The sequence below is a fragment of the Geomicrobium sp. JCM 19038 genome (assembly GCF_000698125.1).
Lineage (GTDB): Bacteria > Bacillota > Bacilli > Bacillales > Marinococcaceae > Geomicrobium_A.
In genome coordinates, this window is sequence record NZ_BAXA01000007.1 from 115,344 (window position 1) to 173,014 (window position 57,671).

Genomic DNA, 57,671 nt, shown 5'->3' on the forward strand with positions numbered 1-57,671 from the left:
AAACAAAGATCATACCGTCGATCTATAGATAAAATACTGCGCTTAGAAGGAGCAATCCGCTAGGACAGATTCGATGAAGGTTGTGAATCAGAAGTCGCTCATTTTAGATTGATCAGAAAGATTTGAAGTCGTTGACGAGCAAAATCGCTTAGTAAGCTACTTTTTGGACCAGCTTGTCGCAAAGAACTTAGTTGTGACAAACTGGTTTTTTTATGAAGGATGCTCAATTCAGCTTGTAATAGTTTTAGAGATTGGCGTTATTACAAGCGCAGGTTTATTGTAGTCATCCATTTACCAACTAATCAAAAGTAGTGTATTCTTGTTCATAAGCGTTCCTCTTTATTGGATTAAATAGGGAAACGCTAATTATTTTTTTAACATTTTGTTTTTTTTTAAATGAAGTTGGATCATAACAGGAGGATGGGAACGATGAAGTCTTATTTACAAGCTGAGCTTACGAACATGTTAAAGACGCTTGAAACGTTTGTGAATCAAGATAGTGGGTCTTATGACAAAGAAGACATTGATGAGTACGGCAAAATGATTAAGAGTGCATTTGAAAGCATCGGGATGATTGAAGAAGAACATGAATCTCTTAACCGTGGAAACCATCGCTATTTTTCATTTCCAGAAACTACACCATCGGTCCTTTTACTATTACATATGGATACCGTCTTTAAATCTGGAACTGTAAAAGAACGGCCGTTTCGAATTGAGGGCGACGTTGCATACGGACCTGGTGTTGTTGATATGAAAGGTAGCCACGTGTCCTCTTTGTACGCGATAAAAGCATTAATTGAAGAAGGTTCTACGGACGTTTTACAGCACGTTGGTATTCTTTTCACAAGTGACGAAGAAATTGGTGCAACTTCGTCTAAAGAACTGATTCAGTCCTACGCTAAGGATAAGCGTGCGGTACTCGTGATGGAGCCTGCACGAAAAGACGGTTCTCTCGTCACTGCAAGAAGAGGGGGCGGGCGTTTTACGATGGACGTTCAAGGAAAAGCGGCACATGCAGGGATTAATCCAGAAGAAGGTCGAAGTGCCATTGAAGAATTGGCTCACAAAACGATTGCTCTTCATCAATTATCAAACCTTGAAGCGGGAATTTCAGTAAACGTCGGGGTCATTGAAGGGGGATCAACGGTAAACACGGTCGCTGAGCATGCTCGTGCGTTCATTGATGTGCGAATTTCTACACTCGATCAAGGACCACAAATGACTGAAGCGATTGAAGCCATGTGTGAAGAGTCAGAGCTGGAAGGTACGAAGGTGACGGTCTCAGGAGATTTGACGAGGCCACCGATGGAAAGAACGGAAAAAACTGAAGAGTTGTTTCAATTAATACAACAAACTGGTGAACAAATTGGCGTACAAGTGACCGAAGTAGCAACAGGAGGCAGTTCGGATGCTTCATTTACGAGTGTGATGGACGTTGCGACGATTGATGGAATGGGTCCTGTTGGTGGAGGGGCGCATAGTTCGGACGAATATTTAGAGATCCCAAGTTTAGTTGAACGGACGCATTTACTTGCAGCGACGATCAAGCAATTAAGCAACAGCCGTGTAAAAACAGTTTAATAGAGAAGTCTCCTAACTTGACTAAAGCGGGCGCCTATTCAATTTAAGTTGAATGGGCGCCCGTTTCTTTGAATACATAGTAAAGAAGGGGGACGAACATGATCGTTATGATAAAGCTTCTTGTAGCTGTTGTATTCTTAGTCACGTATTCAAAAGCAGAAACAGTCATCGTAGATCTTAAAGAACGGTCGGTTGAAGAGATTGATTTTACAGATTACTTTCCAGAAGAAACCCTTTATGCGACGTACGAGTTTGAAGACAACCACACGAAAGAGCGCACCATAACATCAGTAAATGCAAATCAACTTGCCGTGAACCAATCAATAAATGGCGTTCATGTTAGTGAGGAATTGTATGAAATCGATCGCACGCTCGTTCAAGGAGTTCGGTATACCGAATACAAACCAGAAGGTGAATCATTTATCATACTAGATCATCAGCAATGGGATGATGCTGCGTATTCCTATCGGGTTCGACCAGCGACGTATAAGCTTACGATTCAAGAAACAACGTATGATAATTGCATCGTTGTCGATCAATATGCGTATGAACAACTTGTGGGTGAAACTTTTTATTGTGAAAATATCGGTGAAGTGTACCGTAAAGCACAATTAATTGAAGATGAACCGGTCTTTGAGTCAACACTCATTCATTTTGAAAATGAACAAGAAACGTCGGATGAGTCCTACTCACCCCGACGTTTTAGTGAGGCATCTGTCCAGATGGAAGTTCTGAACTTAACGTTGAATATTCTTGATAAGCTTGTTGTTTTGCTTGTTCAGGAGCAGGTTCAAGAGAGTACCAGCCTTTTTCGAACATCTGATTGTAAAGATCACGCTGGCAATCTTGTGATTCCTTACTGATGCTTGCAATCTCATCGTACAGCGCTTTATGGCTCGCTTCATTCATTGCTGTTCCATAGGATGCTGTCATATATTTTTCTGTTGATAGTAAGTCTGTCATAAAGTCTTTGTCATTCATTTCCTTCGTATTTGGAACTTGTGTCTTGGGGTTTTGGATTTTAGTCATTGTTTAGCTCCTTGAATTTGCAAATAAGGCATTAGGCGGTTGTAATGGTTTTCGTGCATTTGGGCGACTTGCTCAAATTTCGTCTTCACATCAGCTTCCATGGCATGTTGCGCATAAAAGTGAGCCTTTTTTGCAGCTGTTAAATTCCAATTCAACATATCAGATAAATACAGTTGGTCTTTTGTCGTAATGACTACAGGTGGTTGGTGTATCGTATTGGCTGATTGGGCGGATTGTTGGTTTTGAGGTTGATTCGAATTTGGTTGCATATTCATTAAGAACATTCTCCTTTTAAATTTCTTCAATCTTATCGTCACCGAATGTCCAACGTTCTATTCGAAGCATTATAAATAAAAATGAATGGCAATTCATTTTATAGTTGTCAGATGGTTTTAAATCTTATATAGTATAGTAAGAGAATATAAATACAATTTTATTAATTGCAACATTTAGAGGGCATCTTAACAAATGGAAGTGCTCTTCTATTTTCAGAGTGAAATGAATGAGTATTCATTCAAATGAGGAGGACAATTATGACGACGCACATTCAGCGAGCAGCGGTACTCGGCTCAGGTGTAATGGGTTCAGGGATTGCTGCCCATTTAGCAAACCTAGGAATAAACGTGCTACTGCTGGACTTGCCTGCAAAAGAACTCACAGATGAAGAAAAGGCAAAAGGGCTTACGCTAGATCATCCACAAGTTCGTAATCGTCAGGCAGTAACGAGTAAGCAGAAGTTATTTAAGCAAAAGCCTGCACCACTTGCTTCAAAGGAAAATGCACAGCGAATAGAAGTTGGAAATCTTGAAGACGATTTACACAAGCTAGGCGAAGTTGACTGGATTATTGAAGTCGTTGTAGAAAACTTAGACGTAAAAAAACAATTGTTTGAAAAGGTTGAAAAGCATACAAAGCCAGGAACAATCGTTAGTTCCAATACGTCTGGAATTTCTGTAAACGCAATGGTTGAAGGACGTTCCGACTCGTTTAAAAAGCACTTTTTAGGAACGCATTTTTTCAACCCTCCAAGATACTTACATTTACTTGAAATCATTCCGACAGAAGATACGGACCCTAACGTATTGGCATCTGTGAAAGCGTTTGCTGAAGATATGTTAGGCAAAGGTGTCGTCGAAGCAAAAGACACACCGAACTTTATCGGGAACCGCATTGGTACGTATGGATTGCTCGTTTCTGTTGAACAAATGGAACAGCATGGACTAACGATCTCAGAAGTTGATTCAATTACAGGTCCACTCATCGGTCGTCCAAAAAGTGCAACGTTTAGAACGCTTGATGTTGTTGGCTTAGATACGTTTATGCACGTTGCTAAAAATGTATACGATCAAGTTGATGGAGAAGAAAAGGAAGTCTTTGATCCTCCAGCATTTATGAAAGAAATCACCGAAAAAGGGTGGATTGGTGCAAAGGTCGGTCAAGGTTTCTATATGAAGAAAGGCAAAGGCAAGGACAAACAAATCCTTGAACTAGATCCTGAAACGTTAGAATACCGCGAAGGAAGCAAGTTAAAGTCCCCTTCAGTTGAAATGGCAAAGCAAGCAAAAGGAAAGGCTGCTAAATTGCAGACACTTACGTATGCAGATGATAAAGCGGGTCAATTTACTTGGGGTACTTTAAAGAAAAGTCTGATCTATTCTGCAGAGAAGATGTCAGAAATTGCAAATGATGTTGTGGCAATTGACAACGCCATGAAGTGGGGATTCGGTTGGGAGCTTGGACCGTTTGAAGTTTGGGATGCAATCGGTGTTAAGAAATCAGTCGAAAAAATGGAAGCAGAAGGCGAAACCGTTCCGGCTTGGGTGAAGGAAATGCTTTCGAGTGGGCATGATTCTTTCTATACAAAAGACGGAAAGTTTTATCAAAACGGTGAGTACGTAGCCTTGCCTAAGAGTGAGAAAGACATCGACGTTAGTGTACTCATTAAAAATGAGTCGAACGTAATTAAGAAGAATGCTGGAGCGGTTCTCACAGATTTAGGCGATGGCATTGCTGGACTTACATTTACATCACCGAACAACTCAATCGGACTTGATGTTATTCAAATGATGGATACAGCGATCAAAGAAGTTGAAGAGAACTATGATGGTCTCGTCATTTCCAACAAAGGCAAAAACTTCTGTGTTGGCGCTAACTTAATGATGATGCTTATGGAAGCGCAAGACTTTGCATTTGATGAGTTGGATCTTGTGATCCGTAAGTTCCAACAGATGACATCGAACATTCGCTACAGCAAAAAACCTGTCGTAACCGCACCATTCCAAATGGCACTCGGTGGAGGTGCTGAGATTTGTATGCCATCTGCGAGCATCCAAGCATCAAGTGAGACGTATATGGGTCTCGTTGAAGTCGGTGTAGGCCTCATTCCAGGGGGCGGCGGAAATAAAGAATTGTACCTAAGATCGATTGAGAATGTTCCGAAAGGTACGGATTTACAACCAATTGCAAATAAAGTGTTCGAAACGATTGCGATGGCGAAAGTCGGTACATCAGCACAAGAATCGAAAGAAAATGGATTTTTGGCTGACCGTGATGACATCGTTGCCAACTATCGTCAAGTAACATGGAGTGCAAAGCGAAAAGCAATGGAACTTGCTGAAAAAGGTTATCGCCCTCCAGTTAAGCAGCCGGTACGAGTTGTTGGAGAAACGGGCTATGCAACGATGCGACTTGGTGCAGAAGGATTAAAACTATCCGGTCAAATTAGTGATCATGATTTTAAAATTGCAGAAAAACTCGCGTTCGTCATTGCTGGTGGTCGTGTTCCAAAGAACAGTGAAGTTGATGAGCAATACTTGCTCGATCTCGAGCGCGAAGCGTTCCTTAGCTTAATTGCAGAACCAAAAACACAAATGAGAATGCAACACATGTTAAAAACGGGTAAGCCATTACGCAACTAGCACTATTAAGGAGGGAACGGTCATGAGAGAAGCGGTGATCGTATCAGGAGCAAGAACCGCAGTAGGCAAGGCGAAAAAAGGGACGCTTGCACAGATGCGTCCAGACGATTATGCAGCAGAAACCGTAAAAGAAACGCTAAAGCGCGCAGGTGACTTTGATGCAAGTCAAATTGAAGACGTCATTTTCGGTTGTGCGATGCCAGAAGCCGAGCAAGGTATGAACATGGCACGGAACATTTCCGGTCTTGCAGGATTACCCAATACTGCAGGCGCGGTAACCATTAATCGTTACTGTGCCTCAGGTCTTCAAAGCATTGCTTATGCAGGGGAGAAAATCATGCTCGGCCATGCACATACGATCCTTGCAGGCGGGGCAGAATCAATGAGTTTGATCCCGATGGGTGGGCATGTCATTGCACCAAACGCAAAACTTGTTGAAAATGCTCCAGAATATTACATGGGGATGGGGCACACAGCTGAGCAAGTGGCGAACGAATTCGGTGTAAGCCGTGAAGACCAGGACGCTTTTGCCGTAGAAAGTCATAAACGGGCAGCCGCAGCCATTGAAGCGGGTCGATTCAAAGATGAAATCGTACCACTAGAAGTGAAAAAGCGTTACGTAGATGCAAACAATAAGTTCCAAGAGAATACGGTAACGTTTGATACAGATGAAGGCGTACGCGTTGGTACAACAGTAGAAACGCTTTCAGGTCTAAGACCAGCCTTTCATGTAAAGGGAAGTGTAACAGCAGGTAACTCTTCACAAATGAGTGACGGAGCAGCTTCAGTCCTGTTAATGGACCGTGAAAAAGCAGAAGCCGATGGCTTAAAGCCAATGGCGAAGTTTTTAGGAATGGCGGTTGCCGGTGTTCGCCCAGAAGTTATGGGAATTGGACCTGTTGAAGCGATTCCTAAAGTATTGAAAAATGTTGGATTGTCGCTTGAGGACATCGGTTTATTTGAACTTAACGAAGCCTTTGCTTCCCAGTCACTTCAAGTTATTCGTTCATTAGAACTTGATCATAGCAAAGTAAACGTGAATGGTGGCGCGATTGCACTCGGGCATCCGCTCGGCTGTTCGGGAACGAGATTAACACTCTCACTTATTCACGAAATGAAGCGTCGCAATGAGCAATACGGTGTTGTAACGATGTGTATCGGTGGCGGTATGGGTGCTGCTGGAGTGTTTGAATTACTATAAACAAAACTTAACTAGGAGGAATTTACAATGGCAGAAGCGTTAAAAACGAGCATCAAAGGCGGCGGGTTTTTACTAGAAGATGTTGAAACAACAGATGTGTTCACTCCAGAAGACTTTACAGATGAGCACAAGATGATCTCAAAAACAACTTCAGATTTCGTATATAACGAGGTTTATCCGGTCATTGACCACATCGAGAATCATGAATTTGATTACTCTGTGAAATTGCTTAAAAAAGCAGGAGAGCTTGGACTTCTAGGTGCTGACGTACCAGAAAAGTATGATGGAATTGGTCTTGATAAGATTAGCTCAAGCTTAATTACAGAAAGCATGTCACTTGCTGGCGGGTTCGGTCTAAGCCACGGTGCACACGTTGGGATTGGCTCCTTACCGATCGTTTTCTTCGGTAATGAAGACCAAAAGAAAAAGTATTTGCCTAAACTATCTTCAGGAGAGCTAATCGCAGCGTATGCGTTAACAGAGCCAAGCTCGGGATCTGACGCACTTGGAGCAAAAACGACGGCGATCTTGAACGAAGAAGGTACACACTACGTTCTTAACGGTGAGAAGCAATGGATCACGAACTCTGCATTTGCTGATGTGTTTGTTGTCTATGCTCAAATCGATGGCGACAAGTTTACAGCTTTTATCGTTGAGCGCGACTACGACGGTGTATCAACTGGTGTTGAAGAGAAGAAGATGGGGATTAAAGGATCTTCTACTCGTACGTTGCTTTTAGAAGATGCTAAGGTTCCTAAAGAAAACGTACTCGGAGAAATCGGACGCGGACACGTGATCGCGTTTAACATTCTTAACGTTGGTCGTTACAAGTTAGGTGTTGGTTGTGTTGGCGGTGTGAAGCGTACAATCGAACTTGCAGCGACATATGCAAGTGAGCGTAAGCAATTCAAGACACCAATTGCAAACTTCACAGCGATTCAAGAGAAACTCGGATCAATGGCGACAAAAGCTTATGCCCTCGAAAGCTCGATTTACCGTACAGGTGGACTTTTTGAGAAGAATCTCGGTGACCTTACAGATGAAGAGCAAGCGGATGGCGAAAAAGTTGCAAAGGCGATTGCAGAGTATGCAATTGAGTGTTCATTAAACAAATTCTTCGGTTCAGAAGCACTTGATTATTGTGCAGATGAAGCGGTTCAAATTCACGGTGGTTACGGATTTATGGCTGAATACGAAGTAGAACGAATTTATCGTGACTCTCGTATTAACCGTATCTTTGAAGGAACGAATGAAATCAATCGTTTACTCGTACCAGGTACTCTCGTACGTAAGACGATGAAGGGTGAACTTCCATTCTTAGAGAAAGCCATGGGACTTCAAGAAGAACTAATGCTATGATGCCAGAAGAGCCAGGCGATGCGCCGCTTGAAAAAGAAAAGTATATGCTCCAAAATGCGAAGAAACTCGTGATTATGGGTGCAGGTTCAGCCGTTCAAAAATACGGAAAAGAACTCGACAAAGAACAAGAGCTTCTTCTAAACGTGGCAGACATGGTTAGCGAAATTTATAACATGGAAGCTGCCATTGCCCGTACAGAGAAAGCGATTGAGAAGAATGGTGCAGACAGTGAAACGCTAAAACTTCTTTATACGAAAGTACTCGTAGAAGAAGGATTACAAAACATTGAAGCGGATGCGAAAGAGTCACTGATCCACATGGAAGAAGGCGACACACTTCGCACAATGCTTTCAATGGTACGTAAATTAACGCGTCGTACACCAGACAACGTCATCAAATTGAAGCGCGAAATCGCTGAGCGAATCGTTCAAGAGAAAAAGTACGTCGTATAAGAAAGAAAACGTTCATCTCGTAAGAGGTGGGCGTTTTCGTTTTGTTCGAATAACTAATCAAATCATAAGGAGATAAACATGATAAAAGTTATCACACTTTGTGGATCAACAAAATTTAAACAACAATTCGACCATGCAAATGCGATGCTCACACTTGAAGGACATGCTGTGATTAGTGTTGGTTTCTTTGAACAATGTGAAGGAATTGAAATTAGTAATGATCAATTAAGAATGCTTGAGGAAATTCTTTTGAGAAAGATTGATCTTGCTGATGAAGTTATGGTTATTGATCCTACAGGGTATATCGGAGATTCAACGAGCAATGAAATTACGTATGCAAAGCAATCAGGCAAAAAAGTCACGTATTACTCGCAAATGAGTTGGTTAGATCCAAAGGAGGCCAACTAGATCTATGTTTGAATCTTTAACAAGTACTAAGGGGAACAACAGAAATCCCCACAAAACGAGAAAAAAGCCCACATAAAAGCTGTTATGTGAGTTTTTTTCAAGACAGTTGATGATAATTTGACGACATAGCAAGAATATATAGTGAGCAAAGCACTCCATCTGACACCTCTCAACAAACGAGTAGACGAACTGAAATGACAAATTCGATGAAGTTAGATCAAATGGTAGAAAATCTGCTATTATAGTATTGTTAAAATTACAAACCTTCCGTACAATCACAGTAGACAACTGGTGGAGGTGGCTTATGAATACTACAAGTTTTGAACAAAAGAAACAATTGCTAGCGGAATTAGTGGCAATTCCGAGTATTACAGGTACGGAAAGTGAAAAGCTTTTTCCGAAACATTTATACAATCGATTGTTGCAATTGGATTATTTTAATCAGCACCGTGACTACCTTCATTTAGGAGAGTCACCACAGTCTGCTGAATTCCTTACTGCTTTGTATAAGCACGAGTATGCTACAAAAACGGTCGTCATGATGAGTCACTTTGACGTCGTTAGTGTCGAGAATTATGGAGAACTGGATTCGATTGCTTTTGATATTGAGCAAATTACCGAATGGTTCCACAATCACGAGAATCAATTTAACGGTAGCATCTTAAAAGACATTCAAACAGGTGATTACATATTTGGACGAGGCGCCATGGACATGAAAGCTGGACTGGTCATTCAACTTTCCATTCTGGAGAAAGCGATCAAAGAATCTTGGCCAATAAATCTCGTTTTACTTACCGTGCCAGATGAGGAAGTAAATTCAGCGGGGATGCGTGCTGCAGTCGAATACTTATACGATTTGAAATCATCTCATAACCTTGACTACGAATTGTTTTTAAATAGCGAACCTGTGTTTACGCAAACGCCTGGGGACGAGCAGTTTTATGTGTATAGTGGCTCAATCGGTAAAATCATGCCTAGTGTGTTTTGTTATGGTGTTGAGACGCACGTCGGAGAGCCATTAAGTGGATTAACGTCTACGTTTATGCTTTCTCAAATAACGAGTCAAATTGAGTATAATGAAAGGTTTAGAGAGCAAGTTGATGGTGAAGAAACGCCGCTTCCAGTAGCACTTTATCAAAAAGACTTGCAAGAGTCCTATTCTGTAAAGACACCGTACCGTTCAACGTCTTTGTTTAATGTCTTCTTATTTGAACGAAGTGCATTTGATATCGAACGAATTTTTAGAGAAGAGGTTGTTGTAGCGGTTGATACGTTAAATAAACGTGCGAAACACATAGGCTTACCTAAAACGACAGTGATGAACTTTGATGAACTGTTAATTTATGCGCAAGAAAAGCACGGACAGGAACTACTTACAGAGTGGCAGCAAGAGATCTTTTCGAATGAGTCTTATGATGATCGTGCTAAAGCATCAATGATCATTGATAAGATTTTACTTCGTTGTGATGAACTTGCGCCTGTCGTCATTACGTACTTTTCACCTCCTTATTATCCAGCTGTTCGTTCAAAAAAGGCGGACATTGAGCCGGTTATTGAATTGATTCGTACCACTTCACAGAAACGTTTCGACAGAGAAGTCACGCACTTAAATTACTTTAATGGGATTAGTGACCTGAGTTATCTTGCCTATAAGCATGCAAGAAATGATGCCTCTTATGAACGAAATACACCGGGGTTCAACTGGTCATACTCGATTCCTTTCAATTTAATGTCTAAACTAAATGCACCTGTTCTTAACGTCGGTCCGCTCGGTAAGGATGCTCATAAATCGACAGAACGTTGCATGCAAAAAGTGCTTTTATTGAAGTGCCACAACTGATTGAAGAGATTTTGTACAAAATGATTGCAAAGAGTGACGATTGATCTTTGTATAAACGAGTAGCATTTTATCGTATAATGTAGAGGAATGTTATTTGTAAGGAGGCAATTGTCTTTATGCTCACGATGTATTCATATCCACCGTGTGGAACGTGTAAGAAAGCAAAAAATTGGCTTGATGCAAATGAGATCTCTTATCAAGAACGTCATATTGTTGAAGAGCCTCCAACACGTAAAGAGCTTCAAGAAATTAAAGCACTAAGTGGTTTAGAATGGAAGAAGTTGTTTAACACAAGTGGAAAGAAGTACAGAGAACTTGGACTGAAAGACATACTACCTGATGCGGATGAAGACACGATTATCGACTGGCTCGCCTCTGATGGAATGTTAGTGAAGCGTCCAATTGTAACGGATGGGCATCATGTAACGGTAGGATTTAAAGAAGATGAATTCGAAAAACATTGGAAGCAATATTTGGGGAATGTATCACCAGACATCTTAGGAAAATGGTAAGATAGCGTTACGGTTACTTATCAATGGGAGGTTGAAATCATGACAACGCCAAAAGAATTGAAGTATTCAAAAGAGCACGAGTGGGTAAAAGAAGAAAGCGGAAATTACCGTGTAGGAATTACAGCTTTTGCTCAAGATGAACTCGGGGATATCGTATTTGTTGAATTGCCAGAGGTCGGAGACGTACTTGATGTAAACGAACCTTTTGGAAGTGTTGAATCTGTAAAGACGGTCTCAGAGCTTTACGCACCGATCAGTGGTAAAGTCGTTGAAATCAATGAAGACCTAGAAGATTCACCAGAGCTTGTAAATGAATCTCCATATGAGAAAGCATGGATGGTTGTTATTGAAGCAACGAAGCCAGAAGAACTTGAACAGCTATTAACTTCAGAAGAATACGATCAATTGATTAACCAAGGATAAGAAGTTAGCGATCGCTCTCCATGCGGTCGCTTTTTCTTTGAGCATTAAAAAAGCCCGAAGCAAGGGGGAGCTTCAGGCGTGAAACGTTCGGTTAACTTCTGTGTGTTTAGTTTAGATGATCGTATTAGAAAAATCTAGCTAAATCGTGGATTTAAAAGATAATATAACTGATTTCGACAATTTTCGCTGTTAGAAAGGAGACGAACAACAGATGGAACAAGGAATTAAAAGGGTTTTTTCTAAAGGAGAGCATGGAGGTAACCCTTGCCGCGTTGTTTTAGATACCGAACGATGGACCGAGTTACAAAAACAAACATTTGCAAGTAAATGTGATGAGGATGTCGTTTATGTCGACCGAACTGAAACAGGTTCATATGCATATCGTTTTTTTACGAAAGAAGTAGAAAAAGCGTTTTGTTTACACGCAACAATTGCTGCGACGACTAGCTTAATTGAACATTTGAGAATAACTGGTGAACATACATCGATTGAAACAAAAGCAGGAACGATCGAAGTTACTTGGAATCAAAACAAAGAAGTTCAGGTTGAGCAAAACTCGTTCAGTGCTCAAGAAAACGTACCAACGATTCAAGACATCTGTGAAAGTTTGATGATTACTGAGGAAGATCTAAGGGATGACTTCCCTATTCAAATCGGATCAACGTCACGATCAAAATTAATCATTCCACTAAAAAACAATGAGGTTCTACAAGCTCTGAGCCCTGATTACAATCGGTTGTGGGATCTATGTGAAGCTTATGAAACTACGGGTTTTTACCCGTTTGTAATCGAAGCAAATGGTGAGATTTACGCAAGGCAATTCCCAAGTCGAGGAATGTTCAAAGAAGATGCAGCAACCGGTGTAGCAGCATCCGCTTTAAGTGCGTATTTAATCGACAATGGAACAGAATCGTACCAAGAAGGTTGGCATGCGTTTCAAGTTCATCAAGGAGAAGCAATGGGAAGACCAAGCGTAATGAAAGCAGAAGCATACGTGCAATTAGGAAAGGTAACAAAGACGAGAATTACTGGGAGCGCCGTAGATAGTGAACAATAAATGATCTATTTCCCGGGAAATGGCTAGAAACTGAATCTTTAAAGCATGTTGTACGTATGTATTAAGTGACAACATGTAGGGGGACAACAGAATGATGTATATTTGGATTTTAATTATGGGTTTAACGACAATTGAATTAAACCCTAAAGCTTGGAAATATGGCCTGAGACGGAATGCAAAAGCTTGGTTTGCATTTCAAGGTATACGTTACTTACTCGGTCTTGGGATAAGCATTTATATTATTTATTTTGGTTTAATTGATTTGTCTTGGAGTGGCTTGCTTAACTCCTTTGGGTGGATCGTCGCATTAAATCTCATGATATCAGGACTGTTTTTAGGGGCAGCAAAAGTTCCTCGTAATCCTGAAGAGGTCAAGCAACAAGCGAGGCTGGCCTTTACGAATGCGTCGACGACGATCGGTAGTATTTTATTTGCCGGGTTATTGTTTATGAATGTTGTTTTTCCACTAACCGTGACAGAACAATTATCCAACTTAGGGAACATTGAAACGAGCGATGAACAAATCGAATCTGTTACAGAAGAAGCAGTTCGTGCCGTGCCGTATACGTATGCGAGGTATAAATCTGAAATTGTATTCGGTAATATCGACAACTTTTCTTTTTATGATCTAGGAGAATCAAGCATTCAAAAGATCAATGATGAATTGTATTGGGTATCACCGATTGAATATGCGAACATTTGGCGTTGGTTAAGAGCCGATTCCGCTCCAGGATACATTATGGTCAGTGCAGAAGATCCGAACGCCGAAGCGAGATTGATTAGTGAACATGACATGAAGTATGTTCCAAGTGCATTCTTTGGTGAGAACTTAGAACGCCACGTTCGTCAGCAATATGAAGACGTCGTTTTAATTGGTTATTCTTTTGAGCCAGATGATGATGGACATCCGTATTATGCGTATTCATATGCGTACTATGATTACTATCGTACAGGTCCAAATGCCGACGGTGTGATTCTAGTCGATGCTGTTACCGGAGAAACGGAACGCTTTGATCTTGGAGAGCAACCGGAGTTTATTGATAATGCCATTGACTACCGCATTGCACTTCAATATGCGGATTGGTTCGGACGTTATAGCAACGGTTTATTGAACGCCTATTTCACGAAAGAAGGTGTTCATGAACCGACGAGTAATGAAGAGATGATTGGTGTCTTAGGACCAGACGATGATATGTACTGGATGATTGATCATACGAGACCGAACCAAGAGTCCAATACGATGGTTGGGTTTACGATGATCAATGCGCAAACGGGAGAGGCGACCTATTATACAGGTTCTTCAGGCCTTTTAAATGCGCGGGGAGCACAAGAAGTCGTAAATAAATCATTCATCCGTGAACAATGGCGAGGAACTCAGCCTGTCTTATATTCTGTGTATGATCAGTACACATGGGTGATTCCAGTCGTCGACCAGAACGGTCTAATGAGGGAAATGGCGATGGTACATGCAGAAACAGGTAACATTGCTCATGCCTCTTCAAGAGAAGGTGCATTCCAAGAGTATCGTCAAATGCTCGCTGCTAATCTAGGTGCAGACGACTATGTACCGACAGATGTGTACGATGAAATGGAGATTAGCGGCAATGTGTACCGTGTAAGTGATCCGTTTAACAATCAATACTTGCAAGTACTCGTTGAAGGAGAAAGTCGTGTACTCGAATTCGATATTACACAATCGGCAGATGCCGTTTTCATTCAAGATGGTGATGAAATTGAAGCGACTGTCATTGACACTGAGGAGAACATTCTACAAGTTCTGTCGTTTACGAACTTGACGGTTGAAGATGATTTCGGCGAGATTGAAGAGTTTGAGATTGAAGAGGAAGATGAAGGTACAGAAACCGCCGATGACGAAAATGTAGAAGATGTAGATGTAGACGTTGAATCGTAAACAAATTCCTATTCTGACTATTTCCAGATGACTTTTCAGCTAGGCTTGTATGTTTTACAATGATTTTCTGCTAAAAAGTCAAAGTTTCAGGAGGTCAAGATGAACGTTTACTACGCAACACCAGATGACGCAACAATCGTATGCACGCTCATGCATGATGCATTTGCTGAATATAAACACGCAACACCTTCTTCAAGCGCTTTATTAGAAACACCTGATTCGGTTCGTGAAGGATTGAACGGTGGAGAGAAAGCGTTAATCGGTATGGAGGGGGATAAACCGGTCGCCATGCTTCGTTATGTGATTAGTGATGATGATTTATATTTCTTCCGATTATCTGTACCACCAGAGAATCAAGGGAATGGTTATGCCAAAAAGCTCATTACAGCACTAGAAGCTGAAGCTAAAACGTTAGGCAAACAGTCAGTATCGTGCCGTGTCCGAACGGCAGTTGATCGTAATATGGTGTTGTACCAACGTCTTGGCTATGAAACAGAAGAGATTGTTACAAAGAATATTCAAGGGATCCACATTGATGTTGCAACCGTCAAAAAGCCGATTCATTCTCTCGTAGAAGAGGGAGTTCATGTCTAAAGTAGGGCTACACGAAACGATCTTTTTCGTTTTGTGTAGCTTTTTTTATTGCTTTTATATAAATTATCATATATAAATATTTATATATGGTAATTTATATATGAGGTGAAGCAGATGTGGACCCCGGCGTTTAAAGCAATCTATGGAAATCGATTGTTAACGATTTTTGCTGATGCTGTTTTATTCTTTGCCTTGCTTAAGGAAATGGAATCTCGGGTAAGTGATCCTTCAATGTTTACTTGGTTTTATGTCGCGTATTACGCACCTTTATTATTTCTAGCTTTACCGATCGCTCATGGATTGAAGGAAAGAATTTGAAACGGGTTATTCGCTTTTCAAACAGTATACGAGCAATCATTGTCATTGTACTAACTTTGTTTTTGTCATCAGTTTCATTACCAATTCTTTTCGTTTTGCTTATGTTACTGAGCATCTTTGATTTATTTTTCTTACCGTCAAGTCAAGCGCTCGTTCCGCAATTCGTGAATCGTGATCATCGTCCGAAAGCAAACGCGTTATTCCAAATGTCGATCACAATCCTGCGAATCGTTGCTCAAGCAGTTTCTGGATTTGTTTTAGCGCTTCAATTTCCAGTCGAAGTGTTGCTTATTGCTGCCATTGTTGCATTACTCATCGCAACGTTATGTACGATTAAAATTCCGAAAAGTCCCGCAACTAATCAAGGGAGTGAACGATTAATTGAACAAATTCGAGCGGGATTAAGAGAAGTTTGGTCTTCAAAACAGTTTCGGATGCTTTACACCTTCATAGCCATTGGAATGTTAATTGCAACGGCATTTGAGCTTATTCTTATTCACTTTCTAACTGACGAGTTGCATCTTGGCGTGGAGAATATGGCCTGGATCGGCATTTGTAATATTGTAGGTATTACGTTAGGAGCTTTTTTTGCACCGAGGTTGATGAAGCGTTTTGAACGTAAATGGCTGTTGTTTCCTCCATTTTTGTTTTTAGCGGTAACATTTATAGCGGTCGGATTTGCTAATTCTCTTCCTGTGCTCTTGCCTTTTTTCGTCATTCAAGGGTTTGCACTCGGTCTTTTTCAAGTGACAACCGTCACGTTAATTCAAGAATGGTCGAAGCCCGCGTATTACACACGAATGTTTACGATGTTTTTTTTAGTTTCAAATGGCATGATGCTTCCTAGTATCTTGATTAGTGGCTGGCTGTTAAGTACACTGACGATAACAGAGACGGTCGCCATTATGGCAACAATTCTTATCGTGACAGGCGCAATGGGTGTGATTACTTTCCCGAGAATTGGGATCGGTGGAAAAGAGGAGACAAACATACAATGAGTTTAAGGCACGGACTACTTGGGTTATTAACGACGTGGGAAGCGAGTGGTTACGACATAAAGCAGGAGTTTGATGGGTTTGTTAGTGTGTTTTGGCATTCGAACCTTTCGCAAATTTATCCTGAACTAGCAAAGTTAGAGAATGAAGGTTTAATTGAAAGTAGGCTTGTTACGCAAGTCGGGAAGCCAGATAAGAAGTTGTATCAGATTACAGAATCAGGGAAAGCGGAAATGATACGATGGCTTAGTCAGCTCCAACCCTTCCGAAACGAAAAGATCCATTTCTGATGCAAGCTTTTTTCATGGATCAATTGCCTCTTAAGGATGTATTGTTTCAATTGCAAACCTTTGAGCGTGAACAGAAAGAAAAGATTGAACAAATGGAGCAGTTTCTAGACGATACTTCGGCAAGCATTCGTGAACGACAAGCCGTAAAAAAACGAATCGTTATGGCATCAGCAGTCTATTCGCACGCCATTCATCAAGAAAAGCTCTATTTAAATTGGATTCAATCAACGCAAGCGATTCTTGAAAATGCTGAGGAACTTTGGAAGAAGAAGAAATTACGTATGATGAATTTGAGCGGTTGTTTTTACAGTTTCATAAGCATACCTATGACGGAGGGGTGATGGAATGATTGGAAATAATGTAGCACTCGTACTCGTTGACTTTCAAAAGGCGTTTGAAGAACCGAGTTGGGGGGAATTTAGTACTCCTAAAGCGGTGTTTAAGGCAAGTGAGCTTTTGCACTATTTTCGTGATCAAGGTGGTCTTGTCATACATATTCAACATACGAGAACCGATCCAGTTTCATTGTTTTACAAAGGTAGTCTGACCCATTCGTTTATGGAGCCAGTTCTTCCTGTTGAGGATGAAATGATTATTCAAAAAGACGTTAACAGTTCGTTTATCGGCACGAATTTGGAAAGTGTTCTAAAAGAACATGGCGTGTTAGAAGTGATTATCGCAGGCTTTACGACTCAGCATTGCGTATCTACGACGGTTCGAATGAGTGGCAATCTAGGTTTTAAGACGACATTGGTTTCTGATGCAACGTCTGCGTCTGCCATTGCCCCTTATGACGCGCAGACGATTCACGAAGTAACGCTTGCAACGTTGCGTGATGAATTTGCGGACATTGTAACGACAGAAGAGTTGTTACTACGTTACAGATAAGACCTTCGATCGTGTTTCTCTGTGGTTTTTTGTGTGGAATTACTTGTCACAAGCATTCTAACTTCGTTACAATTAATATGATTTTTCTGTATTGTTGAAACTTAGAGTATTTTGTAAACGTATGTAGAGTAACTATAAAGAAGAGGTGATGAAATGGATTTTGGTACGGGTACAGTACTATTTATTATTCTAGCAGCATTAGCTGCCGTTGCGGTTTTATTTGGGATTGTTGCATTCATTTATGTTAAACGCAGATACAAAACCGCGCGTTCAAATGAAGCTTTAATTATTACGGGTCCAAACTTGGGTGATCCAGAAAAGGACAATCGAATCTTCCAAGATGAAAATGGTCGAAGCATGAAGATCATTCGTGGTGGTGGGCAACGTTTGAAGTTTTTCCAAACGAGCACGCCAGTAGATTTGAACTCTTTCCAAATTAAATTAACGACGCCGAAAGTGTACACGAGTCAAGGTGTACCGGTCGTTGCAGACGCCATTGCTTCTGTTAAGATTGCCGATTCTTTAGACGGAATTGCAAATTATGCAGAGCAGTTTCTAGGAAAGAAAGATACTGAGATTGAGGAAGAAGTATCGAAAGTACTCGGTACAAATTTAAGAGCAATCTTATCGAAACTATCGGTAGAAATGATTAACAATGATCGTGAATCATTTAGCCATCAAGTCCAAGACATTGCACAAGTTGAACTTGATAACATGGGCTTTACAATTACATCATTCGGTTTAGATGATCTTCGTGATGCGGATGAAGAGAATGGATACTTAGAGAATTTAGGTCGTCCACGTATTGCTGAAATTCGCAAAAAAGCGGACATGGCAGAGTCAGATGCTGAGAAAGAAACACGGATGTACAAAGCGAAAAACGATCAAGAAGCACAACAAGAAGAGAACACGAGAAGTACGACGGTCTCTCAATCCCAAAAAGAACGTGACATTAAAGAAGCAGAATTTAAACGTGAAACTGAACGTGCTCGTGCACAATCTGAGCAAGCGTACCAATTAGAACAAGCAAGATTAAATCAAGAAGTAACAGAAGAAGAAATGCAAGTGCAATACATTGAGCGCCAACGTCAGGTTACTTTGGAACAAGAAGAGCAAAAGCGCCGTAAAGCTCAAGCAGATGCTGATGCATACGACATTAAGGCCAAAGCAGAAGCAGAAGCAGAAAAAGCGCGCATTGATGGTGAAGCAGAAGCATCTATCAACGTGCTGAAGGTCTCGCACAAGCTGAAGTTATTCGTGAAAAAGGGCGTGCCGAAGCAGAAGCGAAAGAACTTATGGCAGAAGCGATGGAAAAATACGGCGAAGCAGCCATCATGGAAATGATGATTCGCTCACTTCCTGATATTGCAAAAGAAGTCGCTGCACCACTTAGTCAAATTGAGGGATACAAAGTCATTGATATGGGTGGCTCTGATTCCAAAGGTGGAGCGAATCGTATTACGTCGAACGTGACACAAACGATGCTAGGTGTTCAAGAAAGCCTAAAAGAAGCAACAGGGATGGATTTAAAAGAAATGCTTGAGAGTTTTGTCGCAAGAGGAAGCTCTAGCGTAGGCAATGCTGTGCGTGAAGCGCATCCTGAATTCGCAGCCGCAAAAGAGAACCCTCAGTCTAACTCTGTTCATAAAGAGAAGACAGGCGATGAGCGAGTTGATAACAGTGCACAAGCTGAAGTAGACACAGATCGTGATGAAACGATTGATCCGTTTTTTGATCAAGATAATTCAAAGCCATAAAAGAAAACAAAGTCGTCCGCTACGAACTAGTCGCGGGCGACTTTGTTTGTGATGAATTGTTTACGTTTGTTAAGCATGTCTCGCCATTCCTCAGCAAGGCTTTCTATTTGTAGTAGTTGATTGACATCGCTAAGGTTTTCTCTTTCATGGTAATAAACTTCGTTGCATCGCAAAACACTCATCTTAATAGAAGGCTCTTCTAGTAATTCAATCGTGCTATCCGCATAAACAGTTCCCTCATGTAACACTTTAGCTAAATATCCTGTAAAGCCTGTTCGTATAATGTGCACAAGGAAATCAGCAATACCAGTGTGTTGGACAATTGTACGACAAGGTGTACGTGCTTGCGTGATTTGAATTTTGGCGTCTCCAACTCTGTAAATACTACCTAGTATTACTTCGGATTCTAAAAGGCCGGATACGGTAATGTTTTCACCAAACGCAGCTTTTGGAAGAGAGAGATCAAATTGTTCTTCCCAATATGAATAGTGTTCATGTGGATAAAAGCAAACGGCCCGTTCCAGACCACCATGATGCTTCTTATCTGCTACGTCATCACCTGTAAATCCGAGTTTAGTCAGATAAGCTTGCGATTGCGCTTCTTTTGCAATCGCGCTAATGACTTGCTCATTGTTTCCATAGTCTAATCTCTTCGGTAAAGAGGTAGAAAGACGTTCGATATACATTATTTCAATCCTTTTTTATTCAGTATAACATTTTCTGAAAATACAGACTTGATTGAAGGGCGCTTTCCTTATCGACGAGGATAAGGAAAGCACGACTTGTGGTTGAAAGAATTGCGATCAGTTAGCGATTCACGACAGGTTATGAGATTGAGATTCCTGCGCTGGCGTAGCCTTCGACTACGTTTGCTAGAGAAATTCCACTTGAAGTTGCAGATAGTACGAGTAGCAATCTCGTTTGTGGAGTGACTGGAATCGACAATCCTGAAACAATATTATTCAACGTTTGACCTAAACTAATGACACCCGTTAACGGAGGAAGATTGACGCTTGCTCCTGGAATTGCAGTGAATGTGTTATTTGGCGTGCTCGAACTAAAGAGCTGGGCGTTGACTGTAACTGAGCTACCTATTAACGATAATGCTGCAGTAACACTAAAATAAGCCGATATCGAAGTAATCGTCCCCGCGCGAGGCACCGAGAATGCATAGTTTAGCAAAATGCCAGGTCCTCCACCGAGGTTGATCGTCGAACCAGCAATGCTAACTCCAGCTACTGAGCTACCAAATCCGACAAGACTAGTCGTTCCTATTAATCCCCCAGCAATCGTAGTTAAAGTGACAGGTGTACCAGAAGCAAATGGAATGATCGCTGAAGATCCAGGAATACCAGTTGTACCAGTAACGCCAGTGACACCGGTAATACCAGAAGCTCCAGTGACGCCCGTAGGTCCAGTGGCCCCAGTAATACCAGAAGCTCCGGTGATGCCCGTCGCTCCCGCAGTGCCAGTGGCACCCGTCGGTCCAATTGCCCCATCAATCCCGGTAGTACCCGTAACGCCGGTAGGTCCAGAAGCTCCGGTAATCCCGTCAGCCCCAGTTAATCCCGTCGCACCTGTGACTCCGGTGTTACCAGTAATGCCAGTAGCCCCAGCACCCGCAATTAGGTGTAATCCGTTGAAGTATCAGGAGTGCCCGTAGGAGGTGCAGTGTTCACAAGGTAGGTGCTGCCTTCAAACGTAACGATTTGCCCAACAGGATAGCCCGGTGCAGCGAGTGGATCAAAAGGAACGACGCCATCAAGTCCAATGCCAGTAGCTCCCGTCGGTCCGGTTACTCCTGTGGGTCCGGTGTCCCCGGTCACGCCAGTAACACCAGTTATTCCAGTAGCTCCAGCTGCCGCAATCAATGTGTAATCTGGTGAAGTACCAGGAGTACCCGTAGGAGGAGCCGTGTTCACAAAATAGGTGCTACCTTCAAACGTAACGATCTGTCCAACAGGATAGCCTGGTGCAGCAACAGGGTCAAAAGGAACGGCGCCATCGAGTCCAATGCCAGTAGCGCCCGTCGGTCCGGTTACTCCTGTAGGCCCGGTGTCCCCGGTAACCCCAGTAACCCCCGCACTCGCAATCAACGTGTAATCTGGTGAAGTACCAGGAGTACCCGTAGGAGGAGCAGTGTTCACAAAATAAGTGCTGCCTTCAAACGTAACGATCTGCCCAACAGGGTAGCCTGGTGCAGCGAGTGGATCAAAAGGAACGACGCCATCAAGTCCAATGCCAGTAGCGCCCGTAGGCCCGGTGTCCCCGGTAACGCCAGTAACACCAGTAACACCAGTAACACCAGTAACACCAGTAACCCCAGTGACGCCCGTAGCTCCAGCACCCGCAATCAACGTGTAATCCAGAGAAGTACCAGGAGTGCCTGAAGGAGGCGCAGTGTTCACAAAATAGGTGCTACCTTCAAACGTAACGATCTGCCCAACAGGATAGCCTGGTGCAGCGAGTGGATCAAAAGGAACGGCGCCATCGAGCCCGATTCCAGTTGCACCGGTCGGTCCAGTAGGTCCAGTTACGCCAGTGGCACCATCGGATGGTCCGGTTGGCCCTGTAGGACCCGTCGGTCCAGTAGGACCTGGTAAATCAATGGTAATGCCTGTTGGTGGCCTTGTCGGTTGAGTTGGGGAAGTGGGAGTAGTTGGGGAAGTAGGGATTCCCGTTGGAAATGAGCCGGTACCACCAACAATACCGGGACCATTTATGAGATTGTTGTTAATGGAAACCCCATTTCGGTTTTGTCGATTGGCGTTCCATAAGTGATCTGGTGGATTCAATCTAATACCTCCGTCTAATCATTGAATTTCATGCACATTAATTGATTGCTGTGTATGAGCGAAAAGTCATAACAGTATATGTACGGAGTGATGAACGTGTTTATAGAAAAAGCCCTAAATTGCTTTAGCAATTCAGGGCTTGGTTATTACGCTGGGTTTTTGGTGTTTTTACTTCGAATAAAAAGTGCAATTAGAAGAGCTATGATTGCAAAGATCAGTCCGAACGAGAAGCTTTGTTGAGCGCCAATCGTGACGGCTTCAATTTGTTGTTCTGCACTAGGGTTTTGAATTCCAGATAGTGCATTCGTACGGCCTGTTTCCATAATTGAGATGAAAATGGCTGCACCAATTGCACCTGAGACTTGCATGAGTGTATTGAAAATTGCAGTCCCGTGTGGATAAAGTTCTTTTGGTAGTTGGTTCAAGCCGTTTGTTTGCGCAGGCATCATAATCATTGCGACGGATACCATCACGAACACATGTTGTAACGCTAGTACCCATTCGTCAACACCAGGTGTTGAAAATCGATACGTGAATACAGTAATTACAAGCATAATAGCTCCTGGAATTAAAATTGGGCGTGGTCCAACTTTATCAAACAAGCGGCCCATAATTGGAGACATTGCACCGTTAATAATTCCTCCAGGAAGCATGATCAATCCAGTTGCGACAGCCGTAAAGAGTAATGCGGATTGCATATACATCGGTAGTACGAGCATAAGCGCGAACATCGTCATCATCACAAGCATCACAAGGATAAGACCAAGCGCAAACATCGGAAAACGGAATACCCTGATGTCGAGTAACGGTTCTTCCATTTTCAATTGTCGAATCGCAAACGTCACGAGTGCTAAGAGCCCGATAACGAGTGATGCAATCACAAGTGGATCAGCCAGTGAACTGTCGCCTTTACCGGCTGTGCTAAATCCGAACACAATTCCACCGAAACCGATGGTCGATAAGATAAATGAAAACACATCAAGTTTTGGCTTCGATGTCTCCGTTACATTTTTCAATACGAAATAACCGAAGACGAGTGAGAATAGTGCAATCGGTATGACAAGGTAAAAGAGCCAACGCCACGTTAAGCTCTCAATAATAAGACCCGAAACGGTCGGACCAATTGCAGGAGCAAACATAATGACAAGACCCATCATCCCATAGCTGCACCTCGGCGCTCGACTGGGATTACGGCTAAAATCACGTTCATAAGCAGCGGAATCATAATTGCTGTACCGACAGCTTGAGTGATTCTTCCTATTAATAGAACTGCAAATGTCGGGCTAACACCTGCAATAACCGTCCCTAATGTAAATAGTGACATTGCGGTGATAAACAACTGACGAGTCGTAAAACGCTTTATGAAATATGCAGAAATCGGAATAAGTGTACCGATGACGAGCATGTAACTCGTTACGAGCCATTGTGCCGTACTTGATGTAACACCAAGATCTCCCATGATGGCTTGCAAAGCAACGTTAAGAATTGTTTCATTTAGGATTGCAACAAATGCACCTGAAAGAAGCACGGCCAAAATTGGTATTGGTCGTATTTCAGGAATATCAGATTTTAAGTCAGCTTCTGTAGCTGTGTGAGCCATAGCCGTACCCTCCTTCTTTTAAACAGCAAGAGAAATCTTACCACGAGCAATTACGGAACGCAACAGTTTCGTAATTAATTCTCTGTAAAGATTGCCTTAACCAATTCGAAGGTGCTACAGTAAAAGGAGAAACGGTAGGAGGTTAGGTTCGTGAGCATGGACGAACAAGTTGTGAAAAAAGGTCGCCCACGAGACGAGAGTCGAAATCAAGTGATCTTAGACTCCACGCTAGAACGGATTGCAGAACACGGATATGAAGCAGTAACGATGGATCATATTGCAAAAGCTGCAGGTGTTGGGAAGGCGACGATTTACCGGCGATGGAAATCGAAGCAAGAGTTGGTCGTTGAAGCGATCTCTTCCATAAAATCGTTTGAAGGCATTTTAGAAGAAGTTGATGAAACAAACGGACTTGAACAACAGATAAAGCAGTTATTATTATCTAGCTTTTGGTCTGAAGATCCCATTCATCAAAAGGCAATGGCCGCGATCGGGGCTGTCTTGGCAAATCATAAAGAATTAGAATATCGCCTACAACAAGACTATTACCGCAAATACAGACTCGTGTTCTTTGCGATTTTAGATCCTTATGTTTATCCTGAACGTACAGTCGGTTTGGAAACGCTCGATTTAATTGCTGATATTGGGCCTTCAATGGTTTATTACCGAGCAGTTGTTACGAAGAAGCCGATTGATGAGCCGTTTATCGAGCAAATTGTAAAAAAGATGATTATGCCCCTTCTCGTTAACGAGTAGTCGTGCTACGGAGGTTAACGGGTGGCTAGTTTACTATCTGAAATTTCAGTTTCAAGTCGGGAGTTGAAGCGTATGAACGTTCGAACGGTTGAAGGTGTTACGATTGCTAACGTTGTTCCAGAAAATAAAGGTAGGAAAATGACCCCGGTTTATTTATTTTCTGTCGACAATATGCTCGTAGACACAGGTCCATCGAATATGTATGAAACGTTACGCCCTTTTTTGATTCGCAATCGTATGATTTTATTGCATTAACCCATAATCACGAAGATCATAGTGGAAATGTAGCCGTATTAGTTAATCAACGTGAGTTGCCTGTTTATGTACATGAACTGGGGTTGGAAGAATGCTTTCTAGAAACACCGTATCCGTATTATCGCCAGCTTGCATGGGGGGAGCGTAAACCCTTCCAACCAACGAAAATGCCCGATCAACTTACTACATCTCACACAACGTGGGACGTGATTTTCACACCTGGACACGCAAAAGATCATATTAGCTTACTTGATGAGCAAACAGGGCGACTGTTTACTGGAGATCTGTTTGTGACACCGAAGCCGAAAGTCATTATGGAAGCTGAATCAATCCCAGAAACGTTACGTTCTCTAAAGAAGTTGTTGAACTACGAATTTTCATCGATATTCTGTTGTCACTCCGGGTATCATATAAACGGGAAAGAAATGGTTAATAAGAAGATTGAGCATTTAGAAGCGCTCATAACTCAAGTGCATGAGTTAAGTGAACAAGGATATTCTATTGATGACATTGATCGGTCACTTTATCCGAAAACTATCCAATCGAAACCGTCTCCGAAGGTCAATGGAGTTCTAGACATATCGTCTCGTCAATTGTAGAAGAACAATGATTTAGAACATAGGTGATAAATCATGAAAGATTTGTTGACAGGTAGAAAGCTGGGTGCTAAGATACAATCACAAACTGAATATCCTTATCTGGAGAGGTGGAGGGACTGGCCCTATGAAGCCCGGCAACCGGCAATTTTTATTGCAATGGTGCCAATTCCTGCAAGATTACGTCGTAATCTTGGGAGATGAGACGGGAATAGTGAGAATACAACCTTTCTGCTCATCATATTGAGTTGATGGGTTATTTTTTTATTTCGTTCAAAGTTCACTGAATAGATATGGATAGTAGGAAATAAGTTTAGAAAAGGAGGTGCAGCCCGTGATTCGAATTAATGATGTTTCTAAAGTTTTTAAGACGAAGGCTGCATCAATTAACGCCGTTCAAAACGTAGAACTTAATATTGAGCAAGGAGAGATCTTTGGCATTATCGGTATAGTGGTGCTGGAAAAAGTACACTTATCCGTCTGTTAAATTTACTTGAAGTGCCAAGTAGTGGTTCTATAAAAATTGCCGATTACGACATGATGACGCTTAGAGGCAAAGAGTTAAGGAAAGCAAGGCAAGAAATCAGCATGATCTTTCAACATTTCAACTTGCTTTGGTCACGAACTGTACGACAAAACATTGCTTACCCTCTAGAGATTGCAGGAGTTTCAAGTGCAAAACGAAAAGAGCGTGTTGATGAGCTCATTAAGCTTGTCGGTTTAGAAGGTCGCGGTGATGCGTATCCCTCGCAGTTAAGTGGTGGTCAAAAGCAACGAGTCGGGATTGCACGAGCTCTTGCGAATAATCCGAAGGTGCTGCTTTGTGACGAAGCAACGTCTGCACTCGATCCGAAAACGACGAGTCAAATTCTAGATCTCCTTTATGATATTAACCAAAAGCTAGGACTTACGATTGTTCTTATTACTCATGAAATGCACGTCATTCACAAGATTTGTGGTCGCGTGGCCGTGATGGAAGATGGAAAAGTCGTAGAACAAGGTGCTGTACTTGACGTATTTCGTAACCCATCAGAGGAAATCACGAGAGCATTTGTGAAACAAATTACAGAGAACGATGAGTCACTTGAAGTCATCGAAGATCAGTTGGATGATGCAAATGGGACAGTGGTGAAACTGACATTTGTCGGTGAACGAACAGAAAAACCGTTCGTCTCCGAGCTCATTCGTAATGTCGATATTGACGTCAATATTCTACAAGGTAACATTGCACGTACGAAAGATGGTAGTTATGGAACGTTATTTATTTCATTAGAAGGAAGCGAAGAAAAAGTTAAGGCAGCTCTCGCTTCTTAGAGAATCATGAAGTACAGGCGGAGGTGATTACTCATGGATGAAGGCTTCCTTAGTAATGTGAATTGGGACAATATGCTTGAAGCGACGTGGGAAACAGTGTACATGAGTTCGATCGCAATTGTTTTCACGTTTATATTAGGAATAGCATTAGGGTTATTATTGTTTTTAACGTCAAGAAATCAGCTCTGGTCTAATCCGGTGATAAACTGGTTTACAGCAGCTTTTGTGAATATCTTTCGCTCGATCCCATTTATCATCTTAATCATATTATTGATTCCATTTACCGTCGCAATCTTAAATACGATGCTTGGACCACAAGCAGCTCTTCCCGCATTGATTATTGGTGCAGCACCTTTCTATGCGAGACTCGTCGAAATTGGGCTTCGTGAAGTTGACAAGGGTGTCATTGAAGCAGCTCGGTCTATGGGAAGCAATCAATTTCAGATTATCTTTAAAGTGTTATTACCTGAATCAATGCCTGCGTTAATTTCTGGAATTACTGTTACATCAATCGCGCTTGTTGGCTACACAGCAATGGCAGGTGTTATTGGTGCAGGAGGACTCGGGGATCTAGCTTACCGTGATGGTTTCCAACGTAATAATGCAGAAGTAACGCTCGTAGCTACCGTAATTACGCTCGTCATCGTGTTTATTTTCCAAGGAATTGGCGACGTGTTGACGAGAAAATTAGATAAACGATAAGAAGGGGAGAGAAGTAGAATGAAAAAGTTTTATACGGCAATTGCAGCAGGTTCACTTGTACTCGCATTAAGCGCTTGTGGAACGTCTGATGAGGGAAATGGTTCAGGAGCTGGAGGAGACGCGGATTCTGACGTTGAGACACCAGACGAAGACACGGATGAAGAAGCGACAAACGATGGTGAAAATGAACCACTCGTCGTAGGTGCTTCTAACATTCCACATGCTGAGATTCTTGAATTTGCACAAGATCTTCTTGAAGAAGAAGGTGTTGATTTGCAAATTGAAACGTTCAATGATTACATTATCCCGAACCAAGCACTTGATTTCGGTGATTTAGATGCGAACTATTTCCAGCACATCCCTTACCTTGAAAGCCAAATTGAAGAGCATGGTTATGATTTTGCTAACGCAGGTGGCGTACACATTGAACCGATGGGTGGTTACAGTCAAGAGTATAGTTCTTTATCAGAACTTCCTGAAGGCGCACACGTTATTATGAGTGATTCTGTCGCTGACCACGGTCGCGTGATTAGTTTATTTGAAGAAGAAGGTTTAATTACAGTTGCTGATGGCGTTGATCCAATTTATGCAACGATTGATGACATCGAAGATAACCCGAACGATTTCAACTTTGACCCGTCCTATGAAGCAGCGATTTTACCACAAGCGTTTGATACGGGTGAAGGAGATGTTGTCTTCATTAACTCGAACTATGCAATTGACAACGATTTAAGCCCGGTTGATGATTCAATTGCTGTTGAAAGTGGCGATGATAACCCATACGTTAACGTGATTGCAGTAAATTCAGGTGATGAGGACGACCCACGCATCCAGACACTACTAGATGTCCTTCATTCAGATGAAGTTGTATCGTTTATTGAAGAGCAATACGATGGTGCAGTACTTCCAGCAGAATAAATGATGAGAGTGGTTCGTTCATTAGAACGAACTCCTCTTTTTATGTTGCGTCACCATTTAATATGAAGAAAGTGGAACTTTAATCATTCTCTTTCCGACTAGGATAAAACTGACATGTGCATTGAATGAAATCTATGCTATACTTTGTAACTTGTGACACCAATAAAAAAACGAACAAACATTTTCGATGTGTTCTAAAAGAAGACGTCGGGGATGTTTTTTTTGTTTTAAGGAAGGGTTTTTTCGGGATAATGAATTTAAAAAAGGTTGACTGGCCTGTTTTTGCAATAAGTGGAGGGATTCTCTTATTGTTCGTTATTGCGTCAATCATCGACGTACAAGCAGTTAGTCAATTTGTGAATGTAACTTTCGAAGCGTCTGTATACTACTTTGGTGGCTTCTGGCAGTTGCTCCTTCTCGTCATGTTAGGTGCAGCACTAGTTATTGCTTTTTCAAAGTACGGCAAAGTACGGATTGGAAATAGAGATCAAGTTGAAATGAGCACATTTCGATGGATTTCAGTGATTACAATTTCTCTGCTAGGTGCAGGTGGGGTCTTCTGGGCAGCATCTGAACCGATGTATTACTTTATGGATGTGCCACCGGTTCACAACGACATTGAAGCAGCAACGCAGGCGGCAATTGCTCCGGCAATGGCTCAAGCTTTTGTGAGTTGGGGGATGGGAGCATGGGCTGTGCTCGGTACGACGGGTGCGATTGTACTCATGTATGCGGTCTATCATAAAGGGATGCCAATGAAGCCTCGCTCCCTGTTGTACCCGTTTTTGGTAAACGAATTGCAAACCATAAGCTCGGGTCAGTCATTGATGCATTTTGTGTCATTGCGGTCGCAGCAGGTACAATCGGTCCAATTGGTATTTTAGCTCTACAAGTGAGCTACGGAATGGATTCATTATTTGCAATTCCTGATAACTTTTTAGTGCAAGTATCTGTTATTGCTTTTTTACTTTTTATTGTTATCATTTCAGCAGTTACAGGGATTCACAAAGGAATTCAATGGTTAAGTAAAATTAATATTATTATTGTGTTCATCTTAGCGGCTGTTATTATGTTATTCGGTGCTGGGGCATTTATTATTGATACGTTTATCTCATCCTTTGGATTTTACATCAATAACTTTGTAACGCTTCACACGTACCGGGGTGACAATGACTGGTTAGGTTTTTGGATGTTGTTCTTCTTTGCATGGTTCATTGGGTTTGCACCGATGATGACGATGCTCATTGCAAGAATTTCAAGAGGACGTACAATCAGAGAGATCATCATGCAGTTGCTGTGATTTCTCCACTAATTACGAATTTCTGGTTTAGTGTTGTTGGTGGGTCTGGGATCTTTTATGAGATGGAGAATCCGGGAAGCGTCTCTGGTCCCCTTGATGAAGGCGGATTGCCAGCAGCAATTATAGCAATTGCAGAGCAAATGCCATTTGCCGTCATTATGCCATTTCTCTTCTTAATTCTTGCGATCCTCTTTGTCATTACAACAGCAGATAGCATGACGTATTCCATTTCAATGAGTATGACAGGAGAAGGAAATCCTCCGAAGTTCATGCGTGTTTTCTGGGCGAGTATCATGGCGGTAGTAGCGGCAATTCTAATCTTTATTGGTGAAGGTAGTATTGATGCATTGCAATCGTTTATCGTCGTAACTGCAGTACCGGTTGCACTCTTAATTACACCGTCAATCTGGCATGCACCAAAGATTGCAAAAGAACTTTGGCGTGAACAAAATAAATAATGGTAAAATATGCATGAATTAAATCCCCCTTTTCCATACTAAGGATGAGGGGGATTGTTATGCCAAAAGATCAGAATTTCATTGAAGAAGTATTGCTCGACTATAAAGAAGGCATGGATTATGTTTCGGAACAATTGCCTCGGTTGACCCGGAAATATCACGCGTTTACAGAAGTGTGTTTTACTAAAGGGAAGCTGCAAACGAAAGAGAAACAACTGATGGCGCTTGCGATTAGTGTGGCAATGAATGATGACTATTGCATGGTTTATCATACAAAAATGTGTGTAGATGAAGGGGCGACAGAGGCTGAGATCCTTGAAGCGGTAGGTGTAGCAGCTGCTTTTCGAGCGGGACCTTCGTTAAGTCAGGCAGCCACGCTTGTTCGAGATGCAATTGAAGCTTTTGAGAAAGAGCAAGATTCATCGAGTAATGACAATTAAGCAATCCGTTGAACAAATGCAATCCATTGAAACCTGTAGAATAAACCTGCATAATGGGAAAAGAGAATCCAGAGCGGTTCTCTTTTTTACGAATACGCCCATGCTCTTGATGCGTGATTGAATTTGTTATAAAATAAGAATGAGAATAGATTGAGAATATGCTACCTATTCGTTGTAGCTTAAATAAATGGAGGTAGATTATGACTGCATCAACATTAACGATCAAAGACTTACACGTTGAGATCGAAGGTAAAGAGATCGTAAAGGGCTTTAACTTAGAAATTTCTGGCGGCGAAATCCATGCCATTATGGGACCAAACGGAACAGGTAAATCAACACTTGCTTCTGCAATTATGGGGCACCCAAGTTACGAAATCACAAAAGGTAGCGTAAGCCTTGATGGTGAAGACGTTCTTGAAATGGAAGTTGACGAGCGCGCTCGTGCAGGGATGTTCCTTGCTATGCAATACCCGAGTGAAGTAACAGGCGTTACAACTTCTGATTTCCTTCGTACTGCTATTAACGCACACCGCGAAGAAGGCGACGAGATTCCATTAATGAAGTTCATCAAGAAGATGGACAAAAACATGGAAACACTTGATATGAACGAACAGTTCTCAACTCGTTATTTGAACGAAGGTTTCTCTGGTGGAGAGAAGAAGCGTAACGAAATTCTTCAACTTCTTATGCTTGAACCAAAAATTGCGATCCTAGATGAAATTGACTCTGGTCTTGATATTGACGCACTTAAAGTCGTATCAAACGGAATTAACAACATGCGTGGAGAAAGCTTTGGTTGCCTCATCATCACTCACTACCAACGTCTACTCAACTACATCACACCAGATCACGTTCATGTGATGATGCAAGGACGTATTGTGAAGTCTGGCGACGCTAGTCTTGCTCAACGTCTTGAAGCAGAAGGTTATGACTGGATTAAAGAAGAGCTCGGAATCGAAGATGAGCGTGTAGGACAAGAAGCATAAGAGACGGAGGTGCAGAATATGGCTGTTGAAACGAAATGGGCATTTGATCGTGAAACGGTTAAATCTTGGTCGGAAAAGCGCAATGAGCCTACGTGGCTTCAAGAAAAGCGTTTAGAAGCTCTTACAAATGCTGCTTCTTTACCGATGCCTAACCCTGATAAAACAAAATTAACAAGATGGAACTTCTCAACGTTTGAGAACATCGATAGTGATCAACGTGCAATTGAGAGTTACAGTGATTTGCCAGGAGATGTTGCTCGTCTTGCTGGTGATGAAAGCAAAGTGAACAGTGCAATTATTCAACGTGACGGTAAAGTTGCGCACAACAAAGTTGCAAATGAACTTAAAGAAAAAGGCGTGATCTTCACTGATTTTGAAACAGCAGTGAATGAGCACAGTGACTTACTTGAGAAGTATTTCATGGGAGAAGCTGTTCGTTCTGATGAGAACCAACTTACAGCTCTTCACACAGCGCTTGTTAACGGTGGTATTTTCATTTACGTTCCGAAAAACGTTGAAGTGGAAGTTCCATTACAAGCAATTTTCTGGCAAGACGATGTGAAGGTCGGATTGTTTAACCACGTTATTATCGTGGCAGAAGACCACAGCCGTGTAACGTATGTTGAAAACTACGTTTCTTTCGAGAAAGAAAAAGCGGCTGCAAACATCGTTACAGAAGTCTATGTCGGTCAAGGCGCTGAAGTGAAGTACGGTGCTGTTGATAACCTTGAAAGTGGCGTAACGAGCTACATTGTTCGTCGTGCACACGTTCAAAAAGACGGCCGTATCGAGTGGGCGCTTGGACAAATGAACGAAGGTAGTACAATTTCTGAGAACACGACGCATCTATTAGGTGATGGTTCTTACGGAGATACGAAGACCGTTGCTGTAGGTCGTGGAGAGCAGATTCAGAACTTTACGAGCAACATGGTCGGTCATGGTAAGCACTCTGAAGGTTACATCTTGACTCATGGTGTAATGAAAGACGCATCGTCTGCAATCTTTAACGGAATTAATAAGATTGAAAAAGGCGGTACGAAAGCACACAGTGAGCAAACTGGACGTGTACTCATGCTCTCTTCTAAAGCTCGTGGAGACGCAAACCCGATTCTTCTTATTGATGAAGATGACGTAACTGCAGGACACGCAGCATCAGTTGGAAAGATTGATCCGATGCAAATGTTCTACATGCAAAGCCGTGGTCTTTCTACGCTTGAAGCAGAACGTTTAATCATTCATGGCTTCCTTGAGCCTGTTGTAGGAGAACTTCCAGTTGAAGCGGTTAAAGAGCGTCTTACGGAAGTGATTGAAAGGAAAGTCTACTAATGTTTGACGTTCAGAAAGTGCGTGAACAATTCCCGATTCTTCACCAAGAAGTAAACGGCCATCCGCTCGTTTATCTCGACAACTCGGCAACTTCACAGAAGCCGATTCAGGTGATTGAAGCGTTGGAGGAGTACTATAACTCGTACAACTCCAACGTGCATCGTGGGGTTCATACGCTTGGTTCGAAAGCGACGGATGGTTACGAAGGCGCAAGAGACCGGGTACAGTCATTCATTAATGCAAAGAACCGTGAAGAAATTATTTTCACGCGCGGAACGACAACAGCTCTGAACATTGTTGCTTCAAGCTACGCAAAAGCAAAGCTTAACGAAGGCGATGAAATTGTCTTAACTCCGATGGAACATCATAGCAATATCATTCCTTGGCAACAAGTTGCAAAAGCAACAGGTGCTGTACTCAAATATATTCCACTTCAACCAGACGGTACGATCTCTCTTGAGGATGTTGAAGAAACGGTAACCGATAAGACGAAAATCGTCACAATGGTCCACGTGTCAAACGTTCTCGGAACGATGAATCCTGTTAAAGAAGTTGGAGAAATTGCTCACAACCACGGAGCGATTATGATCGTTGACGGTGCACAAAGTTCACCACACAAAAAAATTGACGTTCAAGATCTAAATTGTGATTTCTTCGCGTTCTCTGCACACAAAATGTGCGGACCGACAGGGATTGGTGCTCTATACGGTAAGAAAGAACTTCTTGACGACATGGAGCCTTTTGAATTTGGAGGAGAGATGATTGACGAAGTTGGTCTTTACGAGTCAACTTGGAAAGAACTCCCATACAAATTCGAAGGGGGTACACCGATTATTGGAGGAGCGATCGGCTTTGCTAAAGCGATTGATTACCTCGAAGAGATTGGTTTAGAAAACATTGAAGCACACGAGAAAATGCTCGTTCAATACGCAATGGATCGACTTACTGAACATGAAGATGTAGAAGTGTATGGTCCTCCTGCTGACCAACGTGCAGGAATCTTAACCTTCAACATTAAAGGTGTTCATCCTCATGATGTAGCGACTGTCCTTGATTCTCAAGGTGTAGCGGTTCGTGCGGGTCACCATTGTGCTCGCCCTCTCATGAATTGGTTAGGGTGTACAGCAACAGCAAGAGCGAGCTTTTATTTATACAATACAAAAAGCGACGTCGACGCATTTGTTGATGCACTTGTGACGGCAAAGGAGTATTTCGGAGATGTCTATGCAGAGTAATCTAGACACTCTTTATCGACAAGTCATCATGGATCATTACAAAAACCCGAGAAATCGTGGAGAGCTTGACGAGAATGATGCCTTGACGATTAACATGAATAACCCTTCATGTGGCGATCGAATTCAGCTTCATTTACAAGTTGAAAATGATCAAGTTGTTGATGCAAAGTTCACGGGTGAAGGTTGTTCAATTAGCTTATCATCAGCGTCAATGATGACAGATACAGTTAAAGGCAAATCGATCGAAGAAGCGCTTGAAATTTCTGGGATCTTTTCCGAAATGGTTCAAGGTAAAGAGTACGACGATGAAAAATATGACCTTGGAGATATCGAAGCCCTTCAAGGAGTAACAAAGTTTCCTGCCCGCATTAAATGTGCGACCCTTGCTTGGAAAGCAATGGAAAAAGGTTTGGATGAGTAGTAAGACCATCACCAAGCGGTGGTGATATTTGAAGGAGGTCTTTCACATGGCTAAGAAAATGCCTGAGATTGGCGAATACCAATATGGGTTTCATGATAAAGACGTTTCCATTTATCGTTCAGAACGTGGACTAACAGAAAACGTCGTTAGAGAAATTTCCAAGATTAAAGAAGAGCCTGAGTGGATGCTTGAGTTCCGTCTGAAATCATTGGAGCAGTTTTACAAAATGCCAATGCCACAATGGGGCGGCGACTTAACTGAGCTTGATTTTGATGATATCACGTATTACGTAAAGCCTTCAGAGCGTTCTGAGAAATCTTGGGATGAAGTTCCTGAAGAGATTAAGAATACGTTTGATAAGCTTGGAATTCCTGAAGCTGAGCAAAAATACCTTGCAGGTGTTTCTGCACAGTACGAATCAGAAGTTGTTTATCACAATATGCAAGAAGACTTGGAAGAACAAGGCATTATCTTTAAGGATACAGATACTGCCTTAAAGAAAATGAAGACATTTTCCGTGAGCACTTTGCGACGGTTATTCCTCCAAGTGACAATAAGTTCTCAGCATTGAACTCTGCTGTATGGTCAGGTGGTTCATTCATCTACATGCCTAAAGGCGTGAAAGCTGATTCTCCACTTCAAGCGTATTTCAGAATTAACTCTGAGAACATGGGACAATTTGAGCGTACACTCATCATCGCGGACGAAGGAAGCTCCGTACACTACGTTGAAGGGTGTACAGCACCAGTTTATTCAACAAACTCACTTCACAGTGCGGTCGTTGAGATCATCGTTAAAAAGGACGCATACTGCCGTTACACGACGATTCAAAACTGGGCTCCAAACATTTACAACCTCGTAACGAAGCGTGCGACAGCTGGTGCTGGCGCTACGATGGAGTGGGTTGACGGGAACATCGGTTCAAAACTTACGATGAAATACCCTTCAATCATCATGACAGGCGAAGGCGCTCGTGGTAACGTTCTTTCAATTGCAATTGCAGGAAAGGGCCAACACCAAGATGCAGGTGCAAAAGCATACCACTTAGCACCAAACTGTTCTTCAACGATTGTTTCGAAATCAATTTCGAAGCAAGGCGGTAAAGTATCATACCGCGGAATCTCTCACTTCGGACGTAAGTCTCAAGGATCGAAGTCGAAGATTGAGTGTGATACGTTGATCATGGATAACGAGTCAACTTCTGACACAATTCCATACAACGAGATCTTCAACGATGACATCATGCTTGAGCACGAAGCAACGGTATCGAAAGTTTCTGAGGAGCAACTCTTCTACTTGATGAGCCGTGGTCTAAACGAAGAAGAAGCAACAGAAATGATCGTAATGGGCTTTATCGAGCCATTCACGAAAGAACTTCCAATGGAGTATGCGGTTGAAATGAACCGTTTGATCCGTTTCGAGATGGAAGGTTCGATTGGTTAATTCATTTCTCTCTAGATTTCATAGAGGTTAAACATTAAGAGAGAGTTTACGTAGGCTCGTGCCTATGTAAACTCTTTTTTTTCACATCGGTATGTAGTAGGGGGGAAACGTATGAAAAGGTGGTTTTTGTTGATAATTAGTTTTATGCTGATCCCTTCTTGTGAAGACCAAATGAGTTTTCTACCTGGTGGGGGCACAAGTGCAGACAATCAAGGGGTCACCAGTACATATGACATGAAGTTAGAGCAAAAAGACGATTACTATCGTGCAACGGTTTCAATTGATGTTCGGAATGATTCAAACGATTCATGGAATGAATTATTGTTTTATTTCGAACATTACTTGCAACCTTTCGACATTAAAGTAACGGTTAATGGGGATGAAGCAGAGACGAGACAAGTCCAATCACGCTTTGCGATTGACCTAGATGACTACATTCGTCCGAATGACCGCGCTGTTGTTGAGTTATCGTATCAATTTTATCCGGGAGAAACGGGGAGCGTTCAAGCGATTCGACCTTGGTACCCTTTGCTTGGAAATTATGTTCAAGGGGAATGGCAAGTGTTTGAATCGAACGATACTTATAATATGATGGCTCGATTAGTGAAAAGTGATTATACGCTGACGTATGATTTACCAGGCAAACAGGTGATAACATCTTCAGGAGAAAAGGTAGACGAATCAACGATTGAGATTGAAGATACAGATGTTTTTTCGACCATAGTAATGCCTGAAGAGATTAATGAAATAGAAACAACAGTTGGTGATACAAATGTTTTGTCAGTTAACGTTCAGCCATCGGATGTTGAAATTGCCTTAGAAAAAATAGAACAGTTGGAGGCGATCATCGGTCCTTATCCAGGTGATCAACTGATTTTCGTCGAAGATGAACTTCAGACTATGTTTAACTCGCCGGGAACGTTTGTTCATCGAACAAACATGCAAGGGAGCGGTGAAAGCGGATGGATGGTATATGAACTTATTCAACTTTGGTATGATTCTATCCATTTAGAAGATCCACAAACCGATTTGTGGATTAAGAATGTACTAGCAGCGATGACTCTGGAAACGTTTAATGGCGGTGTCAATGCTGAAGCTCTTCGATCGCAAATGGACGAAGAGGTGGAGTACGTTCTACCCGTAAATCTTCATCGTGAAGATTATAACAACGATGAAATTCATCTCTTTACTCAAGTTCTACCAAGAGCAGCCCTTTGGGAATTAATTGAAGAGAATTGGCAAGATGAGAACGAGCAGGATGCTCCCAAACAATTTTTATCGGAATTCAGCAACGAGTTTATGGGTAAGCAGATTTCTACAGAGGAAATGGCAGAATTTTTATGTGAGTACTTTGCGATCACTGAAGAAGAATTGCACAATTACATCGTAATTGAATGAAATGCACAACGCTCTCATGATAAACTAGAACAATAGAGAGCGAGCGGTGATTGAGATGATTTATGTAGGATTAACGGGTTGGGGAGACCACGACCAATTGTATACAGATCAGACGAGAGCAACAGATAAACTGTCTACGTATGCGAGTTTTTTTCCGACGGTTGAAGTTGATAGTACGTATTATGCAGTTCAACCACATTCTACGTGGCAAAAGTGGATGGATGAAACGCCTGATAACTTCAGGTTCATCGTCAAAGCATACGCTGGGATGACGGGGCAGTTACAAGAAAAGCGTCCTTTTGATTCGGAAGCAGTTATGTTTCAAGCATTTAAGGAGTCGTTACATCCAGTCATGGAGTCTGGAAAGTTAGCGATGGTGCTTTGCCAATATCCGCCTTGGTTTGATTGTACGAAAGAGAATGTCCAAACACTTCGACAGATGCGAGCGTACTTAGATGGCTTGCCTGTTGCGGTAGAATTTCGTCATCAAAGTTGGTATGAGGAACACTATAGACAGAAGACGATTCAATTTCTATCAGAACATCAGTTTATTCACTCTGTGTGCGATGAGCCACAAGCGGGTGTTGGCTCAATTCCGATTGTACCGATCGTGACAACGAAGGGAAAGACGCTCATTCGACTTCACGGTCGTAACCGAGCAGGTTGGCGCAAGGAGACCGCAGGAGCGAATTGGAGAAAAGTTCGTTATCTTTACGATTACAACCTAGAAGAAATCGATCAATGGATTGAATACGCCGAGCAGTTACACGCACAATCAGAGGACATTTATGTTATTTTTAACAACAACTCCGGCGGACATGCCTCTGGTAATGCACGAACGTATATGAAGCGTGCGAATTTATCGTATGAAGGGTTAGCACCGAAGCAATTGTCCCTTTTCAGCGAAGAAGAGCGGTGAGAGTTTGAGTAAAGAGACCGTATTTTTTTACCATACCAATGACTTGCATAGCCAACTTTCACAATGGCCGAAGATTGTCCACTACCTCGAGACAAAAAAAGTTCTTCATGAAGATCGAAATGAAGACGTTTTGTTTTTTGACTTAGGGGATCATGCGGATCGTGTTCATGCCATTACAGAAGCGACAAGTGGACAAGGCAACATCGAACTACTCAATGCATCACCCGTTAATTATGTGACGATCGGCAACAATGAAGGTATCACGTTCTCGAAAGACAGCTTAGATCATTTGTATGATCAAGCGAAGTTCGACGTAATCGTTGCGAATTTGTTCAATGAAAATCATGTTCGACCGTCGTGGTGTGTACCAAGTCGCATCCATACACTTCAAAGTGGCACAACAATTGGCATGCTCGGCTTAACGGCAGCCTTTTACCCATTTTATACAGAGCTTGGCTGGGTTATTGAAGACCCAATCGTAACGTTGGAGAGAGAATTGCCAGTGTTAAAACAGCAATGTGATGTTGTCGTCTTGCTTTCACACCTCGGATATTTCATGGATGAACGAATTGCAGCGGACTATGATATTGATGTAATCCTCGGTGCGCACACGCATCATCGATTAGATCCCGCAATAGAAGTTGAGGGTACTTTGATCGCTCAGACGGGGAAGCTTGGAACTGACCTTGGAAAAATCACGTTGCAGATTGATCAACGGCAAGTGACTGCGAAAGAAGGTACCCTTCAATCAATTGACGCTGTTGCTGAAAGCTCGTTGGCAACGGAAGCCGTGTTAGAGCGTTTACAACAGTCCGCAGATGCATCGTTTCGTGAAGGGGTTGCCGTGTTGAATCGCCCGCTAGACATTTCTTGGACGGAACCCTCAACGTTTGCGTCATTTTTAGTCGAATATTTACGGCAGTGGTGCAACACGGAGATCTCCATGATGCACAGCGGCATCATTTTAGCGTCTCTACGTGAAGGGGCTGTTACGAAAGGTGATTTGCACCGGATTTGCCCCATCCAATCAATCCTTGTATCGTTGAAGTGAAAGGAAGCAACATCAAAACAGCGATTGAACGGTCGTTTACGAGTGAAATGGTTCATTTACCATTAAAAGGCTATGGATTTAGGGGGGTAAAGCTTGGGATAATGGTGTTTGCTGGGTTAAACGTTGAAGTCATTGAAGCAACGGAAGGTGAATACGAGGTTCTTTCTATTTTAAAAGACGGAAACCCTCTTCTAGAAGACAAATGGTATACGATTGCTGTGCCAGATATGTTAACGTTTGGGAATCTTTATCCTGAGATTGTGCAAAGTACATCAAAACGATATATGATGCCAGAACTTATTCGTGACGTTTTGTTGTGGGCGCTAATGAAAAACACTGAATCATGACTACTTGCCTATACGAAGAAAATAGGCTTTTCATAGACTACTAAGAATGACTGATATTCGTGAAAGGCGGGGGTTAAATGTTAGAAATGGAACCGGTCGAAATTGATGGGCAACTGTTTAGTGCTGTATCAATGAAGTTACCGAAAACGAACTTTATGGCAGTGACGAACAGCGTAGGGTACATTATGTGCGGGGCACTCGATGTACAACTATTAAATGATAAACTAAAAGACCGTGGCATTGTCGCTGGTCGCGCAGTAGGTGTTAGAACGATAGATCAACTCCTTGATGCGCCGCTTGAATCGGTGACGATTGCTGCAGAAGAGTTGGGAATTACAGTCGGAATGACAGGCCGAGAAGCTTTATTGAAAATGAAATAATAGCATCTGCGCACCAATATTCATATTGGTGCGCCATCTATAAAGGGGTACAAATAATGAGTAAGAGCGAACAGCAATATTTAGATCTTCTCCAAGATGTATTGAACAATGGCGATAAAAAATCCGATCGGACAGGCACGGGTACAATTTCAGCTTTTGGTAAGCAAATGCGCTTTGATTTGTCTGAAGGATTTCCAATGCTTACGACGAAGCGCGTGCCATTCAAATTAATCAAAAGCGAATTGCTCTGGTTTTTAAAAGGCATGACGAACATTCAATATTTGCTGAAGCATAACAACAACATTTGGAATGAATGGGCATTTGAGAGGTATGTGGCGAGTGACGCCTACACCGGACCTGATATGAAAGACTTCGCCCTTCGCGCTGAACAAGACGAGCAGTTTAAAGAAGTGTACTTACGAGAAATGGCGTCGTTCAAAGAACAAGTTTTGACTGATGATGCGTTTGCAGCGAAGTACGGGGAACTCGGGGACATTTACGGAAAACAGTGGCGAGCGTGGAAGACGACAACAGATGAGACGATTGATCAAATCGCAGACGTCATTGACATGATTAAAACAAACCCGAATTCAAGGCGTTTAATCGTATCTGCTTGGAATCCAGAAGACGTCCCTACGATGGCATTACCACCATGCCACACGTTGTTCCAGTTTTACGTTGCCGATGGCAAGCTGTCATGTCAGCTGTATCAACGTTCAGCGGACCTATTTTTAGGTGTTCCGTTTAATATTGCAAGCTACGCGTTGTTGACACATCTGATTGCTAAAGAGTGTGGTCTAGATGTTGGTGAATTCGTTCATACCATTGGTGATGCTCACATTTATGCGAATCACATCGATCAAGTGAACGAACAATTATCAAGAGAGATGAAGGCTCTACCTGAATTAGTCATTCAAGAACAAGCGTTAGAGCGATCAATCTTTGATTTTGATATCGACGATATTGTACTAAAAGGATATGAGCCACACCCTACGATTAAAGCGCCGATTGCGGTTTAAGGAGGCAAAGAACACATGCTACTATCTATGATTGTCGCACATGATTTCAATCGTGGGATTGGAAAAGACAATAAGATGCCTTGGCACTTACCAGCTGACTTTAAATATTTGAAAGAAGTGACGACCGGTCACGCCCTCATTATGGGGCGCTCTACGTTCGAATCCATCGGCAAACCGTTACCGAAGCGTCGCAACATCGTTATTACGAGTCAAACGGATTGGTCATTTGAAGGAACAGAAGTTGTCCAGTCGCTAGACGAAGCAATAGAGCGTTGTAAGGATGAAGAGGAAGCCTTTATCTTTGGAGGTAGTTCGGTGTACGAACAAGCGATTGATCGTGTCGAGAAAATCTATGTTACGGAAATCGAAGCTTCGTTTGACGTAGATCGCTACTTCCCTGATTACAAAAACGGTGAGTGGAAACTAACGTGGGAGAAATCAGGAACCGTTGATGAAAAGAACAAGTATCCACATACGTTTAAGCAATACGAACGAGAGAAATAAATTGTAACGGAATTCTCATGGTTGAACACGTCCCTTCCTGCATATACATCATGCTAGGAGGGGATTTTTGTATGGCGTTAAAACGATCAAAAATCGCGAAACCCAAGCAAAAAAAAGGTGGTCCACTGCCATTTAAGTACGTTTTCTTAATCTCAATCGGAATCTTTCTCGTAATGACAATTCAAGGTCTCTATTTTGTAGATAAACATATTAGACCGTCGCTGATGTCCATAGCCGTTGTTGAAACGAAACGGATCGCACAGCACGCTGTTACTGAAGCGATCTCACAAGAGATGACTCATCAAGAAGACATGAATGACCTTGTTCTAATCGAGCGAAGTGACAATGGAGATATCTCTTCATTGGCATTTAATGCGCAAGTGTACAATCGAGTATTGTCTGATTCTACGATGGTCGTTCAAGATTACTTACATGAAATTCAGAGAGGGATTACGCAAGGGGACCCGCCGAGAAGTGTCGATGAAGAATATGAAGATCGAGGTGTAGGAACCGTTGAAGACGGTGCGATTTACACAATCCCACTCGGGATGGCGACTGGTAATGCATTACTTGCCAATTTAGGTCCTCGAGTTCCGGTAAGTTTTTCCGTAATTGGAGAAATTCACGCCGATATGGAAGAGCGAATTGAAAACGTTGGGATTAATAATACGTATCTTCGAATTAGTGTAGCCATTGATATGGACGTGCGCGTTGTCATTCCTTTTGGTACGGATGAAACGAGTGTCACCTATTCCGTTCCAGTTGGAATGGTGTTTATACCAGGAGATGTGCCTGATTACTACGGTCAAGGAGGAGGGATGCCAGTCCCAGCTATTATGCCTAGTGGTAATGAAGAAAGTGTTGAGATGCAAAGTCCTGATGTAGAGGAGGGAGGTGAGGAAACGAATCAACAATAATAAGTGTTGTTAGATTATTTTGACAAAATTCAACATTAATTTTATAATTTTCTATACAAATACAAAAGGGGGGTATTACATGGCTCGTGAGCAATGGGGAACGAAGGTTGGTTTTATGTTGGCGGCAGTGGGGTCAGCAGTTGGGCTAGGAAATATTTGGCGTTTTCCTTATATTACTGGAGAATACGGGGGCGGTGCATTTTTACTCGTTTACCTCGTGTGTGTTGCTGTTATAGGTTTACCAGTAATTTTGGCTGAATTTTCAATCGGGAAAAGAGGGCAGTTAGATGCAGTAGGTTCATATCGTAAAACAGCACCATCTAAAGTGTGGGTCGCTGGTGGTTGGCTAGCGGTCACGACTTCATTTTTAATTGTATCGTTTTACGCAGTTATTACAGGTTGGGTATTACATTACATGTTCGGGTATTTAATGGGGTCTGTACAACAAGTGGAAAGTGGAGGCGTAGAAGGGTACTTCCTTGATACAATAGGAGCGACTTGGACACCGATCTTCTGGCTTGTTGTCGTTATGGCGATTATTGTTGGGATACTATACTTTGGAGTTCAAAAAGGTATAGAACTTAGCAGTAAGATCTTCATGCCGTTACTTGCAATTATATTAGTTATTTTAGCAGGTTACAGTTTAACATTAGACGGCGCATTAGAAGGGATGAGCTTTTTATTCATTCCAGATTGGAGTGCTCTTGCTGACCCAGCACTATATTTAGCTGCAATTGGTCAATCGTTCTTTACGTTATCTCTTGGTATGGGGATTATGATTACGTATGGTGGCTACCTATCTAGGCAAACGGGGACGAATTTACCAGCAACAGCTCGTAATGTCGTTATTCTAGATACATTGTTTGCCATTGTCGTTGCGGTTGCTATCTTTGGCGCAGTGTATGCGATCGGCATGGAGCTTCACAAGGACCAGCGCTCATATTCGTTGTATTGCCAGAAGTATTTAACCAAATGGCTGGTGCCGGAACGATCTTTGCGATTGCGTTTTTCTTCCTTGTCTTTATTGCAGCATTAACATCAGCAATTTCTTTAGCTGAAGTAAGTATCTCAGCAGCCATTGAACGTTTCAAAATTAGCCGCCAAAAAGCTACGTTAATTCTTGGTGCGCTCATTACAGTGCTAGGAGTTCCATCAGCGTTAAGTCAAGGTGGTCCGTTATCAGAGTTTTTAATCTTCGGATTACCCTTCTTAGACTTTGTTGATACCCTGACTGACAGTTATTTTTTACCAATTGGTGGATTAATCGTTGTCCTACTTGTTGGCTGGGGTTGGACGAAGAGAGCGACTTTGGATGAAGCAGATTTCAGAAATCCGATGATTGCAACACTTTATTTAATCCTACTACGTTTTGTCGCTCCAGCGATGATCATTATAATCTTAGCTTTAAACATATTTGGATCTTAATTAAGGACCTTGGTGCTTAAAGGCACCGAGGTTCTTTACTACTTATAGTGGGGTGATGAGATGATTGAGTGGATTGACAATTGGGCAGCTGCCGCTGCGGACTTTGTCTGGGGATTACCGTTAATTGTATTACTTGTAGGGACCGGGATTTATCTTACATTTAGATTAGGATTTTATTCATTTACGCAGCTCCCATATGCAATGAAGCTCGTTTTTAAGAAAAACTTAGACAAGAACTCCGAAGGTGACATTTCACACTTTCAAGCGTTAATGACTTCACTAGCAGCAACTGTAGGTACAGGGAACGTTGCTGGTGTAGCAACAGCTGTCGTCTTAGGGGGACCAGGAGCGGTATTTTGGATGTGGATTACCGCTTTAGTCGGTATGGCAACGAAATACTCAGAAGCCATACTCGGTGTAAAGTATCGAGGAAAGAATTACCGAGGTGAAATGGCAGGCGGTCCGATGTACTATATTGAACATGGGCTAGGGAAGAAATGGAAATGGATGGGTATGTTGTTTGCTTTCTTCGCCGTCTTCGCTGCGATTTTTGGAATTGGTAATATGACACAAGCGAATACAGCTTCAGATATTGTACAGAGTACGTTTAACGTTCCGACATGGATTACTGGGATCATCATGATGGTACTAGTCGGATTAGTTGTTATAGGCGGTATAAAGAGTATAGGTCGAGTTAGTGGTGTCATTGTTCCAATCATGATTGTATTCTATGTTATTGCAGGGTTTTTTGTTATTGGATTCAATATTACTGAAGTACCTGCTGCTTTTGGCTTGATTTTTACAGATGCATTTACCGGTCAAGCAGTCGCAGGTGGCGCAATCGGGACGGTGATCCAGATGGGTGTTGCACGAGGGTTATTTTCTAACGAAGCTGGTCTAGGAACTGGAGGAATTGCTGCCGCTGCAGCAAAAACCGATGTTCCTGCTCGTCAAGCTCTCATTTCAATGACGCAAGTATTTATTGATACGATTATCGTTTGTACGATTACAGGACTTGCACTTGTCATTGCAGACCTCTATACGTCAGGTGAGAGTGGTGCATCATTAACTGCAATGTCATTTGATGCAATTTTACCGTTTGGCGGAAGTATGGTCGTTACGATTACATTATTGTTCTTTATCTTCTCCACCATCATTGGCTGGGCATATTTTGGAGAGAAGTGTTTGGAGTACCTAGTCGGTGGTAAAATCACTTACATTTATCGGATTGTCTTTGTACTTGCAGTTTTCGTAGGTGCAACATTACCACTTAATACCGTATGGAATTTTGGTGATATCTTTAATGGACTTATGGCAATCCCCAACTTAATTGCATTAATTCTACTGTCTGGCGTTGTAGCAAAAGAAACTCGTAAGTTTAAAGATATTAGAAAGTTAGAGAGTAGATAAATAGTAATGAGCACATGTCTTCAGACTTGTGCTCATTTTTATTTAGTATTTCACTTCATTTACATGCTGAACTAAAAACTGTTTGTCTCATACGTCACATATGTAACGCTACAATTTTCGATATCATCATAGCTCCCGCTATATCCAAACAAGCGAATCATCGCACGGATCGTAAGCCCATGTGACACAATATAGATGTTATTAAAGCCTTGGGCCTGTGCATCTTGAACGACTTCATTCATCCCTTCTTGAAGTCTGTTCGAATATTGCTCCCAATGTTCCGCTTGATGACTCGAGTCGATTTCTGCAATCGTATTTACGACAATATCGAGTGGCACATCCCATAGCATATGAATGTCCTTGTAATGGTCAGGTAACCTTTTTTTAAGTGCTTCGAGCATCGCAATGTTGTATCCACCTTCAAAACCACCAAAATACAATTCGCGTAATGCCTTTTTTACTTGAATTTTAATTTGTTGGTCTTTGCGACTATGCAAACGAATAAGGTTAGCAGTTTCTCTAGCTCGACCACTGTCGCTCGTATAAATTTGATCAATCGGTTCATTTGCAAGTGCTTCACCTAACGTTTTGGCGCCAGCACGACCTTTCGATGTAAGCGGTGTGTCTGACCAACCTTGCACTTTGCCTTGCGTATTAAAAATGGTTTTACCGTGACGAACTAAATAAATATTCAACGTAGACCCTCCTCAATCGGATTCTCTACGTTAAAGTATAGAGGAAGGTCAACTCTTCTGTCTTTCTTTTTGTTCCCACGAGCGGAGTTTTGGGTACGGATCAAATGACCATTCGCTGTACCCGTTATCTCGGTAAATACCGTAATGCAAGTGAGGTGGGAACTTTCCTTGTGTTCCTGGCTTTCCGTAACCAGAGCTACCGACACTGCCGATGACGGATCCAGGCGTGACGATCGATCCTTCTTCAATATCTTCAGCAAAACCGTGAAGATGGGCATAATAATGATAAATGTTATCCAAATCCCGAATACCAATTCGCCATCCTCCGTATTCGTTCCAGCCTTTTAATTCGACCGTTCCGTATGTGGTTGCACGTACAGGTGTGCTATACCCTGCAAAGATATCTGTTCCTTCATGAATTCGTCGACCACCCCATCCGCGTTTTGCACCCCACGTGCTCCGGTAAGAGTAGTTGTAATGAAGAGGAACTGGAAACGCGTTATCATGCAGCGCAATCGTTTGAAATTTTTCAAAGACGTTTGCATGACCGTGTATAATTCGAACCGTCTGATCCCGCTGATAATGATCCCAAAGCGCAATGCGAATGTTTTCATCATCAAATCCGTACGTCGCTAATTTTCGAGCCATCGTATAAAGCACATCAGCATCGTTATGGCGATCTGCTTTCCCATCACCATCGCCATCAAGACCATTTCCGCCAAAAACACTAATCCGATCAGCATCTGTATCTTCAAGGTCTGGATTTAATGCGCCAACCCAGTCACGCGGTGAAAAGTAGATCGAGATTACACCTGTCGGTTTGTCTCGATCGTTTCTTGCAACATTTAACCCTCGCTCATAGGCATCAATTGCTGCAAGCCAATGCCATGGAACTTGTGTAACGGTATCCATATCTTTATACAATTGCATACGTTCAAGGTCAATTTCATCTTGTGTACGCTCTTCTTGTGCGTCTGCAATAGTTGTTGTTACGAAAAATAAACAGACGATTAATAAAAAACGGAGGATTCCTTTTGAATTCATCAACTTTTACCCCTCTTCAAACGATGTCTTCTTACTATGGAACAGATCTTGCTTTTTATACTAAAAAGCATCACTTGGTACGTAAGATGACTCGTGGTAAAATTGGGAAGAAGGGTGTGATTAAATGAGCGAAAAAACTGAACACGTGCGAAAACCGGATTGGCTGAAAATAAAATTAAATACGAATGAATCATACACTGGTTTAAAGAAAATGATGCGAGAGAAAAACTTACATACGGTCTGTGAAGAAGCTCGTTGTCCCAACATTCATGAGTGTTGGGCAGTTCGCAAAACCGCGACATTTATGATCCTAGGGGATACGTGTACGCGTGGATGTCGTTTTTGTGCTGTCAAAACAGGTCTTCCGACAGAACTCGATCTAGATGAACCTGAACGTGTTGCGGATTCTGTAGAGCAGATGGGATTAAAACATGTCGTAATCACAGCAGTTGCAAGAGACGATCTTAAAGATGGCGGTTCGAATGTATTTGCTGAAACTGTGAGAGCGGTAAGAAGAAGAAATCCTTTATGTACCATTGAGGTGCTTCCATCTGATATGATGGGACTAGAGGAAAATTTAAAAACCTTAATGGAAGCAAGGCCGAATATTCTAAATCACAATATCGAAACGGTTCGCCGTTTAACGAAGAAAGTGCGTGCTCGTGCAAAGTACGATCGCTCACTTCAATTTCTTCGTTATTCGAAAGAGCTTCATCCAGATATTCCGACGAAATCGAGCTTAATGATTGGACTTGGAGAAACAGAAGAAGAAATTGAAGAAGTGATGGATGATTTACGTGCGAATGACGTGGATATTATGACTATCGGTCAATATTTACAGCCAACGAAAAAACACTTGCCAGTGATCAAGTACTATACGCCTGATGAGTTTCAACAGTTTAAAGAACTTGCGATGAGCAAAGGATTTAAGCATTGTGAAGCTGGACCGCTCGTTCGTTCTTCTTATCATGCTGATGAGCAAGTGGATAAAGCGCAAGTTTGGAAAGAGGCTGCGAAATATCAGAGTGAACAACAATTTAGCAGCTAAGTCGAGGTGAGATTCGTTGATTCAATTAAATAATCAACAGTTTGAACTCATAGAAGAGTCGCGCGAGGGCTGGGACGAAGAAGCGTTTCAGAATCGCTACAGCGAAGTATTGAACAAGTATGATTTCATCGTTGGAGACTGGGGACATGAACAATTGCGTCTCCGAGGTTTTTTTAACGATAACAACAAAAAAGCGGCTTTTGACTCAAAAGTGAGCACCGTTTATGACTATTTGTATGAGTTTTGTAATTTTGATTGTCCTTATTTCATTTTAAAGAAGGTCAAATCAGACAAAAAAGGATAAGAAGAGAATCGTGCAATGCGTTTGCACGATTCTTTTTTTAGGAATTCCTACATGTTTGGTTTTATTTCGACGTGGGAATAACCATGAATAGAAGACGATCAAAAGGAGAGTCGGACAAACATGAACGTACTCGTTATCGGTGCAAATGGACAAATAGGAAAACATACCGTAGAAAAAATGGTTCAGGACCCTACATTTACCCCTACGGCTATGGTTCGTAAAGAAGAACAAATGAAAGCCTTTAAAGAAATGAATGCAAACACGGTTCTTGCAGACTTAGAAGGGTCTGTTCGTGATTTGGCTACAGCAATGAAAGGTATGGATGCGGTAGTGTTCACTGCCGGATCTGGTGGTCATACCGGCGCGGATAAGACTGTTATGATTGATTTAGACGGGGCGATTAAATCCATGGAAGCTGCAAAGGAAGTCGGCATAAAGCGCTTTGTTATCGTTAGTGCCATCGGTGTTTACGATCGTAGCAATTGGATGGAAAAAGCTGCGTACTATAGTGCCGCTAAACATTATGCAGATCGCTTCTTAGAATTAAGCGGACTTGATTATACGATTGTACGACCTGGTTTACTCACAAATGATGCAGGAAAAGGCAAAGTAAAGGTTGCAAAAGAAGTAGAGCGTGGAGAAATTCCACGAGAAGACGTAGCCGAAACAATTCTAGCCTCGTTAAAAGACGACCATACGATTGGCAAAGGCTTTGATATGATTTCAGGTAATGAGAACATCGCTTCTGCGTTAAGAGATTTATAATCAATTGAAAAGGTCATTAGGGATTTGTCCTAATGACCTTTTTTATGTGCGGGTATACTTTTGATATAGTAGGGACAATGAAAGAAGGTGGGGGCATGACGGAACGATTATATTTACACCCAGCTTGGGAGCGGACACTTTCACAGCGTGACCATGATGCGATAAAAAAGCGAGTGAAAGGTGGAGTTACTGAGTTATTCACGGTACTTTGGGTAGCGACCAACTATCGTAATGATTTATTAATGACAGTCCTTATTCGTAATGAAACAAGAGAAACGCTTGCGCTATCGAACGCACCTATGGAATTAATGAATGAAGAACAAAAACTGTGCAGTGATTTGTTTACATTTCAGGTTCCCCCGAACTGTGTTATGCCTTGGACGTTGATTTTTGAGGGCGCTGCGTGTTTCTCATCCCGATGGACACACGTAAAAATGGCATAAATAAAAACGAAGCGCGATTAATCAGCGTCTTCGCCTTTCCCTTCGGAGTGTGTCGGGTGTGAGCCTGGGAACTGACGCTCATTTCCAGCATGAAGTTTTCGATTTTCATACGTAAAAGCGCTTGTCATATGTTGGCCTTCACGCCACGGCTCACTCTTTCCTGGTGGTTCAACAATTGGAGAACCGTACGGTCCTTCGGGTAAATCTTCGCGAATCAAATCTTCTTCTTGTGATTGCACGTTTTGAAAGTCTTCGAATTCATTTGATTCGGGATTGACTTTTCGATCGTCACGATCCATTGCACTCAACTCCTTATGTATAGATTGGACGAGCATAGACGATGTTATGCATCTTCCATGAGAGACGAGCGTCATTTATAATAGAATAGAAAGGATGATGAACATGTACTTTGTTGATCGAAAACTTATCTACGCACGATTATCATATATGGACGGCCTCTATGAGCATTACTTAACGGTAAATGCATGGCAACAAAAGCATGATCAATTAGCACTTGAACGTATTGCTCAAGGTTATATTGAAGCGATGATTGATGTTGGAAATCAAATGATTGACGGATTTATCATGAGAGACCCAGGTAGCTATCAAGATATCCTAGACATTCTTGAAGACGAAAAAGTGCTCACAAAAGAAGAAGCAGCTTCATTTCTAAAGGTGTTGAATTGGAGAAAAGTACTCGTTGAGGGCTACTTAAACGTAGACCATGGCGCACTTTCACAAACATTAACGAACGAAAAAGAAGCGTTGCAACATTTTTCTATTCGTATAAAAACATACCTTGATCAAGAACTCGGACCAGTGAGCGCTTTTTTACCTGAAGAGGAAGACGATGCACGTTCTTGATTATGAGGGGTATTTGCTTGATTTAGACGGTACAGTCTATCGAGGTAATGAAGTTATCCCTGAAGCAGTTACGTTTATTAACTGGTTAATAAACGAACGCAAGAAATTTATGTTTGTAACGAATAACTCTTCTAAAACACCTGAGCAAGCGGTGGATAAGCTGAACAGTATGTCAATTCCTGCTAAGCAAGAACACATTTTTACGAGTGCGTTGATGGCCGCTCATCATGTACAGCAAGTGGCAGGTCACCGCGTAAGCGGATTTATCATTGGTTCGACTGGGTTAAAGGTCGCTTTAGAAGAGGTTGGCCTTATTGAACAAGATGTCGACCCAGACGTTGTGATCGTAGGAATTGATCGCACGTTTACGTATAAAAAACTCGAAAAAGCCTCGCTAGCGATCCAAAAAGGGGCAAAATTGATTGCCACAAATGGTGACAAGATGATTCCGACAGAGAGAGGATTCGTGCCAGGAAACGGCTCAATTGTTGCTGCAATTGAGGCTGCAAGCGGAGCACAAGCAGAAATTGTCGGCAAACCGAATCCACGGTTTATCGAGCAAGCTGTATCCTTACTTAGAATACCTCCTAACCGAACGTTAATGATTGGTGATAATTATGACACTGATATTTTAGCGGGTATTCATGCAAACGTTGCGACGTTACACGTTGATACAGGTGTGACAAGAAATAGAGATGTTCAAGCGAAAGAGGTTCAACCGACACATTTAATTCGCTCATTTACAGAGTTGTTTTAGTTTAGAAGCTCAACACCCTTTGTGCTTATGTTCGATTTGCATAAGAAGTGTGAGGGGGCTTCTTTTTTTGTTTTTTTTCAGGAAAAAGGGGTAAGCCATTTCGTTTCCGAAGTGTGATCGTAACTATGAACATCAGTAGTGGAATTACGTAACAGGCCGGTATGATGAAAAAGAACGATCCATAAAAGTAATACGCGCTGTCTTCAATCAAATTAGTGAATTCGGTTAGAGAAAAGTACGCATAGATGATTCCAATTGGTATGACGAGCGGTTTGTAGTTGTTTACTTTTGCAAGAAAGGAAACGCCTGTTGCAACGATGTACAAGTAAAGAGCATTCATAAAGTAAAACGATACAAAGAACATGATGAGTAACATCGATTCAAGCCGTTCAATAATGTCACCTAATTCTACTCGCTGACCGAGGGAGAAACCTGTAAATAGTTTCACTTTCGTTAAGTCAGGTCCTAGAATTGTAATGGCCATGAATGTTGTTACAAACAGTAGGAAGCAGCTAAAAAAGTAAGCGAGATAAACCATTTTTTCGGCTTTGTGCTTTGTTTCAATGTTCTTCGGATAGAAGAATAACATTAAAACAAGATTTGTTGTAATAATCTTCGATGAAAAGAGTAGAATGGCATCTATGTACTGCATCGGTTCTTGTTGAAGCATCGGTAAAAGGTAGCGAACCTCCACATCGCCAAAACTAAAAATCGTTATTGAGATAAGGAAAGCGATAAAGGGGACGAAGGATATGATCGCAGCTCGTCCTAACACTTCAATTCCCATAAACGCTCCAATGATAATGACGAGCATAAGTGATGGAACGATGAATTCCGTTGGTGTATTCCGGAAGAAGTGCGTATTCATAAATGCCGTGAAGAAGTACGTATGCCCTGCACCGTTATAGAAAGCCAAAAGAAGAACGATTACTAACAAAATCTTACCAAAAACGTTTCCAAACACGGTGACGAGCATCTCTGGTAATGATTGATTTGGGTACCACCGTCCGAATAATATCATCAAGTAGACAAACGGAAAGGCAATCACCATGGAGACGAGAGGAATCCACCATCCATCTTGCATGACGCGATCAGCAAGTGTTGTTGGCATCGTTAAAAACGTTGTTCCGACTAACATAAATGTGAGTAGAACAAAGAAATGTGGATTTGTAATCTTAATTTGAATTTGTCTGCCCGTATGTGACATGATGATTATCTCCTAAGAATTAAAATGAAATTGCTCCATAAATTGAGACAAAGGAACCGTCAATCGTGGGATTGGGTAGCCCAAAATATAAAGCGTTGGCAGTAGAAGGCTAACGGCAGTAAGAATGTAAAATGTTTTAATCAAATTAGGGTCATTATTTTTTGTGCGTCTCATTTCACGACGTTGAGAAGATATAGCGATCACTTGGATGCTTAGTACAACGAGCAATTTAATGATCATGTTTGTAGTCCTCGATATTAAAGGTGTTGTTTACGTCTCCAGACTCGACGACATTGCCTTCTGTGTGAACCTCAATGTTTGCTTGTGTAAATGCTTCATACCAATCCTGTCTAATCGTCTTCCAATAGGTTGGTTGCTCGCGATACACTTCACGACCTATACCGGTAAAATCAACGTGTTCATCTCTAGCTCTCGCTAGTGTCTCGCTAATTAATTCATTAATCTTTTGTTCTAGAGCATCGTGGATATAGGCATGTGATTCTTTTGATGTAATGTCAAGCTGTTCACAATTCACCTCAGAAATGGTCCCGTGAATCTCAGGATCGATGTTAACGTTAAGCTCATCTCCTTCGTAATTAATATCCATTGTCGTCTTTGTTGAGTACGTTTCAACAACGAACGACCCTTCCTGCCCGTGTGGACAAGGTAATGTTTCAGAGGTATCTTGAATGTTACCCGTTAAATAAAGTAATCCTTTCGTTTCTTCTTCAGTTAACCATCCAACCAATTGATCTTCTCGAAAAATCGCCATATCTCCAAGCTGTAAAAAAGCAATCGGTTTTACTTCTTCAACGTTTGCAATTTGTTTACTGACTGTTTCATCCCCATTAATTGTGATGCCATTTAAATAGGGATCAATGCCAGGACCAACAATTTTTTCAAACAAATCGTCTAACGTTGTTGCAGTGACTAACGAGTAACTGTTCTCGCCATAACTGATTGAATTCATAATATGAATCGACGCAATTTCTTCTATGGGAGGGATCACTGACAAGATTTCCTTCGCTTCATACCCCCTTGCGATCACAATTGGAAAATCGGTGCGAATCTCGTGATCGCGATAAAAGTGGTCTAAAAAGTTCGTTAATCCAGCTCTCGCAGCACTCTCACCAATGACAACACTCGCTATATGTGAATAGTAGCCTCTTCGTGGTGCCTTTTCCGTTAATTTACGGAAAGCTTCTTGGATGGTTGGTGCGAATGTTTCATAGTTTTGTGCGCTTGAGCGTCCTGTACCTTCTTCTTGTGACGCAAGTTCACTAGGGTTAATGACTTGAATTGTGAGACGGATGGTTTCATCATCAACAAGATCAATTCCAAGTCCTGTAACGACAGAAAGCTCTCGTAATTCATATTGATCCCAACACCCTGATAAGAGAACAGTAAGAAGGAGTAACAAACTACATAAACTTAGTTTCAAGAAACGCATGATTGATCACTCCTACAGACGTTTTGACGGTTTGGGTGTTTTTTGACGAATCGTTCGATCTTGTGGTATGAACCGTGGACGTGTATTTAATAACCATTTTGGTAAACGAAAGATCGCATCCCCTTGTTCTCGTCGGATAAAAGGCGACATTCCTTCCAAATACGGAACACCATAAGACTTTAAATTGCTCAAATGTAAAAGAAGGATCATGCCAAATAAGAAAATGCCAAACAATCCATAGACAGATGCAAAGAGCAAGACGATAAACCGACAAATTCGAAATGGGACACCAATTGAATAAGTAGGGAAAACAAAGCTTGAAATGGCTGTTAATGCAACGACGATGACGACCGTTGATGAAATAATCCCAGCCTCCACGACTGCTGTACCTATAACAAGTGCTCCTACAATGGCTAGCGCTTGACCGACAGGTAAAGGCATGCGAATACTTGCTTCTCGGATAATCTCAAACAATAACTCCATAATTAGCACTTCAACGACAGTCGGAAACGGTGTGCCTTCGCTTTGGGCGGCAAGACTAACCATTAAATTAAACGGAATTAATTCTTGATGAAATGTTGTGACCGCGACATAAATACTTGGTGTAAACAAGGCAACAAAAATACATGCAAATCGTAACAAGCGAATGAGTGTACCGATATCTGCTCGTTGGGTGTAATCTTCTGCACTATGAATAAATTCAACAAAAGGTGCAGGAACGACGAGCGGAAATGGGGAGCCATCAATTAAGAGTGCAATTTTACCTTCTAATAAATGGGACGTAATCACATCGGGTCGCTCTGATGAATAAATCGTCGGAAAAGGTGTGAAAAATTCATCCTCAATTAATTCCTCTAAATCTCCACTAGATTGAATGGCATCCGTATTGATTCTCTGTAAGCGGGATTCTAGTTCGGTGAGAATGGATGGATTAATGATATCTGAGATATAGGTAACCATCACTTTTGTTTGAGATCGCTCGCCAAATGTCCAGGAATCAAAGCGTAAATGAGGGTCTTTTATGCGGCGACGAACAAGGGACATATTTACATATAAGTTCTCCACAAACGCTTCCTTTGGTCCTCGAATGACGTTTTCTGTTGTTGGGATATCTACTTGTCGTTCTTGTGTGAAGAGCATTTCAACGGCAAGAATGTGTTCATAGTGATCAATGAAAACGAGACTAAGACCATTTAATAACGCTTTGACCGCGTCATCAATCGATGTATGTACGGTTACATCACCTGACTTCTCAAAGAACTTGATGAGTTCTGGCCATGTCCGTTGTTTACCTTCAGGGAAAAGAATCGTTTGAGTTAACAAAGTGTTAATATTTGGGAGGTCTGCCAGTCCATCAAGATAGAGGATTGTGGCGCTACTTTAGGTTCTTTACCTAAGGAAAAGTGACGAATGGTCACATCTTCACTTTGTCCGATGATGGATTGAATTGTGTTTACATTAACGGTCATTGATGGAGATAGAGGATGCTTTTCATTTTCTTTTTTAAAGCGTCTTTTGAGTAGTAGTGACATGAACATCCCTCACAAATTAGAACTATTCGTTAGAGTACCAATATGAGGGAGTTTTATGCAGAGGCTGGATAATGGCAGAGGTAGTACCAAATCAAGAACGAGCGATCGTCATTTGTGACGATCGCTCGTTTATACGTCTATTAATCAGGAACGTCAACGCCTTCTTCCGAATGCGCTAGCCTACTTGAGGCAGCTGCAGCAATGGCACCAACAATATCATCAAGGAAAGTGTGGACTTTGCCATCATGATGATCGTTTAATTTCTCAATGATGCCAGGCTTGATTTTGTCAACGTAACCGAAGTTTGTTAGTCCGATTGAGCCGTAGACATTCACAATTGCAAGAGCGATGATTTCGTCAATGCCATACAATCCTTCATCTGAAGCTACGATATCTTGAAGTGGCTGTCGTAATTTCTTTTCTTCAGCCAATCGATCAAGTTCAATCCCAGTTAGTAGGGCATTTTGGACTTCTCGTTTTGATAACACACGCATCACATTGTGTTTGCATGTAGCTCGCGTTAAGTTGGTGACGTACGGTGCTTGGAGATCAAATACTAATTCTGTAATGTCGTCAACGTTTACACCACGCTCTTCGAGTCGTTCAATAGCAAGTTCAGTTGATAATGCTTTCATGCGGACTCAACCCCTTATCCATCATAATCGTATTCCTATATTCAGTGTGACGCTTGTATGATTATTATGCAAAGAAGAGTCATTGTCAAAACCTTAATATTTTGTCATATACATAAAAGTAGAGATGGAGGTGGCAACGTGTTTGAGAGAAATATCTATGACCAATATGGTTTTCACTGTGATGAACGTTGGCATTTAGGGGCTTATGAAGGGTTTGAATCGGAAGGGCATTCGTACATTGTTACGCCGTATCCACGTAAAGAAGATAGCGTCTTAACCCAGTTTGAATGGGCAAGACAATTAGAGCGAGCAGGCATAATTGATGTGGCAATGCCAGTGCAGACGATGGATGGAAAAGTGATTGCAAAAATTGATGGTGCGCAACAACTCATTTTCCGCTTACCGCAAGACGATCCGAGTCGTAATGAACAACCGCAACAACCTGAAGCTTTTCAACTTGCTCAAATCCATGAAGTGAGTCGAGGGTGGATGCCGAATGTGAAAGACCTAAATTTCCTAGGCAACTGGTTGCACATTTGGGAAACGAGAATGAGTCAACTTGAAAATTGGCATCAACAAGTTGATGCTAGAAGGCAAAAGAATGATTTCGATCGTCAATTTCTTTATACGTTTCCGTATTATTTAGGTCGTGCAGAAACGGCGATGCAATGGCTCGTTGAAGAAGGGCAGGAACATTTACTTCAACCGTATGACGGTTCAATCAATCACACGAGGTTTACACCGACATCGTGGTTTGCAGCAAGCCCAACGACGACACAAGTTAAGCTCCCTTTACAGTTTGTCTATGATCACCCGGCGAGGGATTTAGGAGAGCGGCTTCGCTCGATTTATCGTCAAGGAGATGGTGAGGAGGCGTATCGTTTTATTGAAGACTATTACGGGGCGCAATTTAGAGGAGGGAACAATGTACACTGGCCATTAATCGGCGCGCGGCTTTTGTTACCGTTAAGTTATGTTGAAGTCGTTGAAGATCATTACATGAATGAAGGAACCAATGCTGAGAATCGTTCGCTTGAAGCGGTGAACTTTGAAGAAGAACTAGCGGCTGAAGAGAAGTATTTACGTTTAACATCAGAATGTCTTTTAGAACATTTACCGTCTTCTACGGCAGGTGCCTGGTTTACACGGAGAATTTTTGTGTAAATTGTTCAAACCCCCTTGTTATTTTCACGTATAGGATCTATAATGTCCATATTATGAAGACAATTGTTCGCGCACAGAGAACAATGGATCGAACAGGGGTGGATTCGAATGGATAACAAACACATTGCAATTGGACTGTTAGGATTGGTACGGTAGGTACGGGGATTATGCATATTATAACTGAACACCAACATAAATTGTGCAAAAAAACAGGATTGAATGAAATTTCCGTTAAGAAGGCACTTGTTCGTGATCTAGAAAAGGCGAACGGTCATGGATTTCAATCTGTTGATTATACGACGGATGGCTATGAA

Annotated in this window: 57 protein-coding genes, 8 pseudogenes and 1 riboswitch (2 of these 66 cut by a window edge); of the genes and pseudogenes, 51 read left to right on the forward strand and 14 right to left on the reverse strand. The window is 41.9% G+C overall.

Annotated features, from left to right (window positions below; translation table 11 throughout):
• Together JCM19038_RS10590 and JCM19038_RS10595 are read left to right on the forward strand one after the other, a co-directional pair.
• Window positions 1-28, forward strand: a pseudogene (locus JCM19038_RS10590) (tripartite tricarboxylate transporter permease); it begins 1,483 nt to the left of the window's first position.
• 401 nt (window positions 29-429) lie between these two features.
• Window positions 430-1,581, forward strand: coding sequence for a M20 family metallopeptidase (locus tag JCM19038_RS10595; RefSeq protein WP_042417829.1), 1,152 nt, complete (start codon window positions 430-432; stop codon window positions 1,579-1,581).
• A gap of 702 nt (window positions 1,582-2,283) precedes the next feature.
• On the opposite strand, the gene JCM19038_RS21820 is transcribed toward JCM19038_RS10595, so the two are convergent.
• Complete coding sequence (locus JCM19038_RS21820; protein WP_042358724.1) at window positions 2,284-2,610, reverse strand: spore coat protein; 327 nt, start codon at window positions 2,608-2,610, stop codon at window positions 2,284-2,286.
• Window positions 2,607-2,885 carry a hypothetical protein gene (locus JCM19038_RS10605; protein ID WP_238554379.1) on the reverse strand — a complete coding sequence of 93 codons (279 nt, stop codon included), beginning with the start codon at window positions 2,883-2,885 and terminating at the stop codon, window positions 2,607-2,609. The genes JCM19038_RS21820 and JCM19038_RS10605 overlap by 4 nt, the downstream gene beginning before the upstream one ends.
• A gap of 258 nt (window positions 2,886-3,143) precedes the next feature.
• Between JCM19038_RS10605 and JCM19038_RS10610 the strand changes: the two genes are divergently transcribed.
• The 17 genes and pseudogenes from JCM19038_RS10610 to JCM19038_RS23625 all read left to right on the forward strand — a co-directional run bounded on the left by JCM19038_RS10610 (window position 3,144) and on the right by JCM19038_RS23625 (window position 19,534).
• Window positions 3,144-5,528 carry a 3-hydroxyacyl-CoA dehydrogenase/enoyl-CoA hydratase family protein gene (locus JCM19038_RS10610; protein WP_042417642.1) on the forward strand — a complete coding sequence of 795 codons (2,385 nt, stop codon included), beginning with the start codon at window positions 3,144-3,146 and terminating at the stop codon, window positions 5,526-5,528.
• 22 nt (window positions 5,529-5,550) lie between these two features.
• Window positions 5,551-6,729 (forward strand): acetyl-CoA C-acetyltransferase, encoded by a 1,179-nt coding sequence (locus JCM19038_RS10615; RefSeq protein WP_042417645.1) that lies wholly within the window; start codon window positions 5,551-5,553, stop codon window positions 6,727-6,729.
• A 27-nt stretch (window positions 6,730-6,756) separates the two neighbouring features.
• Window positions 6,757-8,540, forward strand: a pseudogene (locus JCM19038_RS10620) (acyl-CoA dehydrogenase family protein).
• 78 nt (window positions 8,541-8,618) lie between these two features.
• Window positions 8,619-8,948 carry a hypothetical protein gene (locus tag JCM19038_RS10625; protein WP_307190005.1) on the forward strand — a complete coding sequence of 110 codons (330 nt, stop codon included), beginning with the start codon at window positions 8,619-8,621 and terminating at the stop codon, window positions 8,946-8,948.
• 304 nt (window positions 8,949-9,252) lie between these two features.
• Window positions 9,253-10,788, forward strand: coding sequence for a M20/M25/M40 family metallo-hydrolase (locus JCM19038_RS10630; protein ID WP_052361468.1), 1,536 nt, complete (start codon window positions 9,253-9,255; stop codon window positions 10,786-10,788).
• Window positions 10,789-10,904: 116 nt separating this feature from the next.
• Window positions 10,905-11,300 (forward strand): arsenate reductase family protein, encoded by a 396-nt coding sequence (locus tag JCM19038_RS10635; RefSeq protein WP_042417647.1) that lies wholly within the window; start codon window positions 10,905-10,907, stop codon window positions 11,298-11,300.
• A gap of 39 nt (window positions 11,301-11,339) precedes the next feature.
• Window positions 11,340-11,723 carry a glycine cleavage system protein GcvH gene (gene gcvH / locus JCM19038_RS10640; protein WP_042417650.1) on the forward strand — a complete coding sequence of 128 codons (384 nt, stop codon included), beginning with the start codon at window positions 11,340-11,342 and terminating at the stop codon, window positions 11,721-11,723.
• Window positions 11,724-11,934: 211 nt separating this feature from the next.
• The gene (locus JCM19038_RS20815; RefSeq protein ID WP_052361469.1) at window positions 11,935-12,780 is read left to right on the forward strand and encodes a PhzF family phenazine biosynthesis protein; all 846 of its coding nucleotides are present in this window, start codon (window positions 11,935-11,937) and stop codon (window positions 12,778-12,780) included.
• 91 nt (window positions 12,781-12,871) lie between these two features.
• A complete protein-coding gene (locus JCM19038_RS10650) occupies window positions 12,872-14,692 on the forward strand; it encodes a hypothetical protein (protein ID WP_042417654.1) in 1,821 nt (606 codons plus the stop codon).
• A gap of 99 nt (window positions 14,693-14,791) precedes the next feature.
• Window positions 14,792-15,286, forward strand: a complete 495-nt coding sequence (locus JCM19038_RS10655; protein ID WP_042417657.1) for a GNAT family N-acetyltransferase — start codon at window positions 14,792-14,794, stop codon at window positions 15,284-15,286.
• Between the two features lie 114 nt (window positions 15,287-15,400).
• The gene (locus tag JCM19038_RS22835; RefSeq protein ID WP_042417660.1) at window positions 15,401-15,604 is read left to right on the forward strand and encodes a hypothetical protein; all 204 of its coding nucleotides are present in this window, start codon (window positions 15,401-15,403) and stop codon (window positions 15,602-15,604) included.
• The gene (locus JCM19038_RS10665; protein ID WP_042417663.1) at window positions 15,601-16,602 is read left to right on the forward strand and encodes an MFS transporter; all 1,002 of its coding nucleotides are present in this window, start codon (window positions 15,601-15,603) and stop codon (window positions 16,600-16,602) included. The genes JCM19038_RS22835 and JCM19038_RS10665 overlap by 4 nt, the downstream gene beginning before the upstream one ends.
• Window positions 16,599-16,889, forward strand: a complete 291-nt coding sequence (locus tag JCM19038_RS10670; RefSeq protein ID WP_052361470.1) for a PadR family transcriptional regulator — start codon at window positions 16,599-16,601, stop codon at window positions 16,887-16,889. Before JCM19038_RS10665 ends, JCM19038_RS10670 begins: the two co-directional genes overlap by 4 nt.
• The gene (locus JCM19038_RS20820; protein WP_052361472.1) at window positions 16,889-17,230 is read left to right on the forward strand and encodes a hypothetical protein; all 342 of its coding nucleotides are present in this window, start codon (window positions 16,889-16,891) and stop codon (window positions 17,228-17,230) included. The genes JCM19038_RS10670 and JCM19038_RS20820 overlap by 1 nt, the downstream gene beginning before the upstream one ends.
• Before the next feature lie 4 nt (window positions 17,231-17,234).
• Window positions 17,235-17,777, forward strand: a complete 543-nt coding sequence (locus tag JCM19038_RS10675; protein ID WP_042417666.1) for an isochorismatase family protein — start codon at window positions 17,235-17,237, stop codon at window positions 17,775-17,777.
• A 153-nt stretch (window positions 17,778-17,930) separates the two neighbouring features.
• Window positions 17,931-19,121: a flotillin family protein gene (locus tag JCM19038_RS10680; protein ID WP_052361473.1), complete on the forward strand. Its 1,191-nt coding sequence runs from the start codon at window positions 17,931-17,933 to the stop codon at window positions 19,119-19,121.
• Window positions 19,073-19,534 carry a hypothetical protein gene (locus JCM19038_RS23625; protein WP_373902820.1) on the forward strand — a complete coding sequence of 154 codons (462 nt, stop codon included), beginning with the start codon at window positions 19,073-19,075 and terminating at the stop codon, window positions 19,532-19,534. The genes JCM19038_RS10680 and JCM19038_RS23625 overlap by 49 nt, the downstream gene beginning before the upstream one ends.
• Window positions 19,535-19,560: 26 nt before the next feature.
• Here the strand turns inward: JCM19038_RS23625 and JCM19038_RS10685 are convergent, their stop codons facing one another.
• From JCM19038_RS10685 to JCM19038_RS10700, 3 genes and pseudogenes are all read right to left on the reverse strand, one after another.
• Window positions 19,561-20,220: an MOSC domain-containing protein gene (locus JCM19038_RS10685; RefSeq protein ID WP_042417668.1), complete on the reverse strand. Its 660-nt coding sequence runs from the start codon at window positions 20,218-20,220 to the stop codon at window positions 19,561-19,563.
• A gap of 139 nt (window positions 20,221-20,359) precedes the next feature.
• A pseudogene (locus JCM19038_RS25480) lies at window positions 20,360-22,149 on the reverse strand (exosporium glycoprotein BclB-related protein).
• 326 nt (window positions 22,150-22,475) lie between these two features.
• Window positions 22,476-23,929 (reverse strand): annotated as a pseudogene (locus tag JCM19038_RS10700) (MDR family MFS transporter).
• Window positions 23,930-24,085: 156 nt separating this feature from the next.
• Between JCM19038_RS10700 and JCM19038_RS20830 the strand changes: the two are divergent.
• From JCM19038_RS20830 to JCM19038_RS10805, 24 genes and pseudogenes are all read left to right on the forward strand, one after another.
• Window positions 24,086-24,685: a TetR/AcrR family transcriptional regulator gene (locus JCM19038_RS20830; protein WP_052361480.1), complete on the forward strand. Its 600-nt coding sequence runs from the start codon at window positions 24,086-24,088 to the stop codon at window positions 24,683-24,685.
• A 21-nt stretch (window positions 24,686-24,706) separates the two neighbouring features.
• A complete protein-coding gene (locus tag JCM19038_RS20835; RefSeq protein ID WP_052361482.1) occupies window positions 24,707-24,940 on the forward strand; it encodes a hypothetical protein in 234 nt (77 codons plus the stop codon).
• A complete protein-coding gene (locus JCM19038_RS20840) occupies window positions 24,931-25,539 on the forward strand; it encodes an MBL fold metallo-hydrolase (RefSeq protein WP_081831747.1) in 609 nt (202 codons plus the stop codon). Before JCM19038_RS20835 ends, JCM19038_RS20840 begins: the two co-directional genes overlap by 10 nt.
• A 92-nt stretch (window positions 25,540-25,631) precedes the next feature.
• Window positions 25,632-25,743, forward strand: a riboswitch (SAM riboswitch).
• Window positions 25,744-25,870: 127 nt separating this feature from the next.
• Window positions 25,871-26,891: pseudogene (locus JCM19038_RS10715) on the forward strand (methionine ABC transporter ATP-binding protein).
• Window positions 26,884-27,552 carry a methionine ABC transporter permease gene (locus tag JCM19038_RS10720; RefSeq protein WP_042417671.1) on the forward strand — a complete coding sequence of 223 codons (669 nt, stop codon included), beginning with the start codon at window positions 26,884-26,886 and terminating at the stop codon, window positions 27,550-27,552. Before JCM19038_RS10715 ends, JCM19038_RS10720 begins: the two are co-directional and overlap by 8 nt.
• Window positions 27,553-27,570: 18 nt before the next feature.
• The gene (locus JCM19038_RS10725) at window positions 27,571-28,470 is read left to right on the forward strand and encodes a MetQ/NlpA family ABC transporter substrate-binding protein (protein ID WP_042417674.1); all 900 of its coding nucleotides are present in this window, start codon (window positions 27,571-27,573) and stop codon (window positions 28,468-28,470) included.
• Window positions 28,471-28,721: 251 nt separating this feature from the next.
• Window positions 28,722-30,228: pseudogene (locus JCM19038_RS10730) on the forward strand (BCCT family transporter).
• Between the two features lie 59 nt (window positions 30,229-30,287).
• Entirely contained in the window at window positions 30,288-30,668 is a 381-nt protein-coding gene (locus JCM19038_RS10735; protein ID WP_042417677.1) for a carboxymuconolactone decarboxylase family protein, read from the forward strand.
• A 200-nt stretch (window positions 30,669-30,868) separates the two neighbouring features.
• Window positions 30,869-31,654, forward strand: a complete 786-nt coding sequence (gene sufC, locus JCM19038_RS10740) for a Fe-S cluster assembly ATPase SufC (protein ID WP_042360291.1) — start codon at window positions 30,869-30,871, stop codon at window positions 31,652-31,654.
• Between the two features lie 18 nt (window positions 31,655-31,672).
• Window positions 31,673-32,980, forward strand: coding sequence for a Fe-S cluster assembly protein SufD (sufD, locus tag JCM19038_RS10745; RefSeq protein ID WP_042417680.1), 1,308 nt, complete (start codon window positions 31,673-31,675; stop codon window positions 32,978-32,980).
• Window positions 32,980-34,215 carry a cysteine desulfurase gene (locus tag JCM19038_RS10750; protein WP_042417682.1) on the forward strand — a complete coding sequence of 412 codons (1,236 nt, stop codon included), beginning with the start codon at window positions 32,980-32,982 and terminating at the stop codon, window positions 34,213-34,215. The genes sufD and JCM19038_RS10750 overlap by 1 nt, the downstream gene beginning before the upstream one ends.
• Complete coding sequence (sufU, locus tag JCM19038_RS10755; RefSeq protein WP_042417685.1) at window positions 34,199-34,636, forward strand: Fe-S cluster assembly sulfur transfer protein SufU; 438 nt, start codon at window positions 34,199-34,201, stop codon at window positions 34,634-34,636. Before JCM19038_RS10750 ends, sufU begins: the two co-directional genes overlap by 17 nt.
• A 46-nt stretch (window positions 34,637-34,682) precedes the next feature.
• Window positions 34,683-36,079 (forward strand): annotated as a pseudogene (sufB, locus tag JCM19038_RS10760) (Fe-S cluster assembly protein SufB).
• 111 nt (window positions 36,080-36,190) lie between these two features.
• Complete coding sequence (locus tag JCM19038_RS10765; RefSeq protein WP_152549412.1) at window positions 36,191-37,477, forward strand: hypothetical protein; 1,287 nt, start codon at window positions 36,191-36,193, stop codon at window positions 37,475-37,477.
• Between the two features lie 55 nt (window positions 37,478-37,532).
• Window positions 37,533-38,396 carry a DUF72 domain-containing protein gene (locus tag JCM19038_RS10770; protein WP_042417845.1) on the forward strand — a complete coding sequence of 288 codons (864 nt, stop codon included), beginning with the start codon at window positions 37,533-37,535 and terminating at the stop codon, window positions 38,394-38,396.
• A gap of 4 nt (window positions 38,397-38,400) precedes the next feature.
• A complete protein-coding gene (locus tag JCM19038_RS10775; RefSeq protein ID WP_052361484.1) occupies window positions 38,401-39,447 on the forward strand; it encodes a bifunctional UDP-sugar hydrolase/5'-nucleotidase in 1,047 nt (348 codons plus the stop codon).
• The gene (locus JCM19038_RS20845) at window positions 39,411-39,794 is read left to right on the forward strand and encodes a hypothetical protein (RefSeq protein ID WP_052361485.1); all 384 of its coding nucleotides are present in this window, start codon (window positions 39,411-39,413) and stop codon (window positions 39,792-39,794) included. The genes JCM19038_RS10775 and JCM19038_RS20845 overlap by 37 nt, the downstream gene beginning before the upstream one ends.
• Window positions 39,795-39,871: 77 nt before the next feature.
• Window positions 39,872-40,174 carry a YunC family protein gene (locus tag JCM19038_RS10780; RefSeq protein WP_042360295.1) on the forward strand — a complete coding sequence of 101 codons (303 nt, stop codon included), beginning with the start codon at window positions 39,872-39,874 and terminating at the stop codon, window positions 40,172-40,174.
• Between the two features lie 56 nt (window positions 40,175-40,230).
• Window positions 40,231-41,193, forward strand: coding sequence for a thymidylate synthase (locus JCM19038_RS10785; protein WP_042417692.1), 963 nt, complete (start codon window positions 40,231-40,233; stop codon window positions 41,191-41,193).
• 15 nt (window positions 41,194-41,208) lie between these two features.
• On the forward strand, window positions 41,209-41,697 hold the full coding sequence (locus JCM19038_RS10790; protein WP_042417695.1) for a dihydrofolate reductase: 489 nt from the start codon (window positions 41,209-41,211) through the stop codon (window positions 41,695-41,697).
• Window positions 41,698-41,768: 71 nt separating this feature from the next.
• Entirely contained in the window at window positions 41,769-42,614 is an 846-nt protein-coding gene (gene yunB, locus JCM19038_RS10795; RefSeq protein WP_042417698.1) for a sporulation protein YunB, read from the forward strand.
• A gap of 79 nt (window positions 42,615-42,693) precedes the next feature.
• On the forward strand, window positions 42,694-43,650 hold the full coding sequence (locus tag JCM19038_RS10800) for a sodium-dependent transporter (protein ID WP_307190006.1): 957 nt from the start codon (window positions 42,694-42,696) through the stop codon (window positions 43,648-43,650).
• The gene (locus tag JCM19038_RS25020) at window positions 43,587-44,039 is read left to right on the forward strand and encodes a hypothetical protein (protein WP_307190007.1); all 453 of its coding nucleotides are present in this window, start codon (window positions 43,587-43,589) and stop codon (window positions 44,037-44,039) included. Before JCM19038_RS10800 ends, JCM19038_RS25020 begins: the two co-directional genes overlap by 64 nt.
• Window positions 44,040-44,099: 60 nt before the next feature.
• Window positions 44,100-45,449 carry a sodium:alanine symporter family protein gene (locus JCM19038_RS10805; protein ID WP_042417701.1) on the forward strand — a complete coding sequence of 450 codons (1,350 nt, stop codon included), beginning with the start codon at window positions 44,100-44,102 and terminating at the stop codon, window positions 45,447-45,449.
• A 71-nt stretch (window positions 45,450-45,520) separates the two neighbouring features.
• Here JCM19038_RS10805 and JCM19038_RS10810 read toward each other — a convergent pair whose 3' ends face one another.
• The gene (locus JCM19038_RS10810) at window positions 45,521-46,144 is read right to left on the reverse strand and encodes a histidine phosphatase family protein (RefSeq protein ID WP_042417704.1); all 624 of its coding nucleotides are present in this window, start codon (window positions 46,142-46,144) and stop codon (window positions 45,521-45,523) included.
• 48 nt (window positions 46,145-46,192) lie between these two features.
• Complete coding sequence (locus JCM19038_RS10815; RefSeq protein WP_042417706.1) at window positions 46,193-47,188, reverse strand: M23 family metallopeptidase; 996 nt, start codon at window positions 47,186-47,188, stop codon at window positions 46,193-46,195.
• 124 nt (window positions 47,189-47,312) lie between these two features.
• Between JCM19038_RS10815 and lipA the strand changes: the two genes are divergently transcribed.
• The 4 genes from lipA to JCM19038_RS10835 all read left to right on the forward strand — a co-directional run bounded on the left by lipA (window position 47,313) and on the right by JCM19038_RS10835 (window position 49,748).
• The gene (lipA, locus tag JCM19038_RS10820; protein WP_042417709.1) at window positions 47,313-48,236 is read left to right on the forward strand and encodes a lipoyl synthase; all 924 of its coding nucleotides are present in this window, start codon (window positions 47,313-47,315) and stop codon (window positions 48,234-48,236) included.
• A gap of 16 nt (window positions 48,237-48,252) precedes the next feature.
• A complete protein-coding gene (locus tag JCM19038_RS10825) occupies window positions 48,253-48,540 on the forward strand; it encodes a YutD family protein (RefSeq protein WP_042417712.1) in 288 nt (95 codons plus the stop codon).
• Between the two features lie 120 nt (window positions 48,541-48,660).
• Window positions 48,661-49,305 (forward strand): SDR family oxidoreductase, encoded by a 645-nt coding sequence (locus tag JCM19038_RS10830; RefSeq protein ID WP_042417716.1) that lies wholly within the window; start codon window positions 48,661-48,663, stop codon window positions 49,303-49,305.
• A gap of 95 nt (window positions 49,306-49,400) precedes the next feature.
• A complete protein-coding gene (locus tag JCM19038_RS10835; RefSeq protein ID WP_042417720.1) occupies window positions 49,401-49,748 on the forward strand; it encodes an SLAP domain-containing protein in 348 nt (115 codons plus the stop codon).
• 17 nt (window positions 49,749-49,765) lie between these two features.
• Here the strand turns inward: JCM19038_RS10835 and JCM19038_RS10840 are convergent, their stop codons facing one another.
• On the reverse strand, window positions 49,766-50,047 hold the full coding sequence (locus JCM19038_RS10840) for a hypothetical protein (RefSeq protein ID WP_042417722.1): 282 nt from the start codon (window positions 50,045-50,047) through the stop codon (window positions 49,766-49,768).
• 103 nt (window positions 50,048-50,150) lie between these two features.
• Between JCM19038_RS10840 and JCM19038_RS10845 the strand changes: the two genes are divergently transcribed.
• Window positions 50,151-50,612, forward strand: coding sequence for a DUF86 domain-containing protein (locus JCM19038_RS10845; protein ID WP_042417725.1), 462 nt, complete (start codon window positions 50,151-50,153; stop codon window positions 50,610-50,612).
• Window positions 50,599-51,369 carry a TIGR01457 family HAD-type hydrolase gene (locus tag JCM19038_RS10850; protein ID WP_042417726.1) on the forward strand — a complete coding sequence of 257 codons (771 nt, stop codon included), beginning with the start codon at window positions 50,599-50,601 and terminating at the stop codon, window positions 51,367-51,369. The genes JCM19038_RS10845 and JCM19038_RS10850 overlap by 14 nt, the downstream gene beginning before the upstream one ends.
• 25 nt (window positions 51,370-51,394) lie before the next feature.
• On the opposite strand, the gene JCM19038_RS10855 is transcribed toward JCM19038_RS10850, so the two are convergent.
• The 6 genes from JCM19038_RS10855 to JCM19038_RS10875 form a co-directional block, all read right to left on the reverse strand.
• Complete coding sequence (locus JCM19038_RS10855; protein WP_042417729.1) at window positions 51,395-52,576, reverse strand: endospore germination permease; 1,182 nt, start codon at window positions 52,574-52,576, stop codon at window positions 51,395-51,397.
• Between the two features lie 12 nt (window positions 52,577-52,588).
• Window positions 52,589-52,816, reverse strand: a complete 228-nt coding sequence (locus tag JCM19038_RS10860) for a hypothetical protein (RefSeq protein WP_042417731.1) — start codon at window positions 52,814-52,816, stop codon at window positions 52,589-52,591.
• On the reverse strand, window positions 52,806-54,026 hold the full coding sequence (locus tag JCM19038_RS10865) for a Ger(x)C family spore germination protein (RefSeq protein ID WP_042417734.1): 1,221 nt from the start codon (window positions 54,024-54,026) through the stop codon (window positions 52,806-52,808). The genes JCM19038_RS10860 and JCM19038_RS10865 overlap by 11 nt, the downstream gene beginning before the upstream one ends.
• Window positions 54,027-54,038: 12 nt before the next feature.
• Window positions 54,039-55,349 (reverse strand): spore germination protein, encoded by a 1,311-nt coding sequence (locus tag JCM19038_RS10870; protein WP_052361486.1) that lies wholly within the window; start codon window positions 55,347-55,349, stop codon window positions 54,039-54,041.
• On the reverse strand, window positions 55,343-55,558 hold the full coding sequence (locus JCM19038_RS20850; protein WP_052361494.1) for a hypothetical protein: 216 nt from the start codon (window positions 55,556-55,558) through the stop codon (window positions 55,343-55,345). The genes JCM19038_RS10870 and JCM19038_RS20850 overlap by 7 nt, the downstream gene beginning before the upstream one ends.
• A 140-nt stretch (window positions 55,559-55,698) precedes the next feature.
• A complete protein-coding gene (locus JCM19038_RS10875) occupies window positions 55,699-56,193 on the reverse strand; it encodes a phosphatidylglycerophosphatase A (protein ID WP_042417737.1) in 495 nt (164 codons plus the stop codon).
• 138 nt (window positions 56,194-56,331) lie between these two features.
• Here JCM19038_RS10875 and JCM19038_RS10880 point away from each other — a divergent pair, with 138 nt between their 5' ends.
• Window positions 56,332-57,357, forward strand: a complete 1,026-nt coding sequence (locus tag JCM19038_RS10880) for a hypothetical protein (protein ID WP_042417740.1) — start codon at window positions 56,332-56,334, stop codon at window positions 57,355-57,357.
• A 108-nt stretch (window positions 57,358-57,465) separates the two neighbouring features.
• Window positions 57,466-57,671, forward strand: a pseudogene (locus JCM19038_RS10885) (homoserine dehydrogenase); it runs 1,134 nt beyond the window's last position.

Bases quoted from the DNA above. Each gene is read 5' to 3' on its own strand.
- JCM19038_RS20850 (WP_052361494.1), bottom strand. From the start codon at position 55,558: ATGTCACTACTACTCAAAAGACGCTTTAAAAAAGAAAATGAAAAGCAT.
- JCM19038_RS10840 (WP_042417722.1), bottom strand. From the start codon at position 50,047: ATGGATCGTGACGATCGAAAAGTCAATCCCGAATCAAATGAATTCGAA.
- JCM19038_RS10680 (WP_052361473.1), top strand. From the start codon at position 17,931: ATGGATTTTGGTACGGGTACAGTACTATTTATTATTCTAGCAGCATTA.
- JCM19038_RS10610 (WP_042417642.1), top strand. From the start codon at position 3,144: ATGACGACGCACATTCAGCGAGCAGCGGTACTCGGCTCAGGTGTAATG.
- gcvH (WP_042417650.1), top strand. From the start codon at position 11,340: ATGACAACGCCAAAAGAATTGAAGTATTCAAAAGAGCACGAGTGGGTA.
- JCM19038_RS10595 (WP_042417829.1), top strand. From the start codon at position 430: ATGAAGTCTTATTTACAAGCTGAGCTTACGAACATGTTAAAGACGCTT.
- JCM19038_RS10685 (WP_042417668.1), bottom strand. From the start codon at position 20,220: ATGTATATCGAACGTCTTTCTACCTCTTTACCGAAGAGATTAGACTAT.
- JCM19038_RS10875 (WP_042417737.1), bottom strand. From the start codon at position 56,193: ATGAAAGCATTATCAACTGAACTTGCTATTGAACGACTCGAAGAGCGT.
- JCM19038_RS10815 (WP_042417706.1), bottom strand. From the start codon at position 47,188: ATGAATTCAAAAGGAATCCTCCGTTTTTTATTAATCGTCTGTTTATTT.
- JCM19038_RS10835 (WP_042417720.1), top strand. From the start codon at position 49,401: ATGACGGAACGATTATATTTACACCCAGCTTGGGAGCGGACACTTTCA.
- lipA (WP_042417709.1), top strand. From the start codon at position 47,313: ATGAGCGAAAAAACTGAACACGTGCGAAAACCGGATTGGCTGAAAATA.
- JCM19038_RS10670 (WP_052361470.1), top strand. From the start codon at position 16,599: ATGAGTTTAAGGCACGGACTACTTGGGTTATTAACGACGTGGGAAGCG.
- JCM19038_RS22835 (WP_042417660.1), top strand. From the start codon at position 15,401: ATGTGGACCCCGGCGTTTAAAGCAATCTATGGAAATCGATTGTTAACG.
- yunB (WP_042417698.1), top strand. From the start codon at position 41,769: ATGGCGTTAAAACGATCAAAAATCGCGAAACCCAAGCAAAAAAAAGGT.
- JCM19038_RS10625 (WP_307190005.1), top strand. From the start codon at position 8,619: ATGATAAAAGTTATCACACTTTGTGGATCAACAAAATTTAAACAACAA.
- JCM19038_RS10830 (WP_042417716.1), top strand. From the start codon at position 48,661: ATGAACGTACTCGTTATCGGTGCAAATGGACAAATAGGAAAACATACC.
- JCM19038_RS10860 (WP_042417731.1), bottom strand. From the start codon at position 52,816: ATGATCATTAAATTGCTCGTTGTACTAAGCATCCAAGTGATCGCTATA.
- sufC (WP_042360291.1), top strand. From the start codon at position 30,869: ATGACTGCATCAACATTAACGATCAAAGACTTACACGTTGAGATCGAA.
- JCM19038_RS10630 (WP_052361468.1), top strand. From the start codon at position 9,253: ATGAATACTACAAGTTTTGAACAAAAGAAACAATTGCTAGCGGAATTA.
- JCM19038_RS10785 (WP_042417692.1), top strand. From the start codon at position 40,231: ATGAGTAAGAGCGAACAGCAATATTTAGATCTTCTCCAAGATGTATTG.
- JCM19038_RS10655 (WP_042417657.1), top strand. From the start codon at position 14,792: ATGAACGTTTACTACGCAACACCAGATGACGCAACAATCGTATGCACG.
- sufD (WP_042417680.1), top strand. From the start codon at position 31,673: ATGGCTGTTGAAACGAAATGGGCATTTGATCGTGAAACGGTTAAATCT.
- JCM19038_RS10615 (WP_042417645.1), top strand. From the start codon at position 5,551: ATGAGAGAAGCGGTGATCGTATCAGGAGCAAGAACCGCAGTAGGCAAG.
- JCM19038_RS10790 (WP_042417695.1), top strand. From the start codon at position 41,209: ATGCTACTATCTATGATTGTCGCACATGATTTCAATCGTGGGATTGGA.
- JCM19038_RS10865 (WP_042417734.1), bottom strand. From the start codon at position 54,026: ATGCGTTTCTTGAAACTAAGTTTATGTAGTTTGTTACTCCTTCTTACT.
- JCM19038_RS10800 (WP_307190006.1), top strand. From the start codon at position 42,694: ATGGCTCGTGAGCAATGGGGAACGAAGGTTGGTTTTATGTTGGCGGCA.
- JCM19038_RS10750 (WP_042417682.1), top strand. From the start codon at position 32,980: ATGTTTGACGTTCAGAAAGTGCGTGAACAATTCCCGATTCTTCACCAA.
- JCM19038_RS10720 (WP_042417671.1), top strand. From the start codon at position 26,884: ATGGATGAAGGCTTCCTTAGTAATGTGAATTGGGACAATATGCTTGAA.
- JCM19038_RS25020 (WP_307190007.1), top strand. From the start codon at position 43,587: ATGGCTGGTGCCGGAACGATCTTTGCGATTGCGTTTTTCTTCCTTGTC.
- JCM19038_RS10675 (WP_042417666.1), top strand. From the start codon at position 17,235: ATGATTGGAAATAATGTAGCACTCGTACTCGTTGACTTTCAAAAGGCG.
- JCM19038_RS10735 (WP_042417677.1), top strand. From the start codon at position 30,288: ATGCCAAAAGATCAGAATTTCATTGAAGAAGTATTGCTCGACTATAAA.
- JCM19038_RS20820 (WP_052361472.1), top strand. From the start codon at position 16,889: ATGCAAGCTTTTTTCATGGATCAATTGCCTCTTAAGGATGTATTGTTT.
- JCM19038_RS10765 (WP_152549412.1), top strand. From the start codon at position 36,191: ATGAAAAGGTGGTTTTTGTTGATAATTAGTTTTATGCTGATCCCTTCT.
- JCM19038_RS21820 (WP_042358724.1), bottom strand. From the start codon at position 2,610: ATGACTAAAATCCAAAACCCCAAGACACAAGTTCCAAATACGAAGGAA.
- JCM19038_RS20815 (WP_052361469.1), top strand. From the start codon at position 11,935: ATGGAACAAGGAATTAAAAGGGTTTTTTCTAAAGGAGAGCATGGAGGT.
- JCM19038_RS10650 (WP_042417654.1), top strand. From the start codon at position 12,872: ATGATGTATATTTGGATTTTAATTATGGGTTTAACGACAATTGAATTA.
- JCM19038_RS10635 (WP_042417647.1), top strand. From the start codon at position 10,905: ATGCTCACGATGTATTCATATCCACCGTGTGGAACGTGTAAGAAAGCA.
- JCM19038_RS10770 (WP_042417845.1), top strand. From the start codon at position 37,533: ATGATTTATGTAGGATTAACGGGTTGGGGAGACCACGACCAATTGTAT.
- JCM19038_RS20830 (WP_052361480.1), top strand. From the start codon at position 24,086: ATGGACGAACAAGTTGTGAAAAAAGGTCGCCCACGAGACGAGAGTCGA.
- JCM19038_RS23625 (WP_373902820.1), top strand. From the start codon at position 19,073: ATGGCAGAAGCGATGGAAAAATACGGCGAAGCAGCCATCATGGAAATG.
- JCM19038_RS10780 (WP_042360295.1), top strand. From the start codon at position 39,872: ATGTTAGAAATGGAACCGGTCGAAATTGATGGGCAACTGTTTAGTGCT.
- JCM19038_RS10605 (WP_238554379.1), bottom strand. From the start codon at position 2,885: ATGAATATGCAACCAAATTCGAATCAACCTCAAAACCAACAATCCGCC.
- JCM19038_RS10805 (WP_042417701.1), top strand. From the start codon at position 44,100: ATGATTGAGTGGATTGACAATTGGGCAGCTGCCGCTGCGGACTTTGTC.
- JCM19038_RS10725 (WP_042417674.1), top strand. From the start codon at position 27,571: ATGAAAAAGTTTTATACGGCAATTGCAGCAGGTTCACTTGTACTCGCA.
- sufU (WP_042417685.1), top strand. From the start codon at position 34,199: ATGTCTATGCAGAGTAATCTAGACACTCTTTATCGACAAGTCATCATG.
- JCM19038_RS10845 (WP_042417725.1), top strand. From the start codon at position 50,151: ATGTACTTTGTTGATCGAAAACTTATCTACGCACGATTATCATATATG.
- JCM19038_RS10855 (WP_042417729.1), bottom strand. From the start codon at position 52,576: ATGTCACATACGGGCAGACAAATTCAAATTAAGATTACAAATCCACAT.
- JCM19038_RS10850 (WP_042417726.1), top strand. From the start codon at position 50,599: ATGCACGTTCTTGATTATGAGGGGTATTTGCTTGATTTAGACGGTACA.